This is a genomic window from Nucisporomicrobium flavum, assembly GCF_016464385.1.
Taxonomy (GTDB): Bacteria; Actinomycetota; Actinomycetes; order Mycobacteriales; family Micromonosporaceae; genus Actinoplanes; species Actinoplanes flavus_A.
Map to the genome: position 1 here is coordinate 228349 of NZ_JADMLH010000002.1, position 57671 is coordinate 286019.

At 72.5% G+C, this 57671-nt stretch carries 50 protein-coding genes and 1 tRNA gene (2 of these 51 only partly in view); 29 read left to right on the forward strand and 22 right to left on the reverse strand.

Annotated features, from left to right (window positions below; all coding sequences use genetic code 11):
- Positions 1-1006: the 3' portion of a type III polyketide synthase gene (locus IT780_RS05240; protein ID WP_199510252.1), read on the forward strand. 56 nt of this gene lie to the left of the window's left edge; 1006 of the gene's 1062 nt are visible here — the last part of the coding sequence; its start codon lies beyond the left edge, outside the window; the stop codon is at positions 1004-1006.
- A 40-nt stretch (positions 1007-1046) separates the two neighbouring features.
- Positions 1047-1475: a DUF6023 family protein gene (locus IT780_RS05245; protein ID WP_199510253.1), complete on the forward strand. Its 429-nt coding sequence runs from the start codon at positions 1047-1049 to the stop codon at positions 1473-1475.
- A gap of 28 nt (positions 1476-1503) precedes the next feature.
- On the opposite strand, the gene IT780_RS05250 is transcribed toward IT780_RS05245, so the two are convergent.
- Complete coding sequence (locus tag IT780_RS05250; RefSeq protein WP_199510254.1) at positions 1504-2277, reverse strand: hypothetical protein; 774 nt, start codon at positions 2275-2277, stop codon at positions 1504-1506.
- Between the two features lie 332 nt (positions 2278-2609).
- On the opposite strand from IT780_RS05250, the gene IT780_RS05255 reads away from it, so the two are divergent.
- The 4 genes from IT780_RS05255 (at position 2610) to IT780_RS05270 (ending at position 5533) form a co-directional block, all read left to right on the forward strand.
- The gene (locus IT780_RS05255; protein ID WP_041832964.1) at positions 2610-3095 is read left to right on the forward strand and encodes a CarD family transcriptional regulator; all 486 of its coding nucleotides are present in this window, start codon (positions 2610-2612) and stop codon (positions 3093-3095) included.
- A gap of 48 nt (positions 3096-3143) precedes the next feature.
- Positions 3144-3836: a 2-C-methyl-D-erythritol 4-phosphate cytidylyltransferase gene (ispD, locus tag IT780_RS05260; RefSeq protein WP_199510255.1), complete on the forward strand. Its 693-nt coding sequence runs from the start codon at positions 3144-3146 to the stop codon at positions 3834-3836.
- Between the two features lie 5 nt (positions 3837-3841).
- The gene (gene ispF / locus IT780_RS05265) at positions 3842-4315 is read left to right on the forward strand and encodes a 2-C-methyl-D-erythritol 2,4-cyclodiphosphate synthase (protein ID WP_199510256.1); all 474 of its coding nucleotides are present in this window, start codon (positions 3842-3844) and stop codon (positions 4313-4315) included.
- Between the two features lie 114 nt (positions 4316-4429).
- Positions 4430-5533 (forward strand): tetratricopeptide repeat protein, encoded by a 1104-nt coding sequence (locus IT780_RS05270; protein ID WP_199510257.1) that lies wholly within the window; start codon positions 4430-4432, stop codon positions 5531-5533.
- Here the strand turns inward: IT780_RS05270 and IT780_RS05275 are convergent.
- Genes IT780_RS05275 through IT780_RS05300 form a run of 6 tightly spaced genes read right to left on the reverse strand, consistent with a single transcriptional unit; the run spans position 5530 to position 12143 of the window.
- A complete protein-coding gene (locus IT780_RS05275; protein ID WP_199510258.1) occupies positions 5530-6549 on the reverse strand; it encodes an N-acetylglucosamine kinase in 1020 nt (339 codons plus the stop codon). The genes IT780_RS05270 and IT780_RS05275 overlap by 4 nt on opposite strands.
- Positions 6546-7802, reverse strand: coding sequence for a family 4 glycosyl hydrolase (locus IT780_RS05280; RefSeq protein ID WP_199510259.1), 1257 nt, complete (start codon positions 7800-7802; stop codon positions 6546-6548). The genes IT780_RS05275 and IT780_RS05280 overlap by 4 nt, the downstream gene beginning before the upstream one ends.
- Positions 7799-8680 carry a carbohydrate ABC transporter permease gene (locus IT780_RS05285; RefSeq protein WP_199510260.1) on the reverse strand — a complete coding sequence of 294 codons (882 nt, stop codon included), beginning with the start codon at positions 8678-8680 and terminating at the stop codon, positions 7799-7801. The genes IT780_RS05280 and IT780_RS05285 overlap by 4 nt, the downstream gene beginning before the upstream one ends.
- On the reverse strand, positions 8677-9594 hold the full coding sequence (locus IT780_RS05290) for a carbohydrate ABC transporter permease (protein WP_199510261.1): 918 nt from the start codon (positions 9592-9594) through the stop codon (positions 8677-8679). Before IT780_RS05290 ends, IT780_RS05285 begins: the two co-directional genes overlap by 4 nt.
- Before the next feature lies 1 nt (position 9595).
- Entirely contained in the window at positions 9596-10921 is a 1326-nt protein-coding gene (locus tag IT780_RS05295; protein WP_199510262.1) for an ABC transporter substrate-binding protein, read from the reverse strand.
- Between the two features lie 37 nt (positions 10922-10958).
- Positions 10959-12143, reverse strand: a complete 1185-nt coding sequence (locus IT780_RS05300) for an ROK family transcriptional regulator (RefSeq protein ID WP_199510263.1) — start codon at positions 12141-12143, stop codon at positions 10959-10961.
- A 260-nt stretch (positions 12144-12403) separates the two neighbouring features.
- Here IT780_RS05300 and IT780_RS05305 point away from each other — a divergent pair, with 260 nt between their 5' ends.
- Positions 12404-13627, forward strand: coding sequence for a chitosanase (locus IT780_RS05305; protein ID WP_199510264.1), 1224 nt, complete (start codon positions 12404-12406; stop codon positions 13625-13627).
- Positions 13628-13674: 47 nt separating this feature from the next.
- Here the strand turns inward: IT780_RS05305 and IT780_RS05310 are convergent, their stop codons facing one another.
- Positions 13675-14829: a homogentisate 1,2-dioxygenase gene (locus IT780_RS05310; RefSeq protein WP_199510265.1), complete on the reverse strand. Its 1155-nt coding sequence runs from the start codon at positions 14827-14829 to the stop codon at positions 13675-13677.
- A 78-nt stretch (positions 14830-14907) separates the two neighbouring features.
- Here IT780_RS05310 and IT780_RS05315 point away from each other — a divergent pair, with 78 nt between their 5' ends.
- Genes IT780_RS05315 through IT780_RS05330 form a run of 4 tightly spaced genes read left to right on the forward strand, consistent with a single transcriptional unit; the run spans position 14908 to position 18479 of the window.
- Positions 14908-15744 (forward strand): hypothetical protein, encoded by an 837-nt coding sequence (locus tag IT780_RS05315; RefSeq protein WP_199510266.1) that lies wholly within the window; start codon positions 14908-14910, stop codon positions 15742-15744.
- Positions 15741-16862, forward strand: coding sequence for a fumarylacetoacetase (fahA, locus tag IT780_RS05320; RefSeq protein ID WP_199510267.1), 1122 nt, complete (start codon positions 15741-15743; stop codon positions 16860-16862). The genes IT780_RS05315 and fahA overlap by 4 nt, the downstream gene beginning before the upstream one ends.
- Before the next feature lie 27 nt (positions 16863-16889).
- A complete protein-coding gene (locus IT780_RS05325; RefSeq protein WP_199510268.1) occupies positions 16890-17348 on the forward strand; it encodes an SRPBCC family protein in 459 nt (152 codons plus the stop codon).
- Between the two features lie 15 nt (positions 17349-17363).
- Positions 17364-18479: an outer membrane protein assembly factor BamB family protein gene (locus tag IT780_RS05330; protein ID WP_199510269.1), complete on the forward strand. Its 1116-nt coding sequence runs from the start codon at positions 17364-17366 to the stop codon at positions 18477-18479.
- Here the strand turns inward: IT780_RS05330 and IT780_RS05335 are convergent.
- Positions 18476-19387 carry an endonuclease/exonuclease/phosphatase family protein gene (locus tag IT780_RS05335; RefSeq protein WP_307831050.1) on the reverse strand — a complete coding sequence of 304 codons (912 nt, stop codon included), beginning with the start codon at positions 19385-19387 and terminating at the stop codon, positions 18476-18478. The genes IT780_RS05330 and IT780_RS05335 overlap by 4 nt on opposite strands.
- A 36-nt stretch (positions 19388-19423) precedes the next feature.
- On the opposite strand from IT780_RS05335, the gene IT780_RS05340 reads away from it, so the two are divergent.
- Positions 19424-20191, forward strand: coding sequence for an SMP-30/gluconolactonase/LRE family protein (locus tag IT780_RS05340; RefSeq protein ID WP_307831051.1), 768 nt, complete (start codon positions 19424-19426; stop codon positions 20189-20191).
- Here the strand turns inward: IT780_RS05340 and IT780_RS05345 are convergent.
- Positions 20188-21300 carry an ROK family protein gene (locus IT780_RS05345; RefSeq protein WP_199510270.1) on the reverse strand — a complete coding sequence of 371 codons (1113 nt, stop codon included), beginning with the start codon at positions 21298-21300 and terminating at the stop codon, positions 20188-20190. The two genes, IT780_RS05340 and IT780_RS05345, sit on opposite strands and share 4 nt — an antisense overlap.
- 43 nt (positions 21301-21343) lie before the next feature.
- Here IT780_RS05345 and IT780_RS05350 point away from each other — a divergent pair, with 43 nt between their 5' ends.
- Positions 21344-22597: an MFS transporter gene (locus IT780_RS05350; RefSeq protein ID WP_199510271.1), complete on the forward strand. Its 1254-nt coding sequence runs from the start codon at positions 21344-21346 to the stop codon at positions 22595-22597.
- Here the strand turns inward: IT780_RS05350 and hisC are convergent.
- Genes hisC through hppD form a run of 4 tightly spaced genes read right to left on the reverse strand, consistent with a single transcriptional unit; the run spans position 22536 to position 26638 of the window.
- Complete coding sequence (gene hisC / locus IT780_RS05355; protein ID WP_199510272.1) at positions 22536-23612, reverse strand: histidinol-phosphate transaminase; 1077 nt, start codon at positions 23610-23612, stop codon at positions 22536-22538. The two genes, IT780_RS05350 and hisC, sit on opposite strands and share 62 nt — an antisense overlap.
- Positions 23609-24742, reverse strand: a complete 1134-nt coding sequence (locus IT780_RS05360) for an RDD family protein (RefSeq protein WP_199510273.1) — start codon at positions 24740-24742, stop codon at positions 23609-23611. The genes hisC and IT780_RS05360 overlap by 4 nt, the downstream gene beginning before the upstream one ends.
- Positions 24739-25473, reverse strand: a complete 735-nt coding sequence (locus IT780_RS41600) for an RDD family protein (RefSeq protein WP_199510274.1) — start codon at positions 25471-25473, stop codon at positions 24739-24741. Before IT780_RS41600 ends, IT780_RS05360 begins: the two co-directional genes overlap by 4 nt.
- A gap of 10 nt (positions 25474-25483) precedes the next feature.
- Positions 25484-26638: a 4-hydroxyphenylpyruvate dioxygenase gene (gene hppD / locus IT780_RS05370; protein ID WP_199510275.1), complete on the reverse strand. Its 1155-nt coding sequence runs from the start codon at positions 26636-26638 to the stop codon at positions 25484-25486.
- An 88-nt stretch (positions 26639-26726) separates the two neighbouring features.
- Between hppD and IT780_RS05375 the strand changes: the two genes are divergently transcribed.
- The 3 genes from IT780_RS05375 (at position 26727) to IT780_RS05385 (ending at position 30291) form a co-directional block, all read left to right on the forward strand.
- Positions 26727-27212 (forward strand): Lrp/AsnC family transcriptional regulator, encoded by a 486-nt coding sequence (locus tag IT780_RS05375; RefSeq protein ID WP_199510276.1) that lies wholly within the window; start codon positions 26727-26729, stop codon positions 27210-27212.
- Between the two features lie 62 nt (positions 27213-27274).
- Positions 27275-28576 (forward strand): outer membrane protein assembly factor BamB family protein, encoded by a 1302-nt coding sequence (locus IT780_RS05380; RefSeq protein WP_199510277.1) that lies wholly within the window; start codon positions 27275-27277, stop codon positions 28574-28576.
- 47 nt (positions 28577-28623) lie between these two features.
- Positions 28624-30291 (forward strand): fumarate hydratase, encoded by a 1668-nt coding sequence (locus IT780_RS05385; protein ID WP_199510278.1) that lies wholly within the window; start codon positions 28624-28626, stop codon positions 30289-30291.
- Positions 30292-30322: 31 nt separating this feature from the next.
- Here the strand turns inward: IT780_RS05385 and IT780_RS05390 are convergent, their stop codons facing one another.
- Complete coding sequence (locus tag IT780_RS05390) at positions 30323-30844, reverse strand: hypothetical protein (RefSeq protein WP_199510279.1); 522 nt, start codon at positions 30842-30844, stop codon at positions 30323-30325.
- Between the two features lie 166 nt (positions 30845-31010).
- On the opposite strand from IT780_RS05390, the gene IT780_RS05395 reads away from it, so the two are divergent.
- From IT780_RS05395 to IT780_RS05425, 7 genes are all read left to right on the forward strand, one after another.
- A complete protein-coding gene (locus tag IT780_RS05395) occupies positions 31011-34010 on the forward strand; it encodes an AfsR/SARP family transcriptional regulator (RefSeq protein WP_199510280.1) in 3000 nt (999 codons plus the stop codon).
- A gap of 184 nt (positions 34011-34194) precedes the next feature.
- Positions 34195-37146: an AfsR/SARP family transcriptional regulator gene (locus IT780_RS05400; protein ID WP_199510281.1), complete on the forward strand. Its 2952-nt coding sequence runs from the start codon at positions 34195-34197 to the stop codon at positions 37144-37146.
- Positions 37147-37243: 97 nt separating this feature from the next.
- Positions 37244-38599: a class II fumarate hydratase gene (locus tag IT780_RS05405; RefSeq protein ID WP_233412368.1), complete on the forward strand. Its 1356-nt coding sequence runs from the start codon at positions 37244-37246 to the stop codon at positions 38597-38599.
- 66 nt (positions 38600-38665) lie between these two features.
- Complete coding sequence (locus IT780_RS05410) at positions 38666-40315, forward strand: S8 family serine peptidase (protein WP_199510283.1); 1650 nt, start codon at positions 38666-38668, stop codon at positions 40313-40315.
- Positions 40316-40406: 91 nt separating this feature from the next.
- Positions 40407-41822 carry a cysteine--tRNA ligase gene (gene cysS, locus IT780_RS05415; RefSeq protein ID WP_199510284.1) on the forward strand — a complete coding sequence of 472 codons (1416 nt, stop codon included), beginning with the start codon at positions 40407-40409 and terminating at the stop codon, positions 41820-41822.
- Positions 41822-42937 (forward strand): 23S rRNA (guanosine(2251)-2'-O)-methyltransferase RlmB, encoded by a 1116-nt coding sequence (gene rlmB / locus IT780_RS05420; protein WP_199510285.1) that lies wholly within the window; start codon positions 41822-41824, stop codon positions 42935-42937. Before cysS ends, rlmB begins: the two co-directional genes overlap by 1 nt.
- A 78-nt stretch (positions 42938-43015) precedes the next feature.
- Positions 43016-45856, forward strand: a complete 2841-nt coding sequence (locus IT780_RS05425) for an Hsp70 family protein (protein ID WP_199510286.1) — start codon at positions 43016-43018, stop codon at positions 45854-45856.
- A gap of 55 nt (positions 45857-45911) precedes the next feature.
- Here IT780_RS05425 and IT780_RS05430 read toward each other — a convergent pair whose 3' ends face one another.
- Complete coding sequence (locus IT780_RS05430; protein ID WP_199510287.1) at positions 45912-46997, reverse strand: ABC transporter ATP-binding protein; 1086 nt, start codon at positions 46995-46997, stop codon at positions 45912-45914.
- A 178-nt stretch (positions 46998-47175) separates the two neighbouring features.
- Here IT780_RS05430 and IT780_RS05435 point away from each other — a divergent pair.
- Both IT780_RS05435 and IT780_RS05440 read left to right on the forward strand, forming a co-directional pair.
- Positions 47176-47252, forward strand: a tRNA-Thr gene (locus IT780_RS05435).
- Between the two features lie 55 nt (positions 47253-47307).
- Positions 47308-47745 (forward strand): GNAT family N-acetyltransferase, encoded by a 438-nt coding sequence (locus IT780_RS05440; RefSeq protein WP_199510288.1) that lies wholly within the window; start codon positions 47308-47310, stop codon positions 47743-47745.
- Here IT780_RS05440 and IT780_RS05445 read toward each other — a convergent pair.
- Positions 47715-48179 carry an MSMEG_6728 family protein gene (locus IT780_RS05445; protein ID WP_199510289.1) on the reverse strand — a complete coding sequence of 155 codons (465 nt, stop codon included), beginning with the start codon at positions 48177-48179 and terminating at the stop codon, positions 47715-47717. The two genes, IT780_RS05440 and IT780_RS05445, sit on opposite strands and share 31 nt — an antisense overlap.
- A 77-nt stretch (positions 48180-48256) precedes the next feature.
- Between IT780_RS05445 and IT780_RS05450 the strand changes: the two genes are divergently transcribed.
- Entirely contained in the window at positions 48257-50059 is a 1803-nt protein-coding gene (locus tag IT780_RS05450; RefSeq protein ID WP_199510290.1) for a potassium channel family protein, read from the forward strand.
- On the opposite strand, the gene IT780_RS05455 is transcribed toward IT780_RS05450, so the two are convergent.
- Positions 50056-51261: a DUF4032 domain-containing protein gene (locus IT780_RS05455; RefSeq protein WP_199510291.1), complete on the reverse strand. Its 1206-nt coding sequence runs from the start codon at positions 51259-51261 to the stop codon at positions 50056-50058. The two genes, IT780_RS05450 and IT780_RS05455, sit on opposite strands and share 4 nt — an antisense overlap.
- A gap of 116 nt (positions 51262-51377) precedes the next feature.
- Between IT780_RS05455 and IT780_RS05460 the strand changes: the two genes are divergently transcribed.
- Together IT780_RS05460 and IT780_RS05465 are read left to right on the forward strand one after the other, a co-directional pair.
- Positions 51378-52742, forward strand: a complete 1365-nt coding sequence (locus IT780_RS05460) for a trypsin-like serine peptidase (protein WP_199510292.1) — start codon at positions 51378-51380, stop codon at positions 52740-52742.
- A gap of 30 nt (positions 52743-52772) precedes the next feature.
- Complete coding sequence (locus tag IT780_RS05465) at positions 52773-53483, forward strand: phosphatase PAP2 family protein (protein ID WP_199510293.1); 711 nt, start codon at positions 52773-52775, stop codon at positions 53481-53483.
- Here the strand turns inward: IT780_RS05465 and nagA are convergent.
- From nagA to IT780_RS05480, 3 genes are read right to left on the reverse strand one after another with little or no spacing between them, the layout of a single operon-like run.
- On the reverse strand, positions 53443-54546 hold the full coding sequence (nagA, locus tag IT780_RS05470) for an N-acetylglucosamine-6-phosphate deacetylase (protein WP_199510294.1): 1104 nt from the start codon (positions 54544-54546) through the stop codon (positions 53443-53445). The two genes, IT780_RS05465 and nagA, sit on opposite strands and share 41 nt — an antisense overlap.
- A complete protein-coding gene (locus tag IT780_RS05475; protein ID WP_199510295.1) occupies positions 54543-55472 on the reverse strand; it encodes an ROK family protein in 930 nt (309 codons plus the stop codon). Before IT780_RS05475 ends, nagA begins: the two co-directional genes overlap by 4 nt.
- Complete coding sequence (locus IT780_RS05480) at positions 55469-56395, reverse strand: SIS domain-containing protein (RefSeq protein WP_199510296.1); 927 nt, start codon at positions 56393-56395, stop codon at positions 55469-55471. Before IT780_RS05480 ends, IT780_RS05475 begins: the two co-directional genes overlap by 4 nt.
- A 190-nt stretch (positions 56396-56585) precedes the next feature.
- On the opposite strand from IT780_RS05480, the gene IT780_RS05485 reads away from it, so the two are divergent.
- On the forward strand, positions 56586-57371 hold the full coding sequence (locus IT780_RS05485) for a DeoR/GlpR family DNA-binding transcription regulator (RefSeq protein ID WP_199510297.1): 786 nt from the start codon (positions 56586-56588) through the stop codon (positions 57369-57371).
- Here IT780_RS05485 and IT780_RS05490 read toward each other — a convergent pair whose 3' ends face one another.
- On the reverse strand, positions 57372-57671 hold the 3' portion of the coding sequence (locus IT780_RS05490; protein ID WP_199510298.1) for a MerR family transcriptional regulator. 132 nt of this gene lie beyond the right edge of the window; only the last 300 of its 432 coding nucleotides appear in the window; the start codon falls outside the window, past its right edge — the gene reads right to left on this strand; its stop codon occupies positions 57372-57374.

The following is a 57671-nucleotide window of genomic DNA, read 5'->3' on the forward strand; positions in this document are numbered from 1 at the left end:
AACGGCGCAGGACGACCTGTGGGAGGGCTATTTCGCCCGGCACTACGCGGCGGGCGGCCGCCGCGGCCTCGCCAAGCGGATCTTCGAGAACTCGGGCGTGCGGACCCGGCAGGCGGTGGTCAGCCCGTTGCTGGAGGACGTCTCCGACTGGTCGACCGAGCGCCGGATGCGCCGCTACCAGGTCGAGGCCGTGCCGCTCGGCAAGGAGGCGGTGAGCCGCGCGCTCACCGACGCCGGCGTCGCGGCCGACGAGATCGGCCTGTTCGCCGTCTGCTCCTGCACCGGGTACGCGACTCCCGGGCTGGACATCCTGCTCGCCCGGGACATGGGCATGTCCGCGCAGCTGCAGCGCCTCTTCGTCGGGCACATGGGCTGTTACGCCGCGCTGCCCGGCCTGGGCACGGCGGCCGACTTCGTGGCCGCGCGCGGGCTGCCGGCGCTGCTGCTCTGCACCGAGCTGACCAGCCTGCACCTGCAGCCGCCGGACACCCGGGTGGACATCCAGCAGATCGTCTCGCACGCTCTCTTCTCGGACGCCTCGGCCGCCGTCGTGCTCACCCCGGGTTCCGATTCCGGGTACGGGGTCAGCGACGTGGCCGCCCTCACGGACACCACCACGGCCGGGCACATGACCTGGGACGTCACGGACCTGGGCTTCCGCATGGGCCTGTCCCCGCAGGTCCCCGACGTGCTGTCGGTGCACGTACGCCGCCTCGTGGACGAGCTGCTGGGCCGCAACGGCCTGGTGGTCGGCGACGTGGACGGCTGGGCGGTGCACCCCGGCGGCCCCAAGATCCTGGACGTGGTGCAGGAGCGGCTGGGGCTCGGCGACGAGCACCTGGCGGCGTCGCGGGAGGTGCTGTCGACGTACGGGAACTGCTCGTCGCCGACGGTGCTGCTCGCGCTGGAGGAGTTGCGCCGGCGCGCGGAGCAGCCGCGGCGCGTGGTCATGCTGGCCTTCGGTCCCGGCCTCACCCTGTACGGCGTCCTGCTGGAAAAGTTCTAGTCTGGGACGGGTGACCCGGGAACGCGCGCAAGGTGTGACTTTGTACGCCCTTGCGCTCCTGCTCGCGTTGGCGGGCGGGTTCTGGTTCGTCGGTGCGGCTCCGGACACCGCCGAGGCCGACGGGATCGCCGCGGGCCGCCGTACGCTCGAAGCCCTCCTGCCGGACGTCCCGGTGCAGACGGAGGCCGAGACGCTGGTCCTGGACGCCGGGGGCCACGAGGAGCGCAACGCCGCGGTCCGCAGCGGTTCCTACGCGATCGCCCTGGCCTGCGTCGGCGAGGGCCAGCTGCGCGTACGCCTCAGCACGACCTCCGACGACTCGGGTCGCGCCGTCCGGTGCGCGCGGGAGCAGCCGCAGACGGTGGAGTTCACGGTCGCGCTGGCGGAGGCCTTCTACATGGTGGTGTCCGCCGAGACGCGGGAACCTTCGGTCTTCCGCTGGCGGCTCATCCGGTCCGGTTCTTACTGAGCGTCAGGCTCGAGATCGTCACGCTCCGTCAGAGGCGCGCGAGGTCCGGCTGGAAGTCGGTGATCGACGCCGTACGCGGGATCTTGCGGACGATTTCCCCCGAACGGTTGACGAGCAGGACCGCCGCGGTGCCGTCCGGGGCGCCCAGATCGAGGCTGGAGCGCAGCTCGCCGGTGGGGTCGCGCATGGCGCGGACCGTCTTGCCCTGCGCCTGGGGCGTCGTGTTGGTCGGCGGGATCAGCGCGGGCACCGCCGAACCGGGGCCGCTGACCACCGTCACGACGGTCGTGTCGGCTCGCACCGCCGAGGTGGTGGCCGCGACCAGCTCGCCGCACTCGCACAGGTCGGTGACGAGGATGACGGCCGGCAACTGCCCGTTCAGCGTGACCATCTGCCCGTCCGCGCCCCGGAGCTCGAGCGCCGGGAGGACCTCCGCCCCGTCGTCGGTGGTGTTGGCGGTGCGCTGGGTGGCGGGCGGCCGGGACGGCCCGGGCCAGGCGGAGGCGAAGAGGCTGGCGATCGTCACGAGGATCGCCATCGAGATGATGAGCACCGGCGCCCGCAGGCCGGCGTTGCCGAGGCGGCGCAGCAGGCGGACGGCGGGCCGATCGGTGAAGCGTTCCCAGCGGGTGGCGGGCCGCCGGTCCTGGCGCAGCTCGGCCTGGATGGCCGTGACCTCGTCGGACAGCTCGGAGAGGTCGTCCGGGACGACGATGACGCCCCACTCCTCGGGCAGGCCGGGCAGGCCGTCGGCGGAACCGCCGTCCGGCCAGCTGCCACCGTTGTCGCTCAAACTGCCCACGCCTCGCCCTCCCCTCTGCGCAGAGTCTCACGTGCTGCGGGGACCTGCGTCCAGCCTCCCCCAAGCAGTGGCTCGGCCGCCAGTGGTCGGCCTGCCGGGTCACTAGCGATAAGCTTGACCTCGCAAAACCGCCAGGACCGGAATTTCCGACTCGTTGGGTCGAGTGGTCACCGTGTCATCACCCTGCGTCACTGAGGCAGCTATTCGCTCGCATGTCAAGCGGTAGAAAGACGGCTCACAGGGCCTCTGAGCTGCACTAACAGTCACGGCCAGGGTGGGACATCGCTGCCTGAGCGTGTTACCCTAGACACAGCGAAAGGGGTTTCGAACCTATGGTTTTCAGTGTCGGCGAGACCGTTGTTTACCCCCACCACGGGGCCGCACTCATCGAGGCAATCGAGACTAGGACCATCAAGGGCGTCGAGAAGCAGTATCTCGTCCTCCGTGTCGCCCAGGGCGACCTGACGGTCCGCGTGCCCGCTGAGAACGCCGAGATCGTCGGCGTGCGCGAAGTGGTCGGCGAGGAAGGCCTGGGCAAGGTCTTCGACGTCCTCCGCGCTCCGCACACCGAGGAGCCGACCAACTGGTCGCGGCGTTACAAGGCCAATCTCGAGAAGCTCGCCTCCGGCAACCCGCTCAAGGTCGCCGAAGTTGTTCGTGACCTCTGGCGTCGCGAGCGTGAGCGTGGTCTCTCGGCCGGGGAGAAGCGCATGCTCGCCAAGGCCCGCGACATCCTCGTCGGCGAGGTGGCCCTCGCCGAGAAGAGCACCAAGGACGAGGCGGAAGTCCTCCTCGACAAGGTGCTCACCGAGGCCTGACGTCTCCACCACCTCTCTGCACCACCAGGCGAAACCGAGGACCGCGACGTGACCGCGCAGCTCAATGCTCGCGGTGACGTCGCGGTCCTTGTTCCTGCTGCGGGTTCGGGCGTACGGCTCGGCCCCGGCGCGCCGAAGGCCCTGCGCCTGCTCGCCGGTGAACCCCTCCTCGTGCACGCGGTCCGCCGGGTGGCCGCCGCCCCGTCGGTCCGCATGATCGTCGTCGCCGCGCCGGCTGCCGAGGTCGACGCTGTCCGCGAGCTGCTCGCGCCGGTCGCCCCGGTCGTCGTCGTCGCGGGTGGCGCCGAGCGGCAGGACTCGGTCGCGGCGATGCTGGCGGCGGTGCCCACGACGGTGGGCATCGTGCTCGTGCACGACGCGGCCCGCGCGCTGACACCCCCGGAGCTTGTCGAATCGGTCGCCGCTGCGGTACGCGACGGCAGCCCCGCGGTGATCCCGGTGCTCCCGGTAGTCGACACCGTCAAAGAGGTCGGCCCGGGCGAGACCGTTCTGGGCACGGTTGACCGGTCGGTGCTGCGCAGCGTACAGACGCCGCAGGGGTTCCGGCACGACGTGCTCGCCGCCGCCCACCGCGCCGGGCTCGACGCGCACACCGACGACGCAGGCATGGTCGAGAAGACCGGGACGCCGGTGGTGTGCGTACCGGGCTCCGAGTTCGCCCTGAAGATCACCCGGCCGCTGGACCTGGTGATCGCCGAGGCGCTGCTCCGCGTAGCCTGACGGCCGTGGACCAGCGCATCGGCATCGGCACGGACGTACACGCCTTCGACCCCACCCGGGTGTGCTGGGTGGCGGGGCTGATGTGGCCGGGCGAGCCGGGGCTGGCCGGTCACTCCGACGCCGACGTCGCCGCGCACGCCGCCTGCGACGCCCTGTTCAGCGCCGCCGGGCTCGGCGACCTGGGCAGCAACTTCGGCACCTCGGCACCCGAGTGGGCCGGGGCCGCCGGGGTCGCCCTGCTGAGCGAGGCGGCCGGTCGGGTCCGCGCCGGGGGATGGACGATCGGGAACGTCGCGATCCAGGTCATCGGCAACAAGCCGAAGATCGGCAAGCGCCGGGACGAGGCGCAGAAGGTGCTCTCCGCAGCGGTCGGCGCCCCCGTCACGGTGTCGGGCACGACCACCGACGGGCTGGGGCTGACCGGCCGCGGCGAAGGGCTGGCGGCGATCGCCACCGCTTTGATCCACCGCCCGGCCTGACCACGGCCTGACCGCGACCGTGACCCGGGCCGGCGGCTGGTGTGTCGGCAGGCGGGAGCCGGTGCCGTCGTCGCGGGGCGGGTGATCTCGCCGGGGACGGCCTAGGCTCGACGGGTGTCGAGCGAGCCCACCTCCCAGTCCGATCCCGAGACGACCCCCGAGGAGTACCGCCAGCGGGCTCTGCTGATGGCCGATCTCGGCCGGTACGACGAGGCGGCCGCGGACATCGCCGCCGGGCTGGCGACCGCGCCCTCCGATGCCGGGCTGCTGACCACGCTGGCGCGGTTGCACGTGGCGGCCGGGCAGCCGGTGGACGCGCTCGCGGCCGCGGACCGGGCGGTCGCCGTCGCTCCCCGGATGATCGAGCCGCTCGTCGTGCGGGCCATGGCGCTGACCGACGAGCGCCGCTACGGGGAGGCGGCGCAGGTCGCGGGGGAGATCCTCACCCGGTGGCCGGAGGAGGCGTTCGCGCAGCGTACGGGGGCCGCCCTGCTCAGCGAGTCGCGGAACGGCCAGGCGGCGCTGAACGCGGCGTGGAACGGGGTACGGCTCGCTCCGCGGGACGCCGAGGCCCACCTGGTGCTCGCGGTCGTCGCGGCCCGGCTGCGGCTGTTCGACCTGGCGCAGCGCGGGTACAGCGAGGCGCTCGACCTCGACCCGGCCATCGGCGACGCCCAGCGCGACGTCGGCCTGGTCCGGCTGGAGCGGCGGCGGTGGGCCCAGGCGCTGGAGGCGCTGGCGGACGAGGCGACGCTGCAGGCCGCGGAGCCGGATCAGCAGGCTGCGGCGGCTGCCGCGGAGCCGGTGGACGTGACGCCGCCGGCGGGCCCGGTGCTGGATCGCTCCGCCGTCACGGTCGCCGCGCTGCGGCAGGCGGTTCTGTTCGGCGCCAACGGTGTGATGATCGCGGCGGTGCTGAGCGCCGTGATGACGCTGTCCAGCGCGGGGATCGCACGGACGTGGGCCGGGATGATCGGCGTGGTGCTGCTGCTCGGGCTCGTCGGGTGGCTGACCCGGCAGCTGCGCCCGGAGCCGCTGGGCACCGTGCTGCGCAGGGCCCGGACGACCGCGCCCAGGCTGGTCCTCGCCGTGTACGCGGCCACCCTGGCCCCCGTGCTGCTCGTCCTGTACGCGGTGATCGGTGGCCTGGCGCCCCTGGTCGCTGCGATGGTGCTCGCGGCCGTCGCGGAACTGATGGTCCTGACCCAGCGCGCCTAACCCACGTTCCCGAGCGCCACCGCGGGCACCGCCGTGGCGGGTACGAGGCCGCGCATGCTCGCCCGCAGGCGCTCCTCGGCGACCGGACGGCAGCCCAGGGTGTCGAGGGCCAGCAGGGCCGCACCGACGGCGGGCGGGGCGTCGAGCACGCCGATCTCGGCCAGCGGCGCTTGGGCGTGGGCGCCCGCCACCACCCGGTCGTGCAGCACGGGGTGCCGGGCGCGCAGCACGCCACCGCCCAGGACCAGCGCGTGCCGTACGCCCAGCAGCCCGAGCCGGCCCGCGGCCACCCGGTGCTGGGCCAGGATCTCCTCGGCCTGGCGGCGTACCAGCCCTTCGGCGACGGGATCGCCCGCGGTGGCCACGGCGAACAGCAGCGGTGCGAGTTCGCGGACCCGGAGCGGGTCGATCTCGCCGAGGTGCAGGCCGATGCTGACCTGTTCGACGCGGGCCCGGTCGAAGTGGGCGGCGACGGCGGCGGAGAGCGCGGTGGGTTCGCCGCGGCCGTCCTCGCCCCGGGCCGCCAGCCGCAGGGTGTGCTCGGCCAGGTCGTGGCCGCCGCCCCAGTCGCCGGAGATCGGGCCCAGGGCGACGAACCGGGCCGTACGGCCGTCGGCGGACCGTCCGACACAGTTGGTGCCCGCCCCGCAGACCACGGCGACCGCGTCCGGGAGCGAGGTGCCCGCGCGCATCAGGGCGAAGCAGTCGTTGTCCACGAGCGTGGTGCGGCTCCAGGCGCGCGCGGAGATGGCGGCGTGCAGACGTTCCACCTCCACGGGCAGGTCCGCTCCGGCGAGGTAGACCGCGGCCACGTCGATCGGGTCGGTGGGTGCCAGGCCGGCTTCCGCGCGTACGGCGGTGATCAGGCCGTCGAGGACGTGCAGAGCGCCGGCCAGGCCGATCGAGTGCGGCGACGTGGTCGGGCCGCGGACGAAGCCGAGCACGTGGCCGTCCGCCGTGCCGAGGACGACGTCGGTCTTGGAGTTGCCGCCGTCCACGGCCAGGAAGAGTCTCATCGAGCCCAGGCCAGGTGCCGGGCACCCGTGGCGAGCAGTTCGTCGGTCAGCTTCTCCGCCCGCTTGTGCTGGCCGATCAGCGGGTGGGCCAGCAACGCGCGGTACACCCGGTGCCGTCCGCCGCGCAGGGCGGCGTCGAGCGCCAGTTCCTCGTACCCGGAGACGTGCGCGACCAGTCCGGCCAGGTCGGGCGCGAGCGGGGTGACCGGCAGCGGTGCCGGGCCGTCCTGGCCTGCCCGTGCGGAGACCTCGATGACGGCCCGGTCGTCGAGGAACGGCAGCGTGCCGTTGTTGCGGACGTTGACCGAGTGCACGCCGTCGGGGTCGTGGCCGTGCAGCGCCGCGATCAGCCCGACGGCCGCCTCCGAGTAGTACGCCCCACCGCGCTCGCCCAGCAGCGCGGGCTTCTCCTCCAGCGCCGGATCGCGGTACATCTCGAGCAGCGTCGCCTCGATCTCGGCGACCCGCTGACCCCGCGTGGGCGCGCCGGCCGCGGCGCGTACGTGCTGGTCGTGCGCGTAGAAGTAGCTGAGGTAGTACGACGGCACGTTGCCGAGCGCCGTGAGCACCGCGGGATCGAGCTCCACCTCGGCGGCGAGCTCCGGGAGGTGCTCGCGCAGCAGCCCGGGCAGCCGGTCGACGCCGTCCACATAGGCCGCCCGTTCCCAGGTCAGGTGGTTGAGGCCGACGTGGTCGAGCACGACGGCGGACGGGTCGACGCCGAGCAGGGCGGCGAAGCGGCGCTGGAAGCCGATCGCCACGTTGCAGAGCCCGACCGCCTTGTGCCCGGCGTCGAGCAGGGCGCGGGTCACGATGCCGACGGGGTTGGTGAAGTCGACGATCCACGCTCCCGGCTTGGCGCGGGCCCGGATGCGCCCGGCGACGTCGAGCACGACGGGGACCGTACGCAGAGCCTTCGCGAGCCCGCCCGCCCCCGTGGTTTCCTGGCCGACGCAGCCGCAGGTCAGCGGGAAGGTCTCGTCGCTGATCCGGGCGGCCTGCCCGCCGACGCGCAGCTGGATCACCGCGGCGTCGGCGTCGGTGACGCCGGCGTCGAGGTCGGTGGTCCAGGTGACCTTCCCCGGGTGGCCGTGGTGCCGGAAGATCCGCTCGGAGAAGGCGCCGACCACGTCGAGCCGCTCCCCGGCGGGATCGATCAGCACAAGCTCCGACACCATCGAACCGAGCCGGGCGAACCCGTCCACCAGCTCCGGCGTGTACGTGGACCCGCCGCCGACGACAGCGATCTTCACCCCTTGACCCCCGTGAGTGTGACGCCCTGGACGAATGCCTTCTGGGCGAAGAAGAACACGACGACGATCGGCGCCATGGCCAGCACGGTGGCGGCCGTGACGAGGTTCCAGTCGACGTGATGGACACCGTGGAACGAGGCGAGACCCAGCGACAGCGTCCACGAGCGCTCGTTCTCGCTGGTGTAGAGCAGCGGCCCGTAGTAGTCGTTCCAGGCGTAGAAGAACTGGAACAGTCCCGCGGCGGCGATGCCCGGGCGGGCCATCGGCAGCACGACGCGGATCAGGGTCCGCCATTCGCCGCAGCCGTCGACCCGGGCCGCGTCCAGGTAGTCGGACGGGATGGTCAGCAGGAACTGCCGCAGCAGGAAGATGCAGAACGCGTCGCCGAAGAGCATCGGCACGATCAGCGGGGTCAGCGAGCCGGTGAGGCCGTACCGGGCCCACATCAGGTAGAGCGGGACGGTCACCACCTGCGGCGGCAACATCATCACGCAGATGACGGCCAGGAACATCGCGTTGCGGCCGCGGAACCTCAGCTTGGCCAGGGCGTACGCGGCCGGCACGCTGGACAGCAGCATGAACGCGGTGGCCAGGACCGCGTAGATCACCGTGTTGAGCAGGTACCGCGGCAGCGGGGTGACCTCGAAGACGCGTACGTAGTTGTCGAAGTGCCAGGTGTTGGGCCAGTAGTCGCTGGTCAGCGCCTGATCGCTGGTCATCACGGAGATCAGGAGCAGGTAGCCCACCGGGGTCAGGAACATGATGGCCAGCACGATGGCGATGCTGTGCCGGGCGATCCACGCGAGCCGGTTCTGGCGGCGTACCTGTCGAGGGGTGACCGCGGCGGTGCGCGGCGGCCGTTCCAGCAGGGTTGTCATTGGTCCTCCCCGGAGAAGGCCTTGGAGCGGCGGAGCAGGATCACCGTCACGGCGAGGGCGACCACGAACAGCGCGACGGCCATGGCGTTGGCGTAGCCGAGCGCGTTGTAGCGGAAGCCGACCGTGTAGAGCCAGAGCGGATAGGTGAAGGTGGAGCCCTCGGGGAAGCCGAAGGACTGCGATACGCCGGCACCGGTGGTCGCCTGGCCGCTGGCGATGGACCCGGCGACCGCGGCCTGGTCGAAGTACTGCAGCGTGTAGATCACGCCGGTGACCGTGGCGAACAGGATCACCGGGCGGATCGACGGCAGGGTCACGTAGCGGAAGCGGTGCCAGGCGTTGGCGCCGTCGAGCGACGCCGCCTCGTAGAGACTCGGGGAGACGCCCAGCACGGCCGCCAGGAAGATGATCATGATGTCGCCGATGCCCCAGAGCCCGAGCAGGACCAGCGACGGCTTGGACCAGTCCGGCGAGTTGAACCAGAGCGGGCCCTCGATGCCGAGGTGGCCGAGGAACGTGTTGACCGGGCCCGTACCGGGCTTGAGCAGGTAGACGAAGGCGATGGTCGCCGCGACCGGTGGCGCCAGCGCCGGCAGGTAGAAGATCGTCCGGAAGAAGCCGGCCCCCCGCTTGATCTGGGTGAGCAGCATCGACAGGCCGATCGCGCTGATGATGCGGACGGGGACGAAGACCACGACCATCCACAGCGTGTTGCGGATCGACTGGAGCAGGTTGGGGTCGTCGGCCATCCGCCGGTAGTTCGCCAGCCCGACCCACTGCGGCACGGTCAGCAGGTCGAACTTGGTGAACGAGAAGTACACCGCGGACAGCAGCGGATAGATGAAGAAGACCGCGATCCCGACCAGAGCGGGGGCCAGGAAGGACAGCGTGGTCAGGTTCCGGCGCAGCCGCATGTCAGCCGCCCAGTGTCATCACGCTGTTGATCTGCTTGTCGGCGTCGGCGAGCCCGGCGTCGAGGTTCTTCACCTTGCCGGACTGCCAGTTCGTCGCGAACGTCTGGAACGTCTCCTGGTACGCCGGCCCGGACGCGGACGGCGGCGTGGTGGACGAGTTCGGGCTGGCGAAGATGTCCATGAACGTCTTGAACTCCGGCTCCACCTGAAGGCCGGGGTCGCTCACCGCCTTGGTCGTGGTGGGCAGGTTCTTCAGCGAGTTCGCCAGCTTGACGATCGTGGCGTCGTTCGTCGTCAGGTACTTGATGAGCTCCCAGGCGGCCTCGGGATTCTTGGCGTTCTTCGAGATGCCGACGATGTTGCCGGTGACGTAGCCGGCGCCGTACCGGGCCGGGTCGCTGACCGGGATCGGCGCGACGCCGTACGTCAGCTTCGGGGCCTGGTCCTTGAGGAAGGCGAGCCGGTACTCGGCGTCTATGTTGATCGCCACCTGTCCCTTCTGGAACGCGTTGTCCGCGCTGAACTCGTCGCCCAGGCCGGCCCGGAACGTGCGCAGGTTCTCGTAGCCGTACCAGTCGATAAGGTTCTTCTGCCAGGTCAGCAGCGTCTTCCAGGCCGGGTCGGCGCCGACCGCGGACTTGCCGTCGTCGGTCAGCCACTTCGCGCCCACGGCCGGGGCCAGGTGGGCCGCCGCGTTCTCGTAGAAGTCGAAGAGCGGCAGGAAGCCGACCGTCTTCAGCGAGCCGTCGGGGTTCTTCACCGTGAGCTTCTTGGCGTCCTCGGTGAGCTCGTCCAGCGTCTTCGGCGGCTGGGCGATGCCGGCCTTCGCGAAGAGGTCCTTGTTGTAGAACATTCCGTACGCGTCGGCGAGGAACGGCATCGCGCAGCGCTTGCCGCCGAACTCCGTGTACTGCCGGGTCGTGGCGTTCAGCTGTCCCAGATCGACGTTGTCGCGCTTGATGTACGGCGCCAGATCCACCCACGCGCCGGACGAGCAGAACTTGCCGACGATGTCGGTGGAGTACGACAGCCCGATGTCCGGCCCGTTGCCCGCGCCGATGGCCTGCGTCATCTTCGAGTCGTCCTGACCCGGCTTCACGGTCACCTTGATCTTCGGGTGACTGTTCTCGAAGTCCTTGACCACGGTGTCGATCGCGGCGGCCTCCCGCTCGGTGAAGAAGTGCCACAGCTCGACGGTGCCGGACACCTCCGTACCCGGGTCGGCGATCTTCTGTTCCTTGGGCGCGGGGGTGCACGCGGCGGTCAGCAGCAAGGCCGTGAGGGCGGCGATGACCGGTTTTTGGGCAGGGGGTATCCGCTTGTTCACTCGAGGGTCCTCTCGAAGGGTGGTGCTCGGGAAGGGGTCAGGCTTGGTCGTCGCGGATCGAGGCGATCAGCGCCTCGCGGACGGCGGTGAGCCCGGCGTCGAGGGCGCCGAGCAGCACGGCGTCGTCGTCGATCGTGGTGACGGCGATGGCGCTCTCCAGCGGGGCGGCCCGGCGCACGGCCGTGGTGACCGCCGCGAGCAGGGTTTGCCCGCCGGCCTGCGCGACCGGTCCGGCGAGGACGACGAGCGAGGGGTCGAGCACGGCGATGACGGCGGCGAGCCCCACCGAGACGCGGTCGGCGAGCTCGGTGAAGAACTCGCCCGCCTCCGGGTCGGCCGCGGCGGCCTGGACCACCTCGAGCGGGGTACGCCCGGGCACGCCGTGGTCCCTGCCGAGCGCGAGGACCGCGGCGCCGCCGACGAGGTCCTGCAGGTCGACCTTGCGGTGAGTGGAGTCGGGTGCGTACAGCGGCATGTAGCCGATCTCGCCGGCGCCGCCGCGGGCACCGCGCAGCAGCGTGCCGCCGATGTCGATGGCGAGACCGAGGCCCTCCTGGCCGAGCCAGATCAGCGCGAAGCCGTCGGCGTCGGTGCCCACGCCGTGGCGACGCTCGGCGACCGCGGCGAGGTTGACGTCGTTGTCGACGCCGACGCGGGTGCCGAGCGCCGCGGCTATCTCCGGCACCAGGCCGGGGCGGGAGAAGCCGGGGACGTCGACGTGGCGGATGGTCTGCGCGCGGGAGTCGTACGAGCCGGCGACGCCGAGCTGGACGTGGTGGATCCCCTCAGCCGCCACACCGGCCTCCTCGCGCAGGTCCGCGACCACCTCGACCAGGGCGGTCTTGGGGTCGGTCCGCAGGAAGTCGATCCGGCGCTCGATGCGGGCCCGCTCGGCGCCGGTCAGGTCGCAGAGCGCGGCGACGACCGAGGGCGCCCCGCTGGCACCGATGTCGCGGACGGACACGGCGGCGGCGTACGCTGCGTCCGGGTTCGCCGCATAGATCTCCGCGTTGGGTCCCGGCCGGCCGCTGTGGTAGCCGACGACGGTCACCAGGCCGGCCTCGGTGAGCCGGCGCAGCACCTCGGAGATGGTCGGGGTGGAGAGCTGCGTCAGCTTGCGCAGGTCGGCGCGGGTGAGACCGCCCGCCTCGAGCAGATGGCCGAGGGCCGCGCTCGCGTTCATGGCGCGCAGCAGTTTGGACGAACCCGCCAGGCGTGTCACCGGGCCTCCGAGGTGATTGGCAATCTGGCTAACAATTAGCTGGACCGTAGAACCGTCACCCCGTGAAGTCAACAGTGAGTTCCCGTTGGCCGCTCGTCTGCCCGAAAGGGCGCACGTGACCGCGCTGCGACGGCTATTGATAAATCACTTTAACTGACCTAGCGTGACCACTCATCGCCGTCGATGGCGGGCATCCCCAGCGCCTGCCATCGACGGTCACCTCTGCGCGCCCACCCCCTCCATCCCCCACGAGGAGCGCCATGAACCGCAAGAGAACGCTGTCCTATGCCCTCGGCGGCGTGCTGATCCCCGCAGCGGCCGTCGCCTACGGCCTGCTCCCCGCCAGCGCCGCGACCGCCGGCCCGATCAAGGGACTCGGCGGCAAGTGCGTCGACGTCGCCGCCGCCAACTCGGCCAACGGCACCGCGATCCAGCTGTACGACTGCAACGGTACGAACGCGCAGACCTGGACGGTCGGCAACGCGGACAACTCCATCCAGGCGCTGGGCAAGTGCCTCGACGTCACCGCCGCCGGCACGGCCGACGGCACGAAGATCCAGCTGTACGACTGCAACGGCACCGGCGCCCAGAAGTGGACCGCCGGCTCCGGCGGCACCCTGGTCAACACCGGTTCCGGCAAGTGCCTCGACGTCACCGGCCAGAGCTCCGCGAACGGCACCCGGCTGCAGATCTGGACCTGCGGCGGCGCCGCCAACCAGAAGTGGACGCTGCCGGGCGGCACCAGCACCCCGACGACCCCGCCGACCACGCCGCCGCAGAACAACGGCGCCAACCTCGACAACCCGGCGAAGAAGGACGTGGCGATGCAGATCGTCTCGGCCGCCGAGAACTCGTCGCTCGACTGGCGGGCGCAGTTCAGCTACATCGAGGACATCGGCGACGGGCGGGGCTACACCGCGGGCATCATCGGCTTCTGCTCCGGTACGGGCGACATGCTCGAGCTCGTCGAGGCGTACACGGCCACGAAGCCGGGGAACGTGCTGGCCAAGTACCTGCCGGCGCTGCGTACGGTCGACGGCACGGACTCGCACGCCGGGCTCGACCCGAACTTCACCCGTGACTGGAAGACCGCCGCGGCCGACTCGGTGTTCCAGGCGGCCCAGGAGGCGGAACGCGACCGCGTGTACTTCAACCCGTCCGTACGCGACGGCAAGAACGACGGCGTGCGCGCGCTCGGCCAGTTCGCCTACTACGACGCCGCGGTCATGCACGGCTACGAGGGCATGCGCCAGATCCGCAGCCGCGCGCTGCAGCGGGCCAAGCCGCCGGCGCAGGGCGGTAACGAGACCACCTGGCTGAACGCGTTCCTGGACGAGCGGGTCGTGGAGATGAAGAAGGAGGAGGCCCACTCGGACACGAGCCGGGTGGACACCGCCCAGCGGGTCTTCCTCCGCAACGGCAACTTCGACCTGAACACCCCGCTCGACTTCGCCGTCTACGGCGAGCAGTTCCACATCAACTGATCCGGGGAAAGGGGGAGGCGGGCAGCCACGAGCTGCCCGCCTCCTGCCTATCGGTTCCAGGTCCAGGCGTACGCGGTGTCCTCGACGGTCAGGGCCGCGTCGCAGAGGTCGAGTGGTCGGAAGGTGTCGACCATGACCGCGAGCTCGTCGAAGTGCTCCGCGCCGATCGACCGTTCCACCGCGCCCGGCTGCGGCCCGTGCGTGAAGCCGGACGGGTGCAGCGAGATCGAGCCCTGCTCGATGCCCGAGCCGCGGCGGGCCTCGTAGTTGCCGCCGGTGTAGAACATCATCTCGTCCGAGTCGACGTTGTGGTGGTTGTACGGCACCGGGATCGCCAGCGGGTGGTAGTCGACCTTGCGGGGCACGAACGAGCACACCACGAAGTTGGGACCCTCGAACGTCTGGTGCACCGGCGGCGGCTGGTGCAGGCGGCCGGTGATCGGCTCGAAGTCGTGGATCGAGAACGCCCACGGGTACAGGCAGCCGTCCCAGCCGACCACGTCGAACGGATGGTGGGCGTACACGTGCCGGGTCCAGCCCGCGCGGTGCTTGACGTACACCTCGACGTTCTCGCCCTCGGCCTGCAGGGGTTCGCCCGGGCCGCGGACGTCGCGCTCGCAGTACGGCGAGTGCTCCAGGAACTGCCCGCGGACGGACAGGTAGCGCTTCGGCGGGCCGATGTGCCCGGTCGCCTCGATGGTCAGCAGCCGTACCGGGCCGTCGGGCACGATCCGGTGCACCACGGACGTCGGAATGATCACGTAGTCGCCGGTGCCCACGCTCAGCGCGCCGAACGTGGTCTCGATCGTCGCGGTGCCCTCCTCGACGTACAGGCACTCGTCGCCGACGGCGTCGCGGTAGAGCGGGGACGGCCGGTCCGCGACCACGTAGCCGATCCGGACGTCGCCGTTGGCGAGCAGCGGATGGCGGCCCAGGACCGCGTCGGCCGGACCCGTGTCGAGCTTGTGCGTGCGCAGGTGCCGCGGCTTCAACGGCAGGTTGGGCGACTGCCGGGTCGCCGGTGGCTCGTACACCTCGGCCGAGGCGATGGCCGTGGGGGCGTACCGGTGGTAGAGCAGGGACGAGTCGGAGGAGAAGCCTTCCTGGCCCATGAGTTCTTCGGCGTAGAGTCCGCCGTCGGGCCGGCGGAACTGGGTGTGCCGCTTGCGGGGGATCTCCCCGACGCTGCGGTAGTACGGCATCGTTGCCACCACCCCTTGGAAACTGACATTACGGACGGTGTTGTCCGGCTCTCGAAGCGTCCATTAGGTTCAGTATTCGTGTCAACGCTCGTGCCACGGCTCTTCGCCGGCCTCGTGGACGATGCGTCGTTGCTTCCACCCGCCGTGCTCAGCGTCCCCGAAGCGGTCGCCGCGCACCGCAGACACCGGGATGCCTGGTATGCCGGGATGTTCGGTGCGCTGCTCGTACCGTCATCGGTGGACGCCGCGACGGACGGCCTGGCCGTGGGTGTCGTGAACGACGCCGCCATCGCCGCCCTGCCCGCCGCCGTCTCGAAGATGCGCGCCGCCGGCGCGGTCGTCAGCCAGGTCGAGGCGCTGGTCTCGCGCCGCGGCGAGGACCCCCAACCAGGCCTGGGTGCGCTGCGCACGCTCGCCGAGGCCGAGCTCGACCTGCAGGTGTACGCCGAGATCCCGCTCAGCTGGGGCCTGCTCGCGGCGCTCGACACGGTCGCCGCGGCCCGAGCCGAGGGGGTGGCGATCCGCCCCAAGTTCCGCGTCGGCGGGCTCGCGGCCGAGCTGTTCCCGACCCCGGTCGAGCTGGCCGCCGTGATCTGCGCGTGCCGGGACCGGGACCTGCCGTTCAAGCTCGCCGCGGGGCTGCGGCACGCCCTGCGGCACACCGACCCGGAGACCGGCTTCGCCCACCACGGCTTCCTCAACGTGCTGGTCGCCGCCACGCTGGCCGCGGACGGCGGCGAGGTGGCCGAGGTGGCCGAGGTGCTCGCGGCGACGCACCCGCTGCCGCTGGTGGAGCCCGCCCGCGCCCGGCGCGACCACGAGCGGCCGCTGTGGGTGGGATTCGGTACGGGCAACCTGCTGGAGCCGGTGACGGAGCTGATCCGGCTCGGCCTGATCAACGGTGGCTACGAGTGACCCTTTTCGGACTGGAGAACCTGCCGTACGGCGTCTTCTCCACCCCCGGCGACGGCGTGCGCAGGATCGGCGTACGGCTCGGCGACACGGTCCTGGACCTGTCCCGCGCCGAGGCGGACGACCTGATCCTCGCGGGCGGGGCGCTGCAGCAGCCTTCCCTCAATGTGCTGATGTCCCTCGGCCGCCCCCAGTGGGCCGCCATCCGGGCCCGGATCGTGGAGCTGGCGCCGGCGCTGCCCGCGATCCCGCTGGGCGACGTCGAGCTGCACCTGCCGTTCGACGTGGCCGACTACACGGACTTCTACTCCTCCGAGCACCACGCCGCGAACGTGAGCCGGATCCTGCGCCCGGGCGGCCCGCCGCTGCGGGACAACTGGAAGCAGCTCCCGATCGGCTACCACGGCCGGTCGGCGACGGTCGTGGTCTCCGGTACGCCCATCGAGCGGCCCGCCGGCCAGCTCGGCGCCGGCGTGTTCGGCCCCACCCGGCGGCTCGACGTGGAGGCCGAGGTCGGGTTCGTGGTCGGGGTGCCGGGCCGGCGCATCAGCACCGCGGACTTCGCCGAGCACGTCTTCGGCGTGGTGCTCGTCAACGACTGGTCCGCCCGCGACATCCAGGCGTTCGAGTACCAGCCGCTCGGGCCGTTCCTGGCCAAGTCCTTCGCCACCTCGGTGTCGCCCTGGGTGGTGCCGTTGTCCGCGCTGGCCCAGGTGCCGCCGCCGGCGCAGGATCCCGTACCGCAGGACTATCTGCTGCCGCCGGGACCGGCCTTCGACGTCCGGTTGCGGGTCGAATGGAACGGTACGCAGGTCAGCACCCCGCCCTTCGCGCAGATGTACTGGACGGCAGCTCAGCAGCTCGCCCACCTGACGGTCAACGGCGCGGTGGTGCGTACCGGCGACCTCTACGCGTCCGGGACGGTCTCCGGGCCGGCCCGCGAGGAGGCCGGCTCGTTCCTGGAGCTCACCTGGAACGGGGAACGGCCCGTCACGCTCGCCGACGGATCGACGCGGGGGTTCCTTCTCGACGGCGACACCGTGACGATCAGCGCGACCGCCGCCGGTGCAGATGGCGGCACTATCGGCCTCGGCGAGGTAACCGGAACCGTCTGTCGCTGAGGCGCGACTGCCCGTAAGTTGTGACCCATGTCCACGGTCGCGGTCACCCGGCTGGTCGAGGCGCCGGTCGTCGAGGTGTGGCGGGTCTTCACCGATCTGGCCCGCCGCTGCGAGTGGCTGTCCACGGTCACCCGCGTCGAGCTGCTCACCCCCGGCCCGTTCGGCGCCGGCACGGTGTGGCGGGAGACCCGGACGATGGCGGACGGCGGCGAGATCACCGAGGAGTTCCGGGTCCGCGAGTGCGCCGTGCCGGAACGGTTCGTGGTCGGGTCGCCGGGCATCGGCGCGGACTACCGGATGACGTACACGTTCGTGCCGGTCATCGAGGGCCGGCACCGCGGCGGCACGATGGTCACGGTCGTGCAGGACGGCGCCCCGACGGCGCCCGCCGGCCGGTTCCTGGCGCTGGTGTTCGGCGGGCTGGCCGCCCGTACGGTCGAGGGGGCGCTCCGCCGCGACCTCGACGACCTGGCCGCCGCCGCCTGAATTACTGTCCCGGGGGTGACCCGGAACCTGCTGCGCGCGCTCGCCGCCCTCGTCGTGCTGGCCGCCGCGGGGCTGATCGGCTGGCGGGTGCTCGGCCCGGCCGAGGTGCTCGAGCCGGCGACCGGCGCGTACCCGGTCGCGGCCGTCCTGCCGCCGGGCGCCACCGGCAAGGTCACGCAGGCGCCGCTGATCGTCGACGACCGGATCCGGGTGTACGCCGGCCCGCGCGTGATCAAGGCCGACGGGCCGGTCGGCGAGAGGATGGCGATCACGCCGCTGTGGTCGTACCGGCGCTGGCCCGCCGAGGTCAGCGGGGTCGTCGCGGTCGGGAGCACGGTGGTGAGCCGGTGGACCGACGGGACGTTGATCGCGCTGGACGGGCGTACCGGGACCGTCGCGTGGCGGGCGAGCGTACCGGCCGGCGAGCCCTTCACCGACCGCACCGGCGCGACCGCCGTCTGGGCCCCGCCCGGCCTGTACGTGGCCGGCCCGGCCGTCTTCGTCGGCGACAGCGGCAAGGTCCTCGCCTTCTCGGCCGCCGACGGCTCACCGCGCTGGACGATCACCCTCCCGCGGGGCTGCGTCACGCCCTTCGTCACCGTCGGCGGCCAGTTCGTCTGCGGCGTGGGCGCCTGGGACGTCACCTCCGGCGCGGCGGTCCGCAGCTGGCCGGTGGGGCCGTCGACCCCCGTGGGCTGCGGCGTCGCCCGGTCCGGGTGTGCCGGCCTGCGCGACGCGGCGGGGCACGGCTGGCTCACCGGCGGGCCGCGGCCCGTGCGTACGCCGGCCCTGGACGCGCGCGAGGCGACCGCCGGCGGCGGCCTCGTGCTGACCGCGTCCGGCGGTGCCGTGACCGCGTCGGGGGCCGCGTCCTGGCGCTGGGCGGGCGAGGCTCAGGTGCTGGGCGTACGCGCGAACAAGGTCGTCCTGCTGACCCCGGACCGGCACATCGTGGTGCTGGACGCGCGCACCGGCTCCCGGACCGCGGCCTTCCCCATGTACGTCAAGCGGGAGCGCGTCGAGCCGTGGCAGCCGCACCTGTGGCAGCTGACGGACTCGTACGTGGCCGTCGAACGGCTGCAGGACGACGACTATTACCTCCCGGACCCGTCCGTCATCGCGGCGATCTAGAAGGTGATCCGCGCCGCGACCGGCAGGTGGTCGCTGCCCGTGCGCGGGAGCGACCACAGCGACGTCACGGTGAGCCCGCGGCCCAGAATCTGATCGATGCGGGCCACGGGCGCTCGCGCGGGCCAGCTGAACGCGAACGCCGGCGCTGTGCCGAGCCGCGTGGTCACCGGCTTCAGGCCGCGGTCGTCGACGGTGCCGTTCAGGTCGCCCAGCAGCAGCACCCGGCCGAGCGGCTCGGCGTCCAGCGCCGCGCCGAGCCGGGCCGCACTCTCGTTCCGCGGTGCCGTCGCGAAACCCGTGACGCCCATGCGTACGGACGGCAGGTGCGCGACGTACACCGCGATGTCGCCGTACGGGGTGCGGACGGCCGCGCGCAGGCCACGGTTCCAGTCCGTCGCGAACGCCCGTGGCCGGATGTCGAGCGCGGCCTCCTCGGCAATCGGGTAGCGCGACCACAGCGCCACGGTCCCGTGCACCACGCGGTGCGGGTACGCCGCCCCGAACGCCGCGTCGTACGCCGGCAACGCCTCGGGAAGCACCTCGCTGAGCGCCACCAGGTCGGGCGATACGCGCAGCAGCTCCCGTACCGTCCCGGCCGGGTCCCGGTTCTCGTCGCTGGCGTTGTGCTGCACGGCGACCAGGTCCTGCCGCTCGTCCCCGGGCAGCAGCGCCGGTCCGAAAAGCACCAGCCACGCGATCAGCGGCAACAGCACCGCGGGCAACGCCACCCGGGGCCGCCGCCACCAGCCCAGCGGCGCGAGCATCGGTACGCTGAGTCCGAGCCATGGTAGGAACGTCTCAATGACGCTACCGGGATTGCCGCCCATGTCGGGGATCAACCGGTGCCCCGCCAGCACGATGGTGACCAGGACCGCCGCGGCCACCACCCCGAAACCTCGCCAGCGCACCGCCGGATGGTACGAAACAGACTCTAGGATCGAGCGGTGCGCGTACTGATCGACGGACTGTCGCTGGGCGAGTCGATGCGCTGGCACGACGGCCGGCTCTGGTTCTGCGACTGGGGAACAGGGCAGATCGCCCGCTTCTCCGACGGCAGCGCGACGGCCGTCGCACGGATCGCCGACTTCCCCTTCTGCATCGACTGGCTGCCCGACGGCCGGATGGTCGTGATCACGGGACGCGGTCCGCTGCTGCGCGAGGAACCGGACGGCACGCTCGGCACCTTCGTCCGGCTCGAGGCGCCGTACCCGTGGAACGACATCGCCGTCGACCGCGCCGGGAACGTGTTCGTCAACAACATCGGGTACGACTACTACGCGGGACCGCGCGGACCGGGAACGATCAGCGTGGTCACGCCCCGGGGCGAGGTCCGGGAGGCCGCCGGCGACCTGGACTTCCCGAACGGGATGGCGTTCGACGGCGACACGCTGATCGTGGCCGAGTCGCACGGCAGCAGGCTCACCGCCTTCGACGTGGCACCCGACGGCGGGCTGCACAACCGGCGGGTCTGGGCCGCCCTCGAGAACGCGGCGCCCGACGGCATCTGCGTGCCCGCCCCGGGCCAGGTCTGGTACGCCGACGTGCCGAACAAGGAATGCGTGCTCGTGCGCGAGGGCGGTGAGGTCCTCCGCCGGGTCCCGCTCGACCGGGGCGGCTTCGACTGCGTGGTCGGCGACGGCGTGCTGTACGCGGTCACCGCGGTCTACCCCAGCGCCACGGCCCAGGGACAACTCGTCGCCATCGACCTCTAGACGAGGCTCGCCAGCAGGGCGGTCCAGGCCTCCTCGGCGGCGCCCGCGAGCGGACCGTCGTCGCCCAGCGCCGCGGCGAGCACCGGTGGCGGCGATGCCCGGCGGAAGGCCATCAGCCCCGCCCGGTACGCCTCCTCCAGCGCCTGCGGTGCCGCGGCGAGCAGGTCGGCGCCCAGGCCGCCCAGCGTCACGAGGTCCGGGTCGAGGCCGTTGACCAGGCCCGCGATGCCCCGGCCCAGAGCGGCTGCCACGGTCGCCGTCGCGGCCGCCGGCTCCGGGTCGGTGGCGGTGATGATGCGGCGGGCGTACGAGACGGGGTCGCGGGGCTGGTCGTGGCCCAGCAACCGGGCCAGCGCCGAGCCGTCGACCGCGGTGCCCCAGCAGCCGTACGCCCCGCACGGGCACGCCACCGCCGGGTCCCCGAACGGCATGTGCCCGAACTCCCCGGCCGCGCCCAGCGCCCCCACCAGGACCTGGCCGCCGTTGACCACCGCGCCGCCGAGCCCCGCCTCGATCCGCAGGTGCAGGGCGACCGACGCGCCGACCGCCACCCCGCGGTGCGACTCGGCCGACGCCGCCAGCGTGGCGTCGTTGCCGGCCACGAAGATCTCCGCACCCGGCCAGGCCGCCGCCAGGTCCACGTCGTGCCAGCCCAGGTTGCTCGCGTCCAGCACGAGGTCGCGGGAGACCGTGCCGGGCGCCGAGATGCCGATGCCGCGGACGCGGTCGCCGTACTGCCGGCGCAGCCGAGTCACGGCCGTACCGATCGCCGCGACGACCTCCGTGCCGCTGTGGCCGCCGACGTCCTTGCGGACGGTGGCCAGCGTGCCGCCGCCGAGCTCGACGACGTCGACGCGCCAGGCCTCGTGGGTGATCGAGGCGGCGGCGATGAGCGGCCCGCGCGGGTGCGGGATCAGCGAGGTGGTGGGCCGGCCGCGCGCCCCGCTGGGCGCGGCGGGCTGCTCGGCGAGGAGCCCGGCCTGCCCGAGCCGGCCGACGAGCTCCGTGGTCGCCCCGGTGCCGACGCCGATCAGCCGGGCCGCGTCCGCCCGGGTGACCCCGGGACGGGCGTGCACCACCCGCAGCAGCTCGGTCGCGCGCGTCGTCACACCGTTCCCCCTTCTTATGCTCTGTAGAAGAGCATATTGTCGGATGGTGAAGCTTCACCATCGCGGCGCTCTCGTCGTGCTCGGCGCGTCGTGCTTCGTCTACGTCACCGCGGAGACCATCCCGGTCGGGCTGCTCCCGCAGATCGCGTCCGGGCTGGCGGTGCACGAGGCGGACGTGGGGCTCCTGCTGACCAGCTACGCCGTCGTGGCGGCCGTGACCACCGTGCCTCTGACGGCGCTGACCATGCGGATCCCCCGGCGCCTGCTGCTCGCCACGACCCTGGCGATCTTCGTGCTCTCCCAGGTGGCGGCCGCGTCCGCGGACACCTTCCTCATCCTCGCGCTCTCCCGGCTGATCTGCGCGGTGGCACACGGCGTGTTCTGGTCCACGATCGCACCCGTCGCCGCCCGGCTCGTCCCGGACGGCCAGGCCGGGCGCGCCACCGCCGCGGTGTTCCTCGGCAACTCGCTCGCCATCGTGGCTGGGGTGCCGCTGGGCACGGCGCTCGGCCAGTGGCTGGGCTGGCGGGTCGCGCTCGGGGCACTGGCGGTCGCCGGGGCCGGCTGTGTGGTGGCGCTGCTGACGGTGCTGCCCCGATTGCCCGCGCTGCCCCGGGACGCGGCCACACGGACGGGCGCGCAGCTGCGGGCGGCGGTACGGATCATCCGGTCCGGGCCGGTCGCCGTCGTCTGCCTGCTCACGGCCGTGGTGGTCGTCGGGCACTTCGCGGCGTACACGTACATCGCCCCGCTGGTGCGGCGTGACGGCGGGCTGGAAGGACCCGGCCTGAGCGTCCTGCTGCTCGGGTACGGCGCCGCGGGGCTGCTCGGCACCTGGGTGGTGAGCCGGCTCGTGGACCGGCGGCCCCGCGCGGTGCTGCTGGGGCTCATCGCCGTCATCGCCGGATCGCTGGCGCTGCTCGTACCCGTGTCCGGCGTGGCCGTCACCGTGCTCGCGACCCTGGCGTGGGGTGGCGCTTTCACCGCGCTGCCCGTGGTGCTGCAGGCGACGATCCTGCGGGTCGCGCCGCGGGCCCGGGACGCCGCCTCCGCCGTCTACGTGGTGGCCTTCCAGATCGGCATCGGCGGCGGCGCGCTCGTCGGCGAGCGCCTGGTCAGCGCCGGGCTGCTCGGCCGGTTGCCGGCGTTGACCGCGCTGTCGGCCATCGCGGCGGGCGTGGTGGTGGTCCTCGCCCGCCGCACGTTCCCGGCCCGGGTGCCGGTGGCCGGTCCCGCTACAGAGCCGCTTCGGCCGCCGCCAGGAACGCGTCGTTCTCCTCGGGCGTACCGATGGTGACCCGGACGCCGTCGCCCTGGAACGGCCGGACGATGATGCCCCGCTTCTCGCACGCCGCGCCGAACGCCGCGGCCTGATCGCCCAGCGGCAGCCACACGAAGTTGGACTGGCTCGAGGGCACGTCCGGCAGCAGCTTGCGCAGCGCCTCGGTGACCCGCTCGCGTTCGCTGATGACGATGGCGCAGCGGCGGCGGACCTCGTCCTCGGCGTCGAGCGCGGCCAGCGCCGCGGCCTGCGCCACCAGGCTGGTGGAGAACGGGGTGAGCACCTTGCGGATCGCCGCGGCGACCTCCGGCTGGCCGACGAGGAAGCCGACCCGCAGCCCGGCGAGGCCCCACGCCTTGCTCAGCGTGCGCAGCACGACGACGTTGGGGCGGTCGCCGTACGTCTCGATGCCGTCGGGCACCTGGTCGTCCGTGACGAACTCCCGGTACGCCTCGTCGAGCACCACCAGGACATCGTTCGGTACGGCGTCGAGGAAGCGGTCCAGCTCGGCGCGGCGCACGCTGGTGCCGGTCGGGTTGTTCGGGTTGCACACGATCGCGAGGCGCGTCCGGTCGGTGATCGCGTCGGCCATCGCGGCAAGGTCGTGGCCGTGGCCGGGCGTGTTGGGCACCCGGACGCTCGTCGCGCCCGCGCCGGCCGAGATGATCGGGTACGCCTCGAACGAGCGCCACGCGTACACGATCTCGTCGCCGGGCAGGCAGGTGGCCTTGACGAGGTGCTCGGCGAGCGCGACCGAACCGCAGCCGGTGACGATGCGGTCGGGGCTGACGCCGTACCGGTCGGCCAGCTTGTCGCGCAGCTCCACCACGCCCATGTCCGGGTAGCGGTGCGACTGGGTGACCGCCGTCGCGACGGCCTCGGCCACGCCGGGCAGCGGGCCGAACGGCACCTCGTTGCTGGCCAGCTTGATCGCCTCGGCGAGGCCCAGCTCGCGGACCAGGTCGGCGACGTTGCGCCCGGGCACGTACGCGGGCAGCGCGTCCAGGTCGGCGCGGGTCAGCCTGCTCATCGTCTTCCTCCGGTGGGATCCGCGGCCTCCGGCGTCGCCGGCTCGGCCTGCTTCGGGTGGCCCGGCGGCACCGCCACGACGACGGTGCGCGCGGACTTGTCGTGCAGCGCCTGGTGCAGCCGCTGGTCGAACAGCACGGAGCCGGCGTCGATCAGCTGCGCCACGAAGCCCAGGCCGTAGCAGTTCCAGAGCGGCGTCCACATGCCGAGCCGCCCCCAGCGCCGGAACGCCCGCCCGAACCCGAGCGGGGTGGTGTCCTCCAGCTTGACGACCTTCACCCGCAGCAGCCGCTTGCCGAGCGTCTGCCCGCTGTTGGCCAGCGCGGGGACCTCGTACGCGAGCCACAGCGCGGTTGTCACGAACAGCATCGTCAGCATCAGGTACATGGACCGCACCGAGGCCGGCTCCGGCGTGGCGAACGGCTCGTTCATGGCGGCCCGGAAGGTCGGTTCGACCTCGAGCCACCACTGGTACGCGAGCCAGCCGTTCACCAGCACGTTGAGCACGAGCACGGCGGCGATGTCGACGAGCCGCGCGACCAGCCGGCGGCCGAGCCCCGCGAGCGCCATGCCGTGCGGCCGGGCCTGCACCGGGTACGGGTACGGGAACGGCGGCGGCTGCCAACCGGCCGGCGGCACGGGGTAGCCGGGCGGCAGGTGGTATCCGGGCGGAACCGGGGGATAGCCGGGCGGGGCCTGCCAGCCGGCGGGTGGTGGCTGCTGGCCGGCGGGCGGCTGCCATCCGGGAGGCGGCTGCCATCCGGGAGGCGGCTGCCATCCGGGAGGCGGAGGTTGCCAGCCCGGCGGGGGATGCCAGCCGGGCGGAGGTGCGGGCCAGCCGGGCGGCGGGACGGCGCCGGTGGGCGGGGCGCCCGGGGCCGCAGGGGCGCCCGGGGTCTCAGAGACGCCCGGGGTCGCCGCGGGGCCGGGAGCGGGTGCCGCCGTGCCGGGTGCCGCGGCCGGGGTGACCGGCTGGGCGGCCGCGGGCGGCTCCTCCTCGGCCGGCGGCGGCCCGTCGGGCGGGGTCTGGTCCGCCGGGATGGCCTTGCCCAGCCAGCCCTCGCCGTCCCACCAGCGCTGGGTCGACGGGTCGGCCGGGTCCTTGTACCAACCGGCGGGCAGCGAACTCATGGCGCAACCTTTATCACGACGGTCCCGGCGACCTTGTCGTGCAGGGTCTGCTGGTACGGCTTGTCCCACAACTGCCAGAGCCCGTCGACGTAGGTGAAGAACGGCACGACCATGCCGCCGACGAACTCGATGAGGTAGCGCTTGGCGGCCATGCTGCGGGTCAGCGTGGCGCCGGGGGCGATCGGGATCACCCGTACCTTGATGAGCTTCTTGCCGAGGGTCTGCCCGGTGCGGAACATCATCTCGACGTAGTAGACGTAGTACGCCACCAGCAGGAACAGGACCAGGCCGAGCTCGGCCAGCAGGAACTTGACGAAGACGCCGCCGAAGTCGGGCGTCTCCGGCGCGAACGTCTCCTGCGGCGTCATCTCCGGCAGCACGCTGGTGAAGAGCCAGATGAAGACCGGCGCGAAGAGCACCATCGCGACGGCGGTGAGCAGGGCGCCGTCGATCAGGTACGCGAGCAGCCGGGTGCCGAAGTCGGCCAGGGGGCGGCCGTCGGGGCTCAGCGGCACCGGCTGCGGGCGCCAGCCGGGCGGGCCGTACGGGGGCGGGCCGTACTGCTGGGGCGGCCCGTCGTACGGCGGGTAGCCCGGTGGGGGTCCCGCGTATCCGGGAGGGGGCCCGGCGGGTGGGGCACCGGGTCCGCCGGCCGGCTGCGGCGCCGGGGCGCGGGCCGGCCCGGGATCCGGGCGGCCCGCGGCCGGGGCGTCGTCGTTCGCTTCGGTCACGGGAACAGTGTTACAGGTTTCCGCGCAGCTCCTGCTCCCGCTCGATGGCCTCGAACAGCGCCTTGAAGTTGCCCTTGCCGAAACCGAGCGAGCCGTGCCGCTCGATCAGCTCGAAGAAGACCGTCGGGCGGTCCTGGACCGGCTTGGTGAAGATCTGCAGCAGGTAGCCGTCCTCGTCCCGGTCCACCAGGATCTTGCGCTTCTTCAGCTCCTCGATCGGGGCCCGGACCTCGCCGATGCGGGCGCGCAGCTCGGGGTCGTCGTAGTACGAGTCCGGGGTGTCGAGGAACTCCACGCCGGCCGCGCGCATGGCGTCCACGCTGGCGATGATGTCGTTGGTCGCCACGGCGATGTGCTGGGCGCCGGGGCCGCCGTAGAACTCGAGGTACTCGTCGATCTGCGACTTGCGCTTCGACACGGCCGGCTCGTTGAGCGGGAACTTGACCTTGCGGGTGCCGTCCGCGACGACCTTGCTCATCAGCGCCGAGTAATCCGTCGCGATGTCGTCGCCGATGAACTCGGCCATGTTGGTGAAGCCCATGACGCGGGCGTAGAACTCCACCCACTCGTCCATCTTGCCGAGCTCGACGTTGCCGACCACGTGGTCGACGGCCTGGAAGAAGCGCTTGGGCTGCAGGCCGGCGTCGATCGCGGGCTGCCGGTCGACGATCGGGGCGCGCTCGACGAAGCCGGGCAGGAACGCGCCGGTGTACCGGGAGCGGTCGACCAGCGAGTGGACCGTGTCGCCGTACGCGGCGATCGAGGCGATCCGGACCGTGCCGTGCTCGTCGGTGACGTCGTGCGGCTCGGCGACGCTGCGGGCGCCGGCGGAGAGCGCGTGGGCGTACGCCTTGTCGACATCCGGGACGGCGAGTGCGATGTCGTAGATGCCGTCGCTGTGCCTGGTGACGTGGTCGGAACCGGGCGCGCCGGCGTGCACGGCGCCGGTGATCAGGAACCGGGCCGAGCCGCTGACCAGCACGTACTCGGCGTGGTCGCGGTAGCCCTGCTCGGGGCCGCGGTACGCGACGCACGTCATGCCGAACGCGGTGGAGTAGTAGTGGGCCGCCTGCTTCGCGTTGCCCACGAGGAACTGGAGGTAGTCGACGCCCTTGACGGGGAAGACGTCGGCGGTAGTCGTGGCGTGTTCCATCATCTGCGTCATGACGAGATGTTGTGCCAGGTCACACCGCTAGGCAATAGTGACAATCCCTGCTGGTCAGTCTGCGCATTCGGTAGGGTCTGGACGCATCATGGCTGCACAAGATGTCCATCTCGACGCCCTCGACGGCCGACTGCTCGCCGCCCTCGCCGAGGAGCCGCGCATCGGCGTTCTCGAGCTCTCCCGTCGCCTCGGCGTCGCCCGCGGCACGGTCCAGGCGCGCCTCGACAAGCTCATCGCCCGCGGCGCGGTCCGCGGCTTCGGCCCCGACGTCTCGCCGGCCGCCATCGGCTTCGGCGTGATGAGCTTCGTGACCCTGGAGATCTCCCAGCGGTACGGCCACACCGCCGTGACCGCGCATCTCACGGAGATCCCCGAGGTGCTGGAGGCGCACACGATCACCGGCTCCGGCGACCTGATGTGCCGCATCGTGGCCCGCTCCAACGCCGACCTGCAGCGGGTGATCGACCGCATCCTGGCGTACGAGGGGATCCTGCGCGCCTCGACGATCATCGCGCTGGCCGAGCAGATCCCGTACCGCACGATGCCGCTGGTCAGGGCCGCCAGTGGAGCATAAGGCATCGACACGGACTAATCGGGCTAACCGCCGGGCGGTGTCGATCTCGTTACCGTACCCGCGTGGCTTCGGGTGGTCCCTCGGCGAAGAGCGTGGCGCTGGTCGGCGTCGTGGTCGTCATCGTGCTGGCCACCACCGGGGTGTGGAACCCGTTCCCGAAACTCTGGTCGTGGATCACCAAGAGCGACCCCATCGCGCCGGGCGTCGCGACCTGGCAGACGGCCATCGGTGGATCACCGCAGAGCGTCACCATCACCGGCGGCGCCGTCATCGTCGAATACCGCACCTCGGTGGAGGCGTACGGGCTGACCGCCGGCGTGCAGCTGTGGAAGTCCGACGCCGACTGGGCCGGGGTGGCCGGCGGTGACTCCGACGCCGTCGTGGTCGTCGGCCGGCTGCTCACCAAGGGGTACGAGGTCCTCGACCCGGCCACCGGAGCCGTCCGCCGCAAGGACACCGCGGCCACGGCGGTGTGGACGTACGCCGACGCGATCCTCGACCTGCGCTGCCCGTCGGCCGGCGAATGCGAGCTGACCGCCTGGGAGCCGCGCGGCAGCAAACCGATGTGGACGGTGCCCACGCCCGGCATCGGGTTCGTGCTCAACGCGTCGAACCCCGACCTGCCCGACACCCAGCCCATCGGCAACAACCGGGTCGACGTGCGGGTGGCCGGCCCCAAGCCGCTGCCCAACCTCATCGGGCTGCCGGGCGACGGCAAGGTGCAGGTCATCGACACCGCGCAGGGGCGGGTGGCGCTGACCCGTACGCCGTCGCGCGACCAGCGCGTCGCGGTCGTCGGCAGCCGGGTGCTCACCGTCACCGGCGAGGCGCGCGACGGCACCTGCTACTACGGCGTGGTCGCGCACGACCCGCCGTCCGGGCAACCCGTGTGGCAGCGCGACGGGCTCAACCTGCGGACCGCGTCCAGCGACTGCAAGCAGGAGAAGGACCCGGCCGGCGGCTCCGACGTGGTGCTCGGCGTCGACCCGGTGGGCCGGCCGGAGCTCATCGCCGCGCACGACGGGCGTGATCTGTGGCACGGGCGGAAGGGGCAGGAGGTGCTCGCCGTCGACAACTCCTACGCGCTCATTCGCAGCACCGACGAGCGGACGGTCAGCGCCCGGTCCTTCTCGCGCGGGTCGGTGGCGTGGCGTCGTACGGTCAACCCGGGTGCCTCCGCGGCGCTGACGCCGTACGCGGCCATCATCGCCGATGTGAAGCCCAGCCGGATCGTCGCGCTGAGCCCGCGCAACGGGGGTGTCAGGGTCGAGGCGCGCACGGACGCGAAGGTCTTCGCGGCCGGCCCGGGCGGCCTGATCCTGGTGTCCGGGCGCGACATGGCCTACCTGCCTTACGCATCCTGAGCCGCCGGTTCGCACGTCCGGGCGGTGCTGGCCTAGGCTTGCCCGTCATGAGCAGAGCTGCCGCCTTCTCGTACTCGCCCTTGCTCCCCCTCGGGGAGGACACGACCGAGTACAGGCTGCTCGCGGACGACGGCGTGGACGTGGTCGAGGGCCCCGGCGGCCGGCGGTTCCTGACCGTCGAGCCCGAGGTGCTCACGCTGCTCACCGCGGAGGCCATGCACGACATCGCGCACTTCCTGCGCCCCGCCCACCTCGCCCAGCTGCGGTCCATCATCGACGACCCCAAGGCCTCGGCCAACGACCGGTACGTCGCCCTCGACCTGCTGCGCAACGCCAACATCGCGGCCGGCGGCGTGCTGCCGATGTGCCAGGACACGGGTACGGCGATCGTCATGGGCAAGCGCGGCCGGCACGTGCTGACCGACGGGCTCGACGAGCAGGCCATCGCGCGCGGCGTCTACGAGGCGTACACCCGGCTGAACCTGCGCTACTCGCAGCTCGCGCCGCTCACGATGTGGGACGAGAAGAACACCGGTTCCAACCTGCCGGCCCAGATCGAGTTGTACGCCGAGGACCCGGGCGGGCAGCCGGACGCGTACAAGTTCCTGTTCATGGCCAAGGGCGGCGGCTCGGCCAACAAGTCGTACCTCTACCAGGAGACCAAGGCGCTGCTGAACCCGGCGCGGATGATGGAGTTCCTGGACGAGAAGCTGCGGCTCATCGGCACGTCGGCGTGCCCGCCGTACCACCTGGCCGTGGTGATCGGCGGCACCAGCGCCGAGCACGCGCTGAAGACCGCGAAGCTGGCCAGCGCCAAGTACCTCGACAACCTGCCCCGGGCCGGTTCGATGACCGGCCACGGCTTCCGCGACGTGGAGCTCGAGGCGGCGGTGCTCGAGCTGACCCGCGACTTCGGCATCGGCGCGCAGTTCGGGGGGCGGTACTTCTGCCACGACGTACGCGTCATCCGCCTGCCCCGGCACGGCGCCTCCTGCCCGGTCGCGATCGCGGTCTCCTGCTCGGCCGACCGCCAGGCGCTGGCGAAGATCACGCCGTCTGGCGTCTGGCTCGAACGCCTCGAGCCCGACCCCGCGCGCTACCTGCCCGACGTCACCGACGAGGCGCTGGAGACCGACGAGGTCGTCCGGGTCGACCTGCGCCGCCCGATGGACGAGATCCGCGCGGAGCTGTCCAAGTACCCGGTCAAGACCCGCCTGTCGCTGACCGGCCCGCTGGTCGTGGCCCGCGACATCGCGCACGCGAAGATCGCCGAGCGGCTCGACGCGGGCGAACCCATGCCGCAGTACCTGCGCGACCACGCGGTCTACTACGCGGGCCCGGCCAAAACCCCCGAGGGGTACGCGTCGGGCTCGTTCGGCCCCACCACGGCCGGCCGGATGGACGCGTACGTCGAGAAGTTCCAGGCGGCGGGCGGCTCGCTGGTGATGCTCGCCAAGGGCAACCGGTCGGCGCAGGTCACCCGCGCCTGCCAGGAGCACGGCGGCTTCTACCTCGGCTCGATCGGCGGCCCCGCGGCCCGGCTCGCCCAGGACTGCATCCGCCACGTGGAGGTGCTGGAATACCCGGAGCTGGGCATGGAGGCGGTCTGGCGGATCGAGGTCGAGGACTTCCCCGCGTTCATCGTCGTGGACGACAAGGGCAACGACTTCTTCGCCGAGGTGACGAAGCCGGTCCTGAGCATCGGCCGCCGCTGATCCCGCGGCGGCCCCGCCGCGCCGGGACTGCTCAGGCGCAGTAGCCGGCGATCGGCGTGAGCCAGTTCGTCAGCTCGGTCTGCAGGACCTTGTCCAGGTCTTTCGTGGTCTTGATCCGGTCGAACAGCTTGCTGTCGTTCCCGCTCTTGGTGAACTTCGCCGCCGACGTGGCACCCGCCTGCCGCAGCTCCGGATCCTGCGCGGCGGCGGTCTCCTTCTTCAGCTTCGCGCCGACGTCGCGGAGCTCCTTGCCCGCCGCCTTCTCCGCTGCCTGGGCGTTGTCGGCCTGCTTCGCCTCCTTGTAGGCGATCATCTTGCCGATCTCCGTACCGAAGTCCTCGGTGCCGTCGCTGTAGATCTTGACGACCTTGGTGCAGACCTTCTTGGTGTTCGCCGTGTAGTCCGGCGCCGCCGACGTGGGCGCCGTCGTCGGCGCAGCCTCCGTGCCGGCGGTGGTCGTGCCGGCCGTCGGCTCCGCGTCACCGTCGCTGCTGCAGGCCGTCCCGGTCAGGAGCAGGCCGCCGAGGGTTGCGGCGAGAAGGGCGCGTCGCATGACAAAGATCCTGTTCGTCGGGGACGTCCAAACCCTCGGGACGATACTTCCGCGCCGCTGCCCAGTCCAACCCGCGTCGTAGCGATCGGGCCGCGCGCTCGTACGCTCGTAGCGCTGCCACGTTAGGGTCCGTCGATGTATGGACCGGGTGGATCGAGGTGACGGGATGCGATTCGGCATTCTGGGGCCGCTGTCGGTGACCGATGCGGGCCGGGAGGTGGCCGTCACCGCCGGCCGGGACCGGACCGTCCTGGCCGTGCTGCTGCTGAACACCGGCCGGATCGTCGGCGTGGAGCAGTTGATCGACGCGGTGTGGGATCAGGCGCCGCCGGCGACCGCGCGGGGCCAGCTGCAGACCTGCGTCTCCCGCCTGCGCCGGGTGCTCCCGCCGGACGTGATCCTCACCGACCCGGCCGGTTACGGTGTCGCCGCGGGTCCCGACCGGCTCGATGCGGCCGAGTTCACGGAGCTCGTTGCGCGGGCCCGTGCCAAGGCACAGGCAGATCCGGCGGGCGCCGGGGACCTCTACCGGGCGGCTCTGGCCCTGTGGCGGGGGCCGGCGCTGGCCGGCCTCGAGAGCCCGGCCGTGCGGTACGGCGCCGCGGTGCTGGACGAGCAGTACGGCTCGGTGCTGGAGGACTGGATCGATCTGGAGCTGGAGGCGGGCCGGGAGGGCGATCTCGTCCCCGAGCTGACCGGACTCGTCGAGCAGCACCCCCTACGCGAACGTCTCCGGGCCCAGTTGATGCTGGCGCTCTACCGGTCCGGTCGGCAGTCCGATGCCCTCGCCGAGTACCGCCGCGCCCGGGACCTGCTGCGCGAACAGGTGGGCGTCGACCCAGGAGCCGCACTTCGGGACGTGCATCGGCGCATCCTGACCGGCGACGTCGGTCCGGCCGCACGCGGTGGGCAGGCCGTCGAACCGATCCGGGCCCTGCCGCGCTCGGTGGGCGACTTCACCGGGCGGGAGGAGGCCGTCGAGCGGTTGCTCAAGGCCGCGACCGACACCGGTGTCCTGGCGATCGACGGCATGGCCGGCAGCGGCAAGACGACCCTCGCGCTGCGCGTGGCGGAGATCCTCGCCGACAGGTATCCCGACGCTCAGCTGTTTCTCGACCTGCAGGGCCACAGCGAGGGCAAGCCGCTCACGCCCGATGAGGCGCTGCTGGCGCTGCTGCGTCAGCTCGGCGTCGACGCCGAGCGGATACCGCCGGACGCGGAGGGCCGGGCCACGCTGTGGCGTACCCAACTCGCCGGGCGGCGGGCGCTGGTGATCTTCGACAACGCGGCGTCGAGTGCCCAGCTGACCAGGTTGCTGCCCGCCTCGCCGACCACACTGACGCTGGTCACGAGCCGTCGGCGGCTCATCGGCCTCGACGGATCCCATCCCGAGTCGCTGTCCGTGCTGACCGAGCGGGAAGCGGTGCGGCTCCTTGCCAAGATCGTTGGATCCCGGGTCGCCGCCGAACCCGAGGCGGCCACGGCGGTGGCGCGCCGCTGCGGCGGGCTGCCGCTGGCGGTCCGGCTGGCCGCGGCCCGGCTGGCGCACCGACCGGGCTGGCGTGTGGCCGACCTGCTCCGGCGGCTGGGTGACGCGGCACTGCCCGAGCTGGCCGCCGAGGACCGCGGGGTCGCGCGCGCCTTCGCCATGTCGTTCGAACAGCTCCCGGAGCGCTCGCAGCGGGTCTTCCGGCTGCTCGGCCGGCACCCGGTGGAGCGGTTCGGCACGCTCGAGGTTGCTGCCCTCACGGGACTGCCCTGCGACGACACCCAGGATGTGCTGGACGACCTCGTCGACGTCAACCTCGTCGAGGAACCGCGACCGGGGCGGTACCGCCTGCACGACCTGGTCCGCCAGTACGCCTCCGGCCTCGCCGAGGCCCTGGACCCGAACGAGCTGCACGCCGCCCTGGCCGGGCTGGTCGACCTGCACCTGCAGGTCGGAAGCCGGCTCGCCCTCGACCGCGAGAGCGACTATGCCCACCAGGACCTCATCGTGGAGCCGCCGCTCCGGCCCGAGCTCGTCGGGCTCGCGGCAGACGATCCCCAGTGGCCGGACGAGCACCGCACGGACCTGGTCCCGCTGATCCGTACGGCCGCGGCGATCGGGCAGCCGGGCCGGGCCTGGCGGCTGGCTCGCGTCTCCTGGCGGCTGCTGTACCAGCGCGGCTACTTCGCCGATGTCGTCGCCACCTGCTCGGCGGGCCTGGCCGCGGCCACGGAGGCGGGCGACGAGTACGGCGTGGCCACCATGAACAACTACATGGCCTCCGGCTACTTCGTCCTCGGCGGGGCCGACGAAGCGTTGAGCCGGATCAACGTCATGCTCGAGTACCAGGTCCGGACGGGTAACCGCTCCGCCGAGGGACGGGCCCGGGCCAACCTGAGCGGCGTCCTCATGCAGCTCGGCCGCATCGACGAGGGCCGTGCGGAAGGGCGCCGGGCGTACCTGCTGCTGCAGAGCGCGGGCCACCGGAGCGCGACAGTCGTGCTCCGGGCGCACCTGAGCTACGGCGAAGTCATGGCCGGCCGTTATCGGGAAGCACTGCACAGCAGCCGGATCGCGCTGCAATGGTTCGCGGAGAACCGTACGTCCTTCTTCCTCTGCGTCGTCCTCATCGTCCTCGGCCAGGCTCGGCTGCACCTGGGTGAGCTCGATGCCGCCGAGCGGGCGCTGCGCTGCGGTCGTGCCGCCGCCCGCAGGCACCGCATCCATACCGACGAGGCGGAAGCGACCAACCTTCTGGGCCGGGTGGAGCTCGCCCGTGGGCGGCCCGACCGGGCCGTCGAGCGGCACCTCGCGGCGCTGGAGATCTGCCGGGACCGCGGTTGGCTGCCCCGGCTGGCCCGGTACTCCAACGACCTCGGACTCGCCATGCGAGCGGTGGACGACGTCATGGGAGCGGTGGAGCTGCACCGGCAGGCGCTGGCGACCGCGCGCCGGGTGAACCATCCGCTCGAGGAGGGACGGGCCCTGAGCGGCCTCGCCGCCTGCCTCGTCGACCAGGACCGGGAGGCTGCGCGGCGGCACTGGCGACAGGCTCTCGAGATCTTCGAGCGAATCGGCGTACCCGAGCGCTTCGAGATCCGGCAGCGGCTCGGCGAGGTGGACCCGGAGCCAGGACCACGGCCGGAGTACGCGAACAGCCCGCTCACCGCGATGTGAACGAGCTGGACGCCCCCGATGTAGCCGTTCCGCTCCCTTTGGGGGCGTGCGATGGCACGGGAGCGGAACGGCCTGATGAAGCGTGCGCCCCGGCGCTCTCGTCGCGCTGTCGTATCGCTCTCACGAGCTATCGTCCGGGGGTTGCAGCGGGGCAGACGCGGTTCGGCACACGGGAGGAGGCCAGGTGCAGTTCGGCATCCTGGGTCCCCTGTCCGTGACCGATGCGGGCCGGGAGGTGGCGATCACCGCCGGTCGGGACCGTACCGTGCTCGCCGTGCTGCTGTTGCACGCCGGCCGGATCGTCGCTGTGGACCAGCTCATCGACGCGGTGTGGGGCGAGGCGCCACCCGCGACTGCCCGGGGCCAGTTGCAGACCTGCGTCTCCCGGCTGCGCCGGCTCCTGCCGCCCGGCGCGATCCTGACGAATCCCGCAGGCTACGGGGTGACCGTCGCCGCCGACGAGCTGGACGCGATCGTCTTCGAGCAGCGGGTCGCACGGGCGCGGGCGATGGCGGGGCGTGATCCGGACGGTGCCGGCGAGCTCTACCGGGCGGCTCTGGCCCTGTGGCGGGGGCCGGCGCTGGCCGGCGTGGACAGCCCGGCCGTACGGCGTGGCGCCGCGGTGCTGGACGAGCAGTACGGCGCCGCGCTGGAGGACCGGATCGATCTGGAACTGGTGGCGGGCCGGGAGGGCGACCTCGTTCCCGAGCTGACCGGGCTCGTCGAGCGGCACCCGCTGCGGGAACGCCTCCGGGCCCAGTTGATGCTGGCTCTCCACCGGGTCGGCCGGCAGTCCGACGCCCTCGCGGAGTTCCGCCGCGCCCGCGACCTGCTGCACGACGAGCTGGGCATCGAGCCGGGAACCACCCTGCAGGACCTGCATCGGCGGATCCTGACCGGCGAGGTGTTGCCGGTCGCGCGTGCGCGGCCCGACGTCACCCCCGTGCGCTGCCTGCCGCGTACGGTCGGCGACTTCACCGGTCGCGACGAGGAGATGGAACGCCTTCTCAAGGCCGCGGCGCGGACGAACCTGCTCGCGCTGGACGGCATGGCCGGCAGCGGCAAGACGACCCTGGCGTTGCGCGTGGCGGAGATCCTCGCCGACGGGTATCCGGACGCCCAGCTGTTCCTCGACCTGCAGGGGCACAGCGAGGGAGAGCCGCTCACGCCCGACGCGGCGCTGCTGGCGCTGCTGCGTCAGCTCGGCGTCGACGCCGAGCGGGTCCCGTCCGATCTGGACGGACGGGCCGCGGTGTGGCGTTCGGAGCTGGCCGGCCGCCGGGCCCTGGTGATCCTCGACAACGCGGCCTCCAGCGCCCAGCTGACCCGGCTGTTGCCCGCCTCGCCGACCTGCCTGACCGTGGTGACCAGCCGCCGGCGGCTCACCGGCCTCGACGGTGCGCACCCCGAATCGCTGCAGGTCCTCGCCGAGGCGGACGCGGTGGAGCTGCTCGGCAGGATCGTCGGGTCCCGGGTCGCGGACGAACGGGACGCGGCCGTGGCCGTGGTGCGCCGCTGCGGCGGGCTGCCGCTGGCGATCCGGCTGGCCGGGGCCCGGCTGGCGCACCGGCCCCGCTGGCGGGTCGCCGACCTGCTCCGGCGGCTGGGCGATGCCGCGCTGCCCGAACTGGCCGCCGAGGACCGGGCGGTCGCCGCCGCCTTCGCCATGTCGTTCGAACAGCTTCCCGCACCCGCACAGCGCGTGTTCCGGATGCTGGGCCTGCATCCGGCCGAGCGGTTCGGCACGCTCGCTGTCGCGGCGCTCACGGGGCTGCCGTACGACGACGCGCAGGACGTCCTGGACGACCTCGTCGACGTCAACCTCGTCGAGGAGCCGCTGCCCCAGCGCTATCGCCTGCACGACCTGGTACGCCAGTACGCGGCCACCCTCGCCGAGGCCCTTACCGAGCGGGAGGTGCACGACGCCCTCGCCGGTCTGGTGGATCTGCACCTCCAGGTGGGCGCCCGGATCGCCCGCGACCGCGAGAGCGACTTCGCGCGGCAGGACCTGGTCGTGGAACCGCCGGCCCGGGCGGAGCTCGTCGAGCTGGCGGTGCTCGATCCCGGGTGGCCGGAGGAACATCGCACCAGCGTGGTGCCGCTGATCCGCGCGGCCGCCGCCATCGGACAGCGCGGCCGGGCCTGGCGACTCGCTCGCGTCGCGTGGCGGTTCCTGTTCCAGCACGGGTACCTCGCCGACGTCGTGGCCACCTGCGAGGCGGGCCTGGGCGCGGCGGAGGAGGAGGGCGATGAGCGCGGCGTGGCCCTCATGAACAACTACCTGGCGTCGGGGCTCTTCCGGCTGGGGCACGCGGAGGAGGCGCTGAGCCGGATCACCGCCATGCTCGAGTACCAGATCCGGACGGGCGACCGGTCCGCCGAGGGGCGGGCCCGCGCCAACTTGAGCGGGATCCTGACCCACCTGGGCCGCCTGGCGGAGGGGCGGCAGCAGGCCCGGCAGGCATACCGCCTGCTGCACAGCAGCGGTCACCGGAGCGGGCTGGCCGTCCTCCGCCGGGATCTGGGCTACATGGAGGTGGTGGCGGGCCGCTACCGGGAAGCGCTGCGCAACGCACGCATCGCCCTGCAATCGATGACGGAGAACGGATCCGCGTACTTCCAGTCCGCGGCCCTGGTGATCGTCGGCATGGCCCGGCTGGAGCTCGGCGAGCTGGACGCCGCCGAGCGGATTCTGACGGCCGGTCTCGCCGCCGGCCGCCGGCACCGGATCCGCACCGACGAGGGTGAGGCGTTGAACCTCCTGGGCCGTGTCGAGCTCGCCCGCGGCCGCGGCGTTCAGGCCGTCGAGCGGCACCTCAGCGCGCTGAAGCTCGCCCGCGAACACGGCAGGCTGCCGCGGGTCGCCCACTACTCCAACGACCTGGCACGGGCCCTCCGGACCGTGGACGACGTCGTCGGCGCGATGGAACTGCACCGGCAGGCCCTGGCCGTGGCCCGCCGGGCCAGCTACCCGCTCGAGGAGGGCCGGGCGCTGAGCGGGCTGGCCGAATGCCTCGCGGCGCAGGATCCGGAGGGCGCACGCCGGCACTGGCGGCAGGCGCTCGACATCTTCGAGCGGATGGGCGTGCCGGAACACTCCGAGGTGCGCAAGCGGCTGGCGGAGCTCGACGGCTGAACAGTGGCCTGGATCAACTGCGACCCGGCCGCGACGGGGGCAGGATGGAACGGTGACGACGACTGACGAAAGCGGATACCGGATCGAGCGCGACACGATGGGTGAGGTCCGGGTGCCGGCCGATGCCCTGTGGCGGGCGCAGACGCAGCGTGCCGTCGAGAATTTCCCGATCTCCGGGCGAGGGCTGGAGTCCTCGCACATCCGGGCGCTGGCCCGGATCAAGGGTGCCGCCGCGCAGGTCAACGCGGCGCTGGGGGTGCTCGACGAGGACCTGGCCAAGGCGATCGTCACGGCCGCGGCGCACGTCGCCGACGGCGGGTACGACGACCAGTTCCCGATCGACGTCTTCCAGACCGGCTCCGGCACGTCGTCGAACATGAACGCCAACGAGGTGATCGCCACCCTCGCGTCGCGGGAGCTGGGCCGGCCGGTGCACCCCAACGACCACGTGAACGCCTCGCAGTCCAGCAACGACGTGTTCCCGTCCTCGATCCACCTGGCCGCGACCGAGGCGGTCACCGCTGACCTCGTACCGGCCCTGGAGCACCTCGGGGCCGCGCTGAGCGCCAAGGCGGAGCAGTGGGCCGAGGTCGTGAAGTCCGGGCGTACGCATCTCATGGACGCCACGCCGGTCACCCTGGGCCAGGAGTTCTCCGGGTACACCGCTCAGGTGCGCAACGGCATCGACCGGCTCACCGCCACCCTGCCGCGCCTCGCCGAGCTCCCCCTGGGCGGCACGGCCGTGGGCACCGGCGTGAACACCCCGCCCGGGTTCGCCCCGGCGGTGATCGATCGGCTGCGCGAGTCGACCGGCCTGCCGCTGACCGAGGCGCGCAACCACTTCGAGGCGCAGGGCGCGCGCGACGGCCTGGTCGAGGCGTCCGGGCAGCTGCGGGTCGTCGCGGTCAGCCTCTACAAGATCGTGAACGACATCCGGTGGATGGGCTCCGGCCCTCGCGCGGGCCTGCGTGAGCTGCGCCTGCCCGACCTGCAGCCCGGCTCCTCGATCATGCCGGGCAAGGTCAATCCGGTGGTGCCCGAGTCGGTGCGCCAGGTCGCCGCCCAGGTGATCGGCAACGACGCCGCGGTGGCGTTCGCCGGCACCCAGGGCGACTTCGAGCTCAACGTCATGCTTCCGGTGATGGCTCGCAACCTGCTCGAGTCGATCAGGCTGCTGGCCGCCGCGGCCCGGATGCTCGCGGACCGCTGCGTCGACGGCCTGGAGGTCAACGAGGAGGTCGTCCGGGGGTACGCCGAGGGTTCGCCGTCGATCGTCACGCCGCTCAACCGCTACCTCGGGTACGACGAGGCGGCCGCGATCGCGAAGCAGGCCCTGAAGGAAGACAAGACCATCCGGGCGGTTGTCATCGAACGCGGACATGTCGCCAACGGCACGCTGACCGAGGAACAGCTGGACACGGCCCTCGACGTCCTCCGGATGACCCGGCCCTGACCGACCGTCGGCAGAAGGCGGCGATCGGGCCTTGTGAATGATCGTCGTCTTCGATGGAATGCGGGCATGAGAAGACGACTGACGGCCGGGGCCGTCGCCACCGCGACGAGCCTCGCCGCATTCCTTGTCGGTGTGCCGGGCACGCCGGCCGCCGCCGCCACCGCCACCGAGTACACCGTCGTGGCCGACGACGGCGTCTCCACCGCCGATGCCATCGCGGCCATCACCGCCGCGGGCGGCACGGTGGTCTCCACCAACACGGCCGTGGGCACCTACAAGGTGTCGTCGGCCGCCGCCGACTTCAAGATCCGCGCCGCGAGGTCGGACGCGCTGATCGGGGCGTCCGCGAACCGGCCCGTCGGGTACGCGCCGCGCACCTCGCCCGCCGTCGAGCAGCCGGTGACCGAGTCGCTGCGTGGCCGGGGCCCGGCCGGGGCGCCCGCCGCCGACCCGCTCGACGACAAGCTGTGGGGCCTGAAGATGGTCAAGGCCGACAAGGCCCGGGCCGTCGAGAAGGGCGAGCGCGGCGTGACCGTGGGCGTCCTCGACACCGGCCTCGACGCGTCCAACCCGGACCTCGCCCCCAACTTCAGCAGCCGCCTCTCCCGCAACTTCGCGCCGGACATGGTGGACATCGACGGCCCGTGCGAGGTCGAGGGCTGCGTCGACCCGGTCGGCACGGACGACGACGGCCACGGCACCCACGTGGCCGGCACCATCGCCGCGTCCGCGAACGGCACCGGCGTCTCCGGCGTCGCGCCGAACGTCACGCTGGTCGAGATCAAGGGCGGCCAGGACTCCGGCTACTTCTTCCTCGACCCGGTGGTCAACGCGCTCACGTACGCGGGCGACGCCGGCCTGGACGTGGTCAACATGTCCTTCTACGTCGACCCGTGGCTCTACAACTGCACCTCGAACCCGGCCGACGCCCCCGAGGCGCAGGCCGAGCAGCAGGCGATCATCACCGGCATGAAGCGGGCGCTGAACTACGCGCACGCCCACGGGGTCACGCTGGTCGGCGCGCTGGGCAACCAGCACGACAACCTGAACGACCCGCAGGAGGACACGACCAGCCCGGACTACGGCGGCGACCCGTACGACCGGCCGATCGACAACAGCACCTGCTTCACGCTGCCCGCTGAGGGTGCGCACGTCATCGGCGTGGCCTCGGTCGGCCCGTCGAAGTCCAAGGCGGTCTACTCCAACTACGGGACCGAGCAGATCGGCGTGGCGGCCCCGGGCGGCTTCACGAAGGACTTCTTCGGCACGCCGCAGTACAACTCGGCGGCGAACAACATCCTGTCGTCGTACCCGTTGAAGGTTCTGCAGGCGAAGGGCACGGTCGACGCGGCCGGCAACCCGACGAGCCCGACCGTCTTCAAGGACTGCACCGCCGACGGCAAGTGCGGCTACTACACGTACCTCGCCGGCACGTCGATGGCCTCGCCGCACGCAGCCGGCGTCGCCGCGCTGATCGTCAGCAAGTACGGCCACCGCGACTTCTGGCGGGGCGGGCTGACGATGAACCCGAACCTGGTCGAGGCGCAGCTGTACCGCACGGCCGAGAAGACCGCGTGCCCCGAGCCGCGGCTGCGCAGCTACGCCAACGAGGGCTATGCGCCCGAGTTCGACGCGTACTGCGCGGGCCCGAAGGTGTTCAACGGCTTCTACGGGCACGGCATCGTTGACGCGTACAAGGCGGTCGGCGGCCGCTGACCCGGCCTGTGGACAAAGCTGTGGATAACCGCCCCGCCCGGTCCCCCGGGCGGGGCGGTTTCCCGCTTCCCAGGGCCGGTACCCTTGTACGGTGACGATGAGGCTGCATGACACCGCGACTCGATCCGTCCGCGACTTCGTCCCGAAGACGCCCGGTCACGTCGGTGTCTACCTGTGTGGCCTCACCGTGCAGTCGGTGCCGCACATCGGCCACCTGCGCAGCGGCGTCAACTACGACATCCTGCGGCGCTGGCTGGCGCAGTCCGGCTACGAGGTCACGTTCATCCGCAACGTCACCGACGTCGACGACAAGATCCTGGTCAAGTCGCTGGAGACCGGACGGCCGTTCTGGTCGATCGCGTACGCGAACAAGCTCGTGCTCGACGCCGACTACCGGGCCCTCAACGTGCTGCCGCCCACCTACGAGCCGCTCGCGACCGGGCACATGCCGGAGATGCACGAACTGATCGCCGAGCTGATGTCGCGCGGGCACGCGTACGAGTCGTCCGAGGGCAACGGCGACGTGTATTTCGACGTCCCGACATATGCGGACTACGGCGCGCTGTCCGGGCAGAAGCCGGAGGACATGCTGTCGGCCGGCGAGGCGCCCGAGCGCGGCAAGCGCCACCCCGAGGACTTCGCGCTGTGGAAGGGCGTCAAGGCCGACGAGCCCGCCGAGGCCTCGTGGCCCTCGCCGTGGGGCGCCGGCCGGCCCGGCTGGCACATCGAGTGCTCCGCGATGGCCCGGCGCTACCTCGGCGACGAGTTCGACATCCACGGTGGCGGGCTCGACCTGACGTTCCCGCACCACGAGAACGAGATCGCCCAGTCCCGCTCGGCCGGGCTGCCGTTCGCCCGCTACTGGGTGCACAACGCGCTGCTCAACCTCGGCGAGGCCAAGATGAGCAAGTCGCTGGGCAACGTCATCGACCTCCAGGCCGTACGCGACATGGGCATCCGCCCCGTGGAGCTGCGCTACTACATGGGCGTGCCGCACTACCGCTCGCGGATCGACTACTCCGACGACGCGCTGCGCGAGGCCGCCACGGCGTACCGGCGCATCGAGGGCTTCGTGCAGCGGGCCGTCGAGGTGGTGGGCACCGGCCGTCCCAAGGACGTGCCGCCGGCGTTCGCGGCGGCGATGAACGACGACCTCAACACCTCGGCCGCGCTCGCGGTCGTGCACGACACCATCCGTGAGGGCAACACCGCGCTGGCCGCCGGCGACGAGACCGGGGTGCGGGCCGCCCTCACCGAGGTGCGGGCCATGCTCGGGGTGCTCGGGCTCGACCCGCTCGACCCCGCGTGGGCCGGCGGCGAGACCGGCGGCGACCTCAAGCCGGTCGTCGACTCGCTCGTGGCGCTCGCGCTCGAGCAGCGGGCGCAGGCCCGCACACGGAAGGACTGGGCGGCCGCCGACTCGGTGCGCGACCAGCTCAAGAACGCGGGAATTCAGGTGGAGGACACTCCGGCCGGGCCGCGCTGGACGGTAGGAGAGCAGCACTGATGCCAGGAAACTCCCGCAACGTGAGCAAGCGCGTCACCTCGAAGAAGGGCGCCGCGGCCGGCTCGGGCGGCAAGAACCGCGCCGGGCTCAAGGGCCGCGGCAAGACCCTGCCCGCCGACGAACGGCCGTGGCACAAGGGCTACTCGGGCACCGAGAAGCTGCCCGACAAGACCGCCCGTAAGCAGGAGAAGGAACGCCGTGCCGCGGCGGCCGAGGGGCGTGCCCCCAAGGTCGGCGTGCCGGGCACCAAGGACACCACCTGGGGGCGCGGCGGCGGTCGCGCCACCGGCCGCCCGGCCCCGCAGCGGGGTGCCCGCATGCAGAGCCGTGGTCCGCGGGTCGCACCGGGCCGCCGTTCCAACCCCACCAAGGAAGGCCCCGAGCTGCTGCTCGGCCGCAACCCGGTGGTGGAGGCGCTGCGCGCGCTGGTCCCGGCCACCGCGCTGTACGTCGCGCAGGGCATCGACATCGACGACCGGATCACCGAGATCGTCCGTACCGCCGGCGACCGGGGCATCCCGATCCTGGAGATCAGCCGCAACGAGCTCGACCGGATGACCGGCGGGGTGCTGCACCAGGGCGTCGGGCTGCAGGTGCCCCCGTTCGCGTACGAGAACTTCGACGACCTGGTCGCCGCGGCGCTGGAGCAGCCCGCGCCGCTGCTCGTGGCCCTCGACGGGGTCACCGACCCGCGCAACCTCGGTGCCGTGATCCGTTCCGTGGCCGCGTTCGGCGGGCACGGGGTGTTCGTGCCGGAGCGCCGCGCGGCCGGCATCACCGCCACGGCCTGGCGGACCAGCGCCGGTGCGGCCGCCCGCGTCCCGGTCTCCCAGGTGGTCAACCTGACCCGGGCCGTCAAGGCTGCCCAGCAGGCCGGGTTCACGGCCATCGGGCTGGACGCGGACGGCGAGACGGACCTCTACCAGCTCGAGGCGGCCGTGGGCCCGCTGCTCGTGGTGGTGGGCTCCGAGGGCCGCGGCCTGTCCCGCCTGGTCGGGGAGACCTGCGACCTGCGGGTCAGCATCCCGATGGCGTCCACCGTGGAGTCGCTCAACGCGAGCGTCGCCGCGGCGGTCACCCTCGCGGAGGTTTCCCGCCGCCGAACGTACGGCTGAGCCGCCGCGCCGGGGAGTCGTCGTACCGGGCATGTAACGTGACGGGCCGAGTGTCGTCCGGCGCGGAGGGGCAGCTGCATGCTCGGTGTTGACCTGGGCACGTCGCACACGGTCGCCATGCTCCGCTGGCCGGACGGCCGGGTGCGCCCGCTGCTCTTCGACGGCCTCCCGCTGCTGCCCTCCGCCGTCCACCTGGACCGCGCCGGCCGCCTGCACGTGGGCCGCGACGCGCTGCGCCTCGGGCACGCCGAACCCGCCCGCCTCGAGCCCCATCCGAAGCGGCACGTCGACGCGCCGGCGGTGCTCCTCGGTGAGTCCGAGGTTCCGGTGCCCGACCTGCTCGCGGCGCTGCTCGAGGCGGTCGCGCGGGAGGCGGTCGCGGCGGCCGGTCAGCTGCCGCCCGCCGTGGTCACGTACCCGGCGGCCTGGGGTGCTCAGCGCCGCCAGGTGCTGACCGAGGCGCTGGCCCTCGCCGGCTGGCCGCCGTCCACACCGCTGGTGCCCGAGCCCGTCGCCGCGGCCCGGTATTTCGCCGAGGTGCTGCGCCGGCCGGTGCCGGTCGGGGCGGCGCTCGCCGTCTTCGACTTCGGCGGCGGCACCCTGGACGTCGCCGTGGTCCGCAACGAGGGCGCCGGCCCCGACGGCCGCGCCCGCTTCGAGGTGGCGGCCTCCGGCGGCCTGGACGACCTCGGCGGCCTCGACATCGACGCCGCCCTGGTGGCGCACCTCGGCACGGAGCTGGAGCGGTCGCACCCCGAGGCGTGGGCCGCGCTGCGGGAGCCGGTGACCCTCGCGCAGTGGCGCGCCCGGCGTCAGCTCTGGGACGACGTCCGCGGGGCGAAGGAGATGCTGTCGCGCGCCGGGGAGGCACCCGTGCCGGTGCCCGGCCTGGAGCACGCGCTGCGGTTGACGCGTGCCGAGCTGGAGATGGTGGCGGGCCCGCTGGTCCGGCGCGGGGTGGCCGAGGCGGAGGCGGTGGTCAAGGCGGCCGGGCTGGTGCCCGCCGATCTGGCCGGACTGTTCCTCGTCGGCGGCTCGTCGCGGGTTCCGCTCGTGGCGCGGCTGCTGCACAGCGAGCTGGGGGTCGCGCCGACCGTGATCGAGCAACCGGAGCTCCCGGTGGCCGAGGGTGCGATCCTCGCGGTGCCGGAGCAGCGGGACACCCCGGTCAGCCCGATGCAGGCGGCCGTCGTGCCGCCGCAGACCGACACGATGGCCCACCCCGGGCCCCCGCCGGCGGCCGGACCGGCCACCGAGCCCGCCGGCCCGCCGGTGACCGCGACCGAGGCAGCGCCGGCTCCGACGGCCGGGGCGGTTGCGACCGGCGCCGACGTGGCGGGCGAGGAGCCGCACTACGCCGAGCCCGTCGACCCGTGGGCCACCGGGGAAGCGGCCGCCCTCGCCGCTGCCGGCGGCGCACCCCTGATCCCGCCGGTCTCCGCCACGCCCGTCTCGCCGATGTCGACGCCCGCGCCGGGACCGGCGCCGGAGCAGCCGTGGCTCGCCTCGGCGCACGGCCACCCGGTGCAATCCGATCCGGCGGGGGAGCGCCGGCTGCCGGCGTACCGGAGGAAAGGTCTGTGGATCCTCGCGGCGGCGACCGTTGTCGTTCTCGGGGTGGCCGCGACCGCCGTGGTGCTGCTGTGGCCGGGTACGCGGGCGCTGGACTACCGGCCGCTGAGCGAGCCGCGGCGCGTCCCGCCGCTCGTGCCGGTGACCTCGTATTTCTCCGCCGCGGGGCTGCGTGACGGGCGGGCCTACTTCGCCTCGGCCGACGACAAGGGGCAGCTGGGGGTGGTCGCCGCCGAGGCCGGCACCGGCAAGAAGCTGTGGACCAGCGCGGATGCCGGCACGGCGAGCCGGTGGGAGTTCTTCTTCACGATGCCGCACGCGGTCGTCGCGATCACCGGCACCGATTCCTCGACCGGCGACCGGCGCATGGTGATGCTCGACCCGGGCAGCGGCCGGAAGATGTGGGAGCGCTCGATCTCGTCGGACGACAACGTGCTCTTCGCCGGGGACATCGCCGTCCTGGTCGACCGGACCGAGAAGCGCGTGCTCGGGCTCAAGGTCCGCGACCGCGGGCGGACCGAGTGGGAGAAGCGGAACCCCACCACGGAGTACGGCCTGGGCACCACCCGGGTCGTCACCGCCACCACGGCCGACGACTTCGCCGGGGCGGCGACCACCGGTGGGGTCCCGTTCGCCGGGCCGACGGACGACGACGAGCGGCTCGTGCAGATCGGCGCGGACCGGTCCGCGCGGGTGCTGGACGCGCGCACCGGCGACGAGGTGGCCGGGCCGCGGCGCAGCGTGGCCGACCCGGACGACCCGATCGTGGCGCACAACGGGCGGCTGATCGTCGCCGAGTCCGGCACCGCGCGGCGCATCGTCGTGTACGACCTGGCGAAGCTCGGCGAGCCGAAGGTGCCGTACACGCTGCCGGACAACAGCCAGCTCGAGCATCTGACGGCGTGCGGCGACGACCGGGTCTGCTTCGTCCAGAAGACCGGGTACGACGCCAAGACCGCCCAGGTCGTCGCGGTGGACGTCGCCGAGGGCGGAGTGACGTGGTCGCGGACGGTGCCGGACGCCGACGGCCTGGTGCCCGTGGGCGACGCGGTGCTCGCGTCGCAGAACACGTCACCCGGGCAGGTGACGCTGCTCGACGAGGACGGCAAGGTGGCGTGGACCCGGGCCGGTACGGCGGGCCGGCTGGACGGCGGCAACGTGCTGCTCTTCTCCAAGGCGCTGTCGACCTCCGCCGACGACCCTGCCCTCTCCGGGGTGCACGTGGGCGACGCCGCGGTGCCGCTGGGGTCGCTGGAGAACGTCCGGACCGCGTCCTGCGCCTGGGATCAGAAGAACCTGGCCTGCGCCGCCGAGGAGGACTTCGTCCTGCAGACCTTCGCATCCTGAGCGACGAAAGACGGGCGGCCCCCGAGGGGAACCGCCCGTCCGCTGAAGCTGAACGTCAGATGCGCTCGCCGCTGCTGGCGTTGAACACGTGCACGTTGTTCGCCTGCGGCTTGATGTACACCGTCTCGCCCATGGTCGGCATGGTGCGCCGGTCGGTGCGGACCACGAAGCGCTCCGAGCCGCCGTCCATGGCCGCGTGGCCGTAGACGTTGGCGTCCGAGCCGAGGTCCTCGACCAGGTCCACCACGATCGGCAGGCCACCCTCGGTCGGCGAGACCAGGTCGGTCGCCTCGGGCCGGAAGCCGAGGGTCACCTTGCCGCCGCCGGACTGCGCGGCGGAGAGCTGCTCGCGGCTCAGCGGCAGGTCCAGCGCGCCGAAGTTGCCGCCCCGCTCGGTCAGCGGAACGGTCTTGATGTTCATGGCCGGGGAGCCGATGAAGCCGGCGACGAAGACGTTGCCGGGGCGGTCGTACAGCTCACGCGGGGTGTCGCACTGCTGCAGCACGCCGTCCAGCATGACCGCGACCCGGTGACCCATCGTCATGGCCTCGACCTGGTCGTGGGTCACGTACACGGTGGTGATGCCGAGCTTGGCCTGCAGCGTCGCGATCTGCGAACGGGTCTGGACGCGGAGCTTGGCGTCGAGGTTCGACAGCGGCTCGTCCATGAGGAACACCTGCGGCTCGCGGACGATGGCCCGGCCCATGGCGACACGCTGACGCTGACCACCGGAGAGCGCCTTCGGCTTGCGGGAGAGGTACTCGTCGAGCTGGAGCAGCTGGGCGGCCTCCTTGACCCGGCGGTCGATCTCCGACTTCGGGGTCTTGCGCAGCTTCAGGGCGAACGCCATGTTCTCGTACACCGACATGTGCGGGTAGAGGGCGTAGTTCTGGAAGACCATCGCGATGTCGCGGGACTTCGGGGGCAGGTTGGTGACGTCCTTGCCCTGGATGAGGATCCGGCCGCGGTCGACGTCCTCGAGGCCGGCGAGCATGCGGAGGCTGGTGGACTTGCCACAACCCGAGGGGCCGACCAGGACGAGGAACTCGCCGTCGCCGATCTCGAGCTCCAGCTCGTTGACGGCGGGACGGTCGGAACCCGGGTAGATCCGGGAGGCCTTGTCATAGGTGACGGTAGCCATGGTGAATCGACTTCCTTTCCACCGGCAGGAACGTGCCGGACGATCCGAGTGGGAGGAACAGCCATGTGGCGGACCACACGCCCCGCCACCGTAAATGTTTTTTCATGTTCTGCCAAGGTCGCGGCGCGGCAACGGGCGTTTCGGCCCGGATGGCGGGAGCCGGTATGCTCAGGCGCACGCCCCTGTAGCTCAGTTGGCCAGAGCACCTGTCTTGTAAACAGGATGTCGTCGGTTCGATTCCGACCGGGGGCTCCACCTTCCCGGCGCCCCGGCGCGCTGAAAAGAATTCCCAACCCCTGAGGGTGTCGCCATGCGTATCGAGCGCATCACCGACGCCGCGGCCGTCCAGCCGGCCGCGCACCTGTTCGACGGGCCGCCGCTCGCCGACGCGACGGCGAAGTTCCTCGCCGAGCCCGGTCACCATCTGCTGCTGGCGTACGAGGACGGGCGCCCGGTCGGGATGGTCACCGGCGTGGAGATGACCCACCCCGACAAGGGCACCGAGATGTTCCTGTACGAGCTGGGCGTCGCACCGTACGCACGGCTCAAGGGCGTGGGTACGGCCCTCGTCGAGGCGCTGGCCGCCATCGCCCGCGAGCGGGGGTGCTACGGCATGTGGGTGGCGACCGAGCGGGACAACGAGGCCGCGCAGCGCACGTACCGCAAGGCCGGCGCGAACGAGGAGGAACCGTTCCTGCTGCTCTCCTGGGACGTGACTCAGGACCGGTCGGAGCCGGGCCAGACGTAGGGCAGGTCCGCCGGGATGTCGCCGAACAGCGGGCGGTAGAAGTCCGGGTCCTTGCGGACCAGGGCCGAGCGGTGGCTGAGGTGCAGGGCGTCGTCGCCCAGCCACGGGGGCAGCTCACCCGCGGCGGCGAGGTCGTCCTGTGCGCGGATCACGGTGAGACCGCGGGCCGCGGCGACGTCGGCGCGCATCGTCTCCGCCGTCGTGTCCGCCCGGCCGGTGGCGACCCAGACGCCGCACATGTCGAGGCCGTAGCGGACGAGCGCCTCCTCGTAGCCGGTCCACATCTTCACCGCGGGGTGGTGGCGCCAGCCGTACCCGGGCTGGATCAGGCCGCGCAGCACCTGGACGGTCTCGACGCGCTGCTTGCCCAGCCGCTTCTGGTCGAGCGCCCGCGCGCTGGCGACGAAGTCCGGGAAGGGCAGGAAGGTCTGCATCAGGCAATGATCCGCCCGGCGGGGCGGTGGTCCGTGACCGGCCCATGGCGCGGGTACCGGCTGGCTACGATGCGGCCATGGCCGTCGATCCCGCGCGCGACCCGTCCCGACGATCGTTCGTGTCCCGGCTGCGCGAGGGGCTTCCCCGCAACGGCGACAACCGGCCGCACTTCGTGATCTGCGGCGCCGACGCGCTCGTCTACACGCTCGCCGAGGAGCTGGCCAACGCCGGCCACCGGATCCGCCTGACCGTGGTGGTGCCGCCGCGGCTGCGCTCCGACGTGCCGGATCTCGCGGGGCTGCGCGGCGTACGCGTGGTCCGCGCCGACCGGCTCGACGAGAGCACCTTCCGCTCCGCAGGCCTGGCGGGTGCCGCGGCGCTCGCCCTGGTGATGCCCGACGACGTCGTCAACCTGCACGCGGCGCTGTGCGCGCAGGCGGTCGAGCCGGACCTGCGGCTGGTCATCCGGATGTTCAACTCCGGTCTCGGGTACGGCGTCCGCCGCCTGTTCGCCGACTGCGCCGTCCTCTCCGACGCTGCGATGGCCGCCCCCGCGTTCGTGGCCGCCTCGCTCGGTGAGGTCGCACCGACCCACGTACGCCTCCCCGGCCGCACGGTCTACGTCGCGCGCAGGGCCGACGTACACCCGGAGCATGTGGTCTGTGCCCTGACCGCGGCGAACGGTGCCGGCCGGCTCGACGTCCTGCCCGCCGACCCCGCGCCGGACGCCGAGCGGCCGGCCGATCTGGTGCTCGCCGAGGCGACGGGCCGCCCGGCCGGTCAGGCGGTGGCCGCCCAGCGCCTGGTCCGGGCGCGCAAGCGGCGCCGGCACCCGTTCGTGACGTTCGGCCGCGCGCTGCGGGCGGCGCTGAGCCGGAAGCTCGGCATCGCCGTGATGATCACGCTGGTGGTGACCGCGATCGCCGGTACGGTCCTCGCCCACGCCGACAACGTCGACGGCTTCTGGAGGTCCATGTACGTCACGCTGCTCACCGCGGTCGGGTCCTCGGACGTGGAGGAGAACCGCAACGCGGTGGCGCAGGCCGCCCAGCTCATCCTCACGATCGCCGGGCTGGCCCTGCTGCCCCTGATCACCGCGGCGGTGGTCGAGGGGATGGTCAACGCCCGGCTGGCGCTGGCGCGGGGTGTCGTCACCAACCCGCACCAGGACCACATCGTGCTGGTCGGGCTGGGCAGCGTGGGCACCCGCGTGTTGCGCCAGCTCACCGATCTGGGGCTGGAGGTCGTGGCCATCGACCGGCGGGCCGATGCGCGCGGCGCGAAGGTCGCCGAACAGCTGGGCGTACCGCTGATCGTGGGGGACGCCTCGCTGGAGGAGACGCTGCGGTCGGCGTCGATCGCGACCAGCAAGGCGCTGGTGGTGGTCTCCACCGACGACGTGACCAACCTGCAGGCCGCGCTGAACGCCCGGTCGGTCCGCCCCGACCTGCGCGTGGTGCTGCGCCTCTTCGACGACGACTTCGCCCGCCGCGTGCAGGACGCCTTCAGCATCGACATCTCCCGCAGCGTGTCCCGGCTGGCCGCGCCCGCGTTCGCCGCCGCGATGCTGGACCGTGACGTGCTCGCCACCATCCCCGTCGACCGGCACGCGCTGCTGGTCGCCGACGTCAGGATTCTGCCCGGTTCGCCGCTGGACGGCGCCCCGCTGGAGCGCGCCGACCGGCCGTTGAGCGTACGGGTCATCGGCCTGATCGCGGCCGGCTCGGAGTGGGTGGACTGGGCACCCGACCCGCGGCGCGTGCTCATCGCCGGTGACCGGGTCATGGCGGTCGCCCGGCGGGCCGGGCTGCGGGCGCTGACCGAGCAGGCCACCCCGCCGCCCGAGCCGATGCTGCTCGAGCCGGAGCAGACGCCCTAGACCGCGCCCACCTCGACGCCCAGCACGGCCTGCTCGTCGGGCTTGTGGGCCAGCACGTCGGTCAAATAGGACTGCACGGCCGGGGCCATGCCGACGTCGCGGCCGGCGCGCTCGGAGAGCAGCCACTTGTGCTGGATGATCTGCGAGAAGATCTCCTGCGGCTCGAGCTTGTGGCGCAGGTTGGCGGGGACCGCGCGGACGACCGGCTCGAAGACCTCGGTCAGCCAGCGGTGGGCGGCCTGCTGCTCGTCGACGAGGTCGCTCTCCGCCCGGTACGCGTCCAGGTCGTTGAGCAGCTGCCGGGCCTGGTTCTCCTCGGCGTCGAGCCCGGTCAGGCGCAGCAGCCGGCGCGTGTGGTAGCCCGCGTCCACGACCTTGGGGCGCACCCGGTAGCCGTCGTCCACCGTGGACATGGCCACCTCGGCGACGTCGAAGCCGAGATCGTTGAGGCGCCGGATGCGGCCCTCGATGTCGTGCCGGGCGTCGCGCGGGACCTCCTGCTCGTACGTGACCTCGTGCCACAGCCGCTCGTAGCGCGCCACGATGTCGTCGACCACTGACTCCGGGTCGATGGCCTCGTGCAGCAGCTCGGCGGCCTGCAGGTCCAGGCATTCGCCGAAGATGTTGAGCCGCAGGATCTCGATGTCCTCGCTGCGCTGACCTTCGGAGAGCTTGGGGTGCAGGTTCCCGGTCTCGGCGTCCACGAGATACGCCGCGAAGGCGCCCGCGTCGCGGCGGAACAGCGTGTTGGACAGCGAGCAGTCGCCCCACGAGAAGCCGGTGAGGTGCATCCGCACGATCAGCGCGGCCAGCGCGTCGAGGAGCCGGTTCATCGTCTCGGGGCGCAGCACGTGCGAGAACAGCGCCCGGTACGGCAGCGAGAACTGCAGGTGCCGGGTGATCAGCACGGACTCCAGGGGCTCGCCGTCGGCGTCCGTACGGTCCGTGACGATCGCGACCGCCTTCACGGCCGGGAAGTCGATCCGCTCGAGCGCCCGGAGCAGGTCGTACTCCTTCTCGGCGATCCGTTCCCGGGTCTCCTTCAGGGCGTACACGGTGTCGTTGAGCTTGACGAACCGGACGATGTGCCGCGAGATGCCCTGCGGGAGCGCGACCAGGTGATCCGCGGGCCATTCCTCGAGCGGAACGTGCCACGGAAGGTCCAGCAGCGCGGGGTCGACAAGGGCGGAGGTGATGCGCACGAAGCCAGTGTGCACGCTCCGGGCGGCGCGTCGCTGCCGCACGTGGCTCGTTACACAGAAGCGAGATCGCCCGATTGTTGCTTATGTCGGCGATGTGACGCGAGGGGCGGGAGTGGATGTTGCGACGTACGGTGAGCATCGTGGCCGGGGCCTGCGCCGCCCTGGCACTGGCCGGGTCGGCCGGTGCGGTGGCGTGGCGGTCGAGCGGCGACGAGGGCCGCACGGTCGGCACCTGGCACGACGCCGCGAGCCCGGAGCGCACCCCCGTCGCCGTCCAGCGGTCCACCGCGGAAAAGGCGGAAAGGGCTGAGAAGAAGCCGGCCGCGCCGCTTGCGGAGCAGACCCGGGCCACGGTCAAGGGCGCGGCGACCACCGAGTCGGCCACCCGGCCCGCCGAGGACGGCCGCCAGAAGGTCGGCGAGCTGCTCGGCATCGACAAGCTGCTCGGGTACGGGTCCCCCGAACGCCAGGTGTTCCGCTACCCCGGCGCGTCGTACGTGAAGCTGCACTTCGGCCGCATGACGATGCTGCCCGGCGACTACCTGACCGTCTCGGACGCCACGGGCCAGGAGTCCTACCGGTACGACGCCCCGAAGCTGCTCGACCCGGCCGCCCGTTCCGACCGGTGGGCCATGTCGATCACCGGTGACACGGCCGTGCTGGAGCTGCACCGCGGCGGCGGTGTGGTCGGGTCGCTGCTCGGCCGGTTGGGCGTCCGCGTGGACAAGGTCGCCAAGGGCTTCACGAAGGACGAGCAGGGGCGGGCGCCCGAGGACCAGCTGCGCAACCCGCACCGTACGGGCCGCGAGGAGTCGGTCTGCGGCAGCGACGAGAGCCGCGACGCCGTCTGCTACCGGTCGTCGGACCCGGTCGCGTACACCCGCTCCAAGGCGGTCGCCCGGCTGCTGATCAACGGCACCGAGCTCTGCACCGGCTGGCGCCTCGGCACGAAGAACCGCATGCTCACCAACAACCACTGCTTCAGCACCTCGGCCGACGCGTACGAGACCGAGGTGTGGTTCAACTATCAGTGCGTGCGGTGCGGCGGCTACGACGTGTTCAAGCCGACCAAGGTGTGGGGTTACAAGGTCCTCTCCACCAGCCACGTGTACGACTACACGCTCTTCACCGTCGAGAACTTCGCGGCGGTGCAGAAGTTCGGCAACCTGGCGCTGGACACCGCCCGCCCGGCCCGCGGCCAGGAGCTGTACGTCCCGCAGCACCCGGCCGGCGAGCCCACGCGGATCGCCGGGCGCCTCGGCGAGAAGGCCGGTACCTGCTCGGTGACCGACAACGCCTACGACGGGTACGGGCAGAACTCCGACGTCGCGTATTACTGCGACACCGAGGGCGGCTCGAGCGGCAGCCCGGTGCTGTCCCGCAAGACCGACAAGGTGGTGGCGCTGCACCACTTCGGCGGCTGCCCCAACTCCGGTGTCCGCGCCGACCTGCTGTACGCGCGGCTCAGGACGTACCTGTAGGGCTTTCCCGGCGACGGTAGCGTGGGGCGCATGCAGGAGAGCGCCGTCGACACCCGCCCGGACCAGCGCGTACGCGGATGGTGGCCGGACGTCGTCCTGCTGGCGGCCTTCGTCGCGCTGACGGTCGCGCTGGCCCGGGGGCACCTGCTCACGCTGGACGTACGGGTCGCCGACTGGGTGTCCGGCCACCGGCCGGCCCCGCTGTACTGGGTGCTGCGGGTGCTGAACTACCTCGGCCAGGGCGGCCAGGTGCTGATGCCGGTCGCGATCCTGCTCGCCGGGTTCGCGGCCTGGCGGCTGCGCTCGTGGCGGCCGGTGGCGCTGTTCGCGGGCGGGTTCGTGCTGACGTACGTCACGATCGGCCCGCTCAAGATCTGGCTGGACCGGGCGGCGCCCGCGTTCCCGGGGCCGGACCGGGAGATCCTGTTCAACCCGGCCGCCTCGGGTGCGGCCGCGATGAGCTACCCGTCCGGGCACGTCGCCAACGCGCTGGCCTGGTATTACGTGATCGCCGTGCTGCTCGGGGTGGTGCTGAGCCGGCCGCTGTCCGCGCGCGCCACCCTCGCCCTGCGGGTGCTGCCGCCGGCCATCGTCTTCGTCACGACGACGTACCTGGCGTTCCACTGGATCACCGACTCGGTGGCGGGGCTGCTGCTCGGCCTGATCCTGGCGCGCCTGCTGGCCCGCGTACCGTGGGGACTTAGCCCTGGATCCACTCCCCGGCCCGCATCACCCGCTTGACCCGCAGGTCCGCGGAGAGCACCACCAGGTCGGCGCGCAGGCCGGCCTCCAGCGCGCCGACCTCGTCGCCGAGGCCGAGCGCCCGCGCGGGGGTGGTCGAGGCCATCGCCGAGGCGGTGGGCAGGCCGAGCCCGGCGCCGACCGCCTGCCGCAGCGCCGCGTCCATGGTCAGCGTGCTGCCGGCGATCGAGTCGTTGCGGGTCAGGCGGGCCACTCCGCCGGCCACCGTCACGTCCTGGCCACCCAGCTCGTACTGCCCGTCCGGCATCCCGGCGGCGTCCATGGCGTCGGTGATCAGCGCGGCCCGGTCCGGCCCGGTGGCGTGCGCCGCGAACCGCAGCGTGCCGTCGTGCAGGTGGGTGCCGTCGGCGACGAACTCGCAGACCACCGACGGGGAGTCGAGCAGGGCCAGGATCGGGCCCGGTTCCCGGTGGTGGGCCGGCGGCATGCCGTTGAAGACGTGGGTGCCGACGGTCGCGCCGGCCGCGACACCGGCCAGGGTCTGCTCGTACGTCGCGTCGGTGTGCCCGAGCGCGGCGATGACGCCCCGCCCGGCGAGGTAGCGGACGGCGTCGAGCGCGCCCGGCAGCTCCGGGGCGATGGTGACCATGCGGATCGCGCCCGCGCCCAGCTCGACGAGCGCGGTGAGCTCCTCGATCGACGGGTCGCGCAGGAACGCCGGGTTCTGTGCCCCGCAGCGCGCCCCGCTCAGGTACGGCCCCTCGAAGTGGATACCCGCGATCGCGCCGGCCCGCACGAGCGGCAGGTACGCCTCCGTCGCGTCCCGCATCAGCTCGTACGGCGAACTGACCAGGCTCGCGAGCATCGTGGTGGTGCCGTGGCCGAGGTGGAACGCGGCGGCCCGGGCGGCGTCCCCGGCGTCGCCGCGGGTGAACGTGTGCCCGCCGCCGCCGTGGCAGTGCAGGTCCACGAAGCCCGGCACGATCACGTCGTCACCCGCGGGATCGCCCGCCTCGACCGACAGGATCGTCGGGCCGTCGACCTCGACGAACCCGGGCACCACCGCGCCCGGCCGGACGACGTGGCCGTGGATCTTCGTCACTGCGTGTTCTCCAGGGAGTCGAGGGCCAGCAGGGCGGCGCCGAGGCAGCCGGCGGTGTCGCCGAGCGCCGCGTGCACGATCCGCGGCACCCGGTGGAACGTGATGCGGGCCTCCAGCGCCACCCGCAGCGGTGCGAGCAGCGCCTCCCCGGCCTCGGCCAGGCCGCCGCCGAGCACGACGATGCCGGCGTCGTACAGCGCCTGCGCGGTGAGCAGGCCGTCGGCGAACGCCTCCACCGCCTCGGTCCAGACCCGGTTGGCCAGGTCCTCGCCGGCGGCCGCGCGGACGGCCACGTCATGGGCCGTCACCCCGGCCTCGCCGGAGAGCTCGACGTAGCGGCGGCCGACCGCGGAGGCCGACGCGATGGCCTCGAGGCAGCCGCGACCGCCGCAGTTGCAGGGTGGCCCGCCCGGCCGCACGATGATGTGCCCCACCTCGCCGGCCGCGCCGTGCGCGCCGGAGAACGCCTTGCCGTCGACCACGTGCGCCGCCGCGATGCCGGTGCCGATGGCGATGAACAGCACGTGCCGCTGCTCGCGGCCCGCGCCGAGGCGCGCCTCGGCCATCCCGCCCACGCGCACGTCGTGGCCGAGCACCGCGGGCAGCCCGAGCCGCCGGGACACCAGATCCTTCAGCGGTACGTCCCGGAAGCCGACGTTGCTGGACCACACGGCCGTGCCGGTCTCCTCGTCGACCACGCCCGGTACGGCCACGCCGGCGGCCACCGGCTCGAGCCCGTCCGCCCGTGCCCGCGCTGCCAGGCCCTCGGCGATGTCGAGGATGTCGGCGGTGACGGCGTCCGGCCCGCGCTGCGGGAGCGTGGGATGCCGTTCGGAGTGGTGCACGGTGCCGTCGCGGCGGACGAGGCCGCACTTCATGCCGGTGCCGCCGACGTCCAGCGCCACCACCACATCCCGGGGTGTCATGGCAGGACGACGGAACGCGTCAGGTTGCGTGGGTGGTCCGGGTCGAGGCCCTGGCTGGTGGCGAGCAGCACCGCGACCCGCTGGGCCATCACGAGGTCGGCCATCGGGTCGAGGCCGGCCCGCCCACCGCCGCGCCAGCTGCCGAGGGCGGCGTACCCGCCGTTGTAGCGGCTGTGCACGAAGGCCGCGCCGGTCGCCTCGACCTCCTCGCACAGGCCCGCGGGGATCTCGCCGAATGCCCAGACCACGCGGCCGGGCCGGGCGATGGAGATCGGGCCGTGCCGGTAGTCCATGGCCGGGTATGCCTCGGCCCACCAGCCGGCGGCCTCGCGGCACTTGAGCGCCGCCTCCTCGGCCAGGCCGACGGTCCAGCCGCGGCCCAGGAAGGTGATCTGCTCGGCCAGCGCGGGGTGCACCGGCAGCGGCAGCCGTACGGCCACCTCGGCGTCGGCCGCGACCGGCTCGATGTCGAAGTTCAGGTGGGCGCGGACCAGGGCGAGCGCGCTGGTGGCGAAGCGGGTCTGCACCACCGCCAGCTCGTCGGCGAAGTCCAGCACGATCGCGTCGTCGGCGCTCCCGGCGGCCGGCTCCCGGCCGTCCGCGGTGATCACGGTGGTCCGGGTACGCCCGCGCAGCGCCTCGAGCAGCTCCAGCACCTCGGTGGTCGTGCCGGAGCGGGTGATCGCGATGACCCGGTCGTACGCGCGGTGGAGCGGGAACTCGGAGGCCTGGAACGCATCGGTGTCGCCGTGACCCTCGCGCTCGCGCAGGGCCGCGTACGCCTTCGCCATGAACCACGACGTGCCGCAGCCGACGACGGCGACCCGCTCGCCCGGCAGCGGCAGCCCGTCGGAGTCCGCCATCTTCGCCGCCTGCCGCCAGCAGTCCGGCTGACTGGCGATCTCCACCTTGACGTGACTCATGGGTTCCTCATCAGGCCGTTGTGCTGCGCATAAGCGCTCGGTTCTCCGCTCTTTCGAGCGCCATTCTGCGTGGAAGGTCGGCCGCGCCGCAACCATCGCCCCGAGTTCGCGCAGTCACCATCTTTGCTTCGCGACGTTTCGCGCACTAATGTGCACACTCTTATCACGAAACGAGCAGCGGGGAGGTCGGGTGGACCGGTACGCGCGGTGGAATGCCCTGCTGGAGTTACTGGCGGAGAGCGGCCGCGTCACGGTGGAGGACGCGGCGGACCGCCTCGACGTCTCCCAGGCCACGATCCGCCGTGACTTCGACCAGCTCGCCCAACAGCAGATGATCACCCGTACCCGGGGCGGGGCCGTCGCCAACGGGGTCTCGTACGACCTGCCGCTGCGCTACAAGAGCGCCAAGCACTCCGCCGAGAAGCAGCGCATCGGCGAGGCGGCCGCCAACCTGGTCGTACCCGGAACCGTCGTCGGCCTCAACGGCGGCACCACCATGACCGAGGTCGCCCGCGCGCTCGCCGTCCGCCCCGACCTCAACACCAGCGGCGACGGCGCCCAGCTGACGGTCGTGACGAACGCGCTCAACATCGCCAACGAACTCCTCGTCCGCTCCCGCATGAAGATCGTGGTGGCCGGCGGCGTGGTCCGCCCCCAGTCCTTCGAGCTGGTCGGCCCGCTCGGCGGGGCGCTGCTCAAGGAGGTCACCCTCGACATCGTGCTGCTCGGCGTGGACGCCCTCGACGTCGAACTCGGCGCGGCAGCCCACCACGAGGGCGAGGCGGCGATGAACAGCCTCATGGTGGCCCGCGCCAAGCGCGTCGTGGTGATCGCCGACTCGTCGAAGCTGGGCGGCCACGCGTTCGCCCGGATCTGCCCGATCAACAAGATCGAGACCCTGGTCACCGACTCGGGCGCGCCGGCCCCGGTGGTCCAGGCCTTCCGCGAAGCCGGCGTGCAGGTCGTCGTCGCCTAGCTAGAGGTTGTCGCACTCCGGGCCGTTGCGCCACAGCTCGTCGGCCGTGCCCTCGGCGAGGCGCTTTTCGTAGAGGGCGACCTTGTCGTCGATCACCTCGAGCGCCTCGTGGAGCTCGGCGACCTGCGCCCGGACCCGCTCCCGGTGCTCCTGGAGGATCGCGAGCCGCTCGTGCTCGGTGCCGGGACCCTGGCGGACCAGGTCGGCGTAGCGGCGGATGTCCGGCAACGGCATCCCGGACGCGCGCAGCCGCGCGCAGACCAGCAGCCAGCCAACCTCCTGCTCGGTGAAGACGCGGCG

Coding starts and splice junctions, on each gene's coding strand:
- IT780_RS05275 (WP_199510258.1), bottom strand. CDS start 6,549: ATGAGACTCTTCCTGGCCGTGGACGGCGGCAACTCCAAGACCGACGTC.
- IT780_RS05390 (WP_199510279.1), bottom strand. CDS start 30,844: ATGCGACGCGCCCTTCTCGCCGCAACCCTCGGCGGCCTGCTCCTGACC.
- IT780_RS05305 (WP_199510264.1), top strand. CDS start 12,404: ATGAACCGCAAGAGAACGCTGTCCTATGCCCTCGGCGGCGTGCTGATC.
- IT780_RS05385 (WP_199510278.1), top strand. CDS start 28,624: ATGAGCAGAGCTGCCGCCTTCTCGTACTCGCCCTTGCTCCCCCTCGGG.
- IT780_RS05375 (WP_199510276.1), top strand. CDS start 26,727: ATGGCTGCACAAGATGTCCATCTCGACGCCCTCGACGGCCGACTGCTC.
- IT780_RS05475 (WP_199510295.1), bottom strand. CDS start 55,472: ATGACACCCCGGGATGTGGTGGTGGCGCTGGACGTCGGCGGCACCGGC.
- IT780_RS05310 (WP_199510265.1), bottom strand. CDS start 14,829: ATGCCGTACTACCGCAGCGTCGGGGAGATCCCCCGCAAGCGGCACACC.
- IT780_RS05410 (WP_199510283.1), top strand. CDS start 38,666: ATGAGAAGACGACTGACGGCCGGGGCCGTCGCCACCGCGACGAGCCTC.
- rlmB (WP_199510285.1), top strand. CDS start 41,822: ATGCCAGGAAACTCCCGCAACGTGAGCAAGCGCGTCACCTCGAAGAAG.
- IT780_RS05395 (WP_199510280.1), top strand. CDS start 31,011: ATGCGATTCGGCATTCTGGGGCCGCTGTCGGTGACCGATGCGGGCCGG.
- IT780_RS05480 (WP_199510296.1), bottom strand. CDS start 56,395: ATGAGTCACGTCAAGGTGGAGATCGCCAGTCAGCCGGACTGCTGGCGG.
- IT780_RS05425 (WP_199510286.1), top strand. CDS start 43,016: ATGCTCGGTGTTGACCTGGGCACGTCGCACACGGTCGCCATGCTCCGC.
- IT780_RS05350 (WP_199510271.1), top strand. CDS start 21,344: ATGGTGAAGCTTCACCATCGCGGCGCTCTCGTCGTGCTCGGCGCGTCG.
- IT780_RS05255 (WP_041832964.1), top strand. CDS start 2,610: ATGGTTTTCAGTGTCGGCGAGACCGTTGTTTACCCCCACCACGGGGCC.
- IT780_RS05360 (WP_199510273.1), bottom strand. CDS start 24,742: ATGAGTTCGCTGCCCGCCGGTTGGTACAAGGACCCGGCCGACCCGTCG.
- IT780_RS05465 (WP_199510293.1), top strand. CDS start 52,773: ATGCAGGAGAGCGCCGTCGACACCCGCCCGGACCAGCGCGTACGCGGA.
- hppD (WP_199510275.1), bottom strand. CDS start 26,638: ATGACGCAGATGATGGAACACGCCACGACTACCGCCGACGTCTTCCCC.
- IT780_RS05285 (WP_199510260.1), bottom strand. CDS start 8,680: ATGACAACCCTGCTGGAACGGCCGCCGCGCACCGCCGCGGTCACCCCT.
- IT780_RS05440 (WP_199510288.1), top strand. CDS start 47,308: ATGCGTATCGAGCGCATCACCGACGCCGCGGCCGTCCAGCCGGCCGCG.
- hisC (WP_199510272.1), bottom strand. CDS start 23,612: ATGAGCAGGCTGACCCGCGCCGACCTGGACGCGCTGCCCGCGTACGTG.
- IT780_RS05325 (WP_199510268.1), top strand. CDS start 16,890: ATGTCCACGGTCGCGGTCACCCGGCTGGTCGAGGCGCCGGTCGTCGAG.
- IT780_RS05405 (WP_233412368.1), top strand. CDS start 37,244: ATGGGTGAGGTCCGGGTGCCGGCCGATGCCCTGTGGCGGGCGCAGACG.
- IT780_RS05290 (WP_199510261.1), bottom strand. CDS start 9,594: ATGCGGCTGCGCCGGAACCTGACCACGCTGTCCTTCCTGGCCCCCGCT.
- IT780_RS05460 (WP_199510292.1), top strand. CDS start 51,378: ATGTTGCGACGTACGGTGAGCATCGTGGCCGGGGCCTGCGCCGCCCTG.
- IT780_RS05450 (WP_199510290.1), top strand. CDS start 48,257: ATGGCCGTCGATCCCGCGCGCGACCCGTCCCGACGATCGTTCGTGTCC.
- IT780_RS05430 (WP_199510287.1), bottom strand. CDS start 46,997: ATGGCTACCGTCACCTATGACAAGGCCTCCCGGATCTACCCGGGTTCC.
- IT780_RS05445 (WP_199510289.1), bottom strand. CDS start 48,179: ATGCAGACCTTCCTGCCCTTCCCGGACTTCGTCGCCAGCGCGCGGGCG.